General features: G+C 64.4%; 48 protein-coding genes. 19 read left to right on the forward strand and 29 right to left on the reverse strand.

The window, feature by feature from the left end:
- Positions 1-158 precede the first annotated feature (158 nt).
- The 3 genes from ACOOHB_RS01225 to ACOOHB_RS01235 all read right to left on the reverse strand — a co-directional run bounded on the left by ACOOHB_RS01225 (position 159) and on the right by ACOOHB_RS01235 (position 2,810).
- Positions 159-464 (reverse strand): putative quinol monooxygenase, encoded by a 306-nt coding sequence (locus ACOOHB_RS01225; protein WP_420443010.1) that lies wholly within the window; start codon positions 462-464, stop codon positions 159-161.
- Between the two features lie 127 nt (positions 465-591).
- Complete coding sequence (locus ACOOHB_RS01230; RefSeq protein WP_420443011.1) at positions 592-2,007, reverse strand: amidase; 1,416 nt, start codon at positions 2,005-2,007, stop codon at positions 592-594.
- An 80-nt stretch (positions 2,008-2,087) separates the two neighbouring features.
- Positions 2,088-2,810 carry a flavodoxin family protein gene (locus ACOOHB_RS01235; protein WP_420443012.1) on the reverse strand — a complete coding sequence of 241 codons (723 nt, stop codon included), beginning with the start codon at positions 2,808-2,810 and terminating at the stop codon, positions 2,088-2,090.
- A 251-nt stretch (positions 2,811-3,061) separates the two neighbouring features.
- Between ACOOHB_RS01235 and ACOOHB_RS01240 the strand changes: the two genes are divergently transcribed.
- The 6 genes from ACOOHB_RS01240 to ACOOHB_RS01265 all read left to right on the forward strand — a co-directional run bounded on the left by ACOOHB_RS01240 (position 3,062) and on the right by ACOOHB_RS01265 (position 8,693).
- The gene (locus ACOOHB_RS01240; protein ID WP_420443013.1) at positions 3,062-3,475 is read left to right on the forward strand and encodes a hypothetical protein; all 414 of its coding nucleotides are present in this window, start codon (positions 3,062-3,064) and stop codon (positions 3,473-3,475) included.
- 12 nt (positions 3,476-3,487) lie between these two features.
- Positions 3,488-4,672 carry a CaiB/BaiF CoA transferase family protein gene (locus tag ACOOHB_RS01245; protein WP_420443014.1) on the forward strand — a complete coding sequence of 395 codons (1,185 nt, stop codon included), beginning with the start codon at positions 3,488-3,490 and terminating at the stop codon, positions 4,670-4,672.
- A gap of 50 nt (positions 4,673-4,722) precedes the next feature.
- Positions 4,723-5,934 (forward strand): acyl-CoA dehydrogenase family protein, encoded by a 1,212-nt coding sequence (locus tag ACOOHB_RS01250; RefSeq protein WP_420443015.1) that lies wholly within the window; start codon positions 4,723-4,725, stop codon positions 5,932-5,934.
- A 163-nt stretch (positions 5,935-6,097) separates the two neighbouring features.
- Entirely contained in the window at positions 6,098-7,153 is a 1,056-nt protein-coding gene (locus tag ACOOHB_RS01255; RefSeq protein WP_420443016.1) for a hypothetical protein, read from the forward strand.
- Between the two features lie 205 nt (positions 7,154-7,358).
- Positions 7,359-8,144 (forward strand): enoyl-CoA hydratase/isomerase family protein, encoded by a 786-nt coding sequence (locus ACOOHB_RS01260; protein WP_420443017.1) that lies wholly within the window; start codon positions 7,359-7,361, stop codon positions 8,142-8,144.
- 39 nt (positions 8,145-8,183) lie between these two features.
- Positions 8,184-8,693: a cupredoxin domain-containing protein gene (locus ACOOHB_RS01265; RefSeq protein ID WP_420443018.1), complete on the forward strand. Its 510-nt coding sequence runs from the start codon at positions 8,184-8,186 to the stop codon at positions 8,691-8,693.
- Positions 8,694-8,853: 160 nt separating this feature from the next.
- Here the strand turns inward: ACOOHB_RS01265 and ACOOHB_RS01270 are convergent, their stop codons facing one another.
- The gene (locus tag ACOOHB_RS01270; RefSeq protein ID WP_420443019.1) at positions 8,854-9,732 is read right to left on the reverse strand and encodes an LLM class F420-dependent oxidoreductase; all 879 of its coding nucleotides are present in this window, start codon (positions 9,730-9,732) and stop codon (positions 8,854-8,856) included.
- Between the two features lie 179 nt (positions 9,733-9,911).
- Here ACOOHB_RS01270 and ACOOHB_RS01275 point away from each other — a divergent pair, with 179 nt between their 5' ends.
- Entirely contained in the window at positions 9,912-11,252 is a 1,341-nt protein-coding gene (locus ACOOHB_RS01275; RefSeq protein ID WP_420443020.1) for an MFS transporter, read from the forward strand.
- Between the two features lie 64 nt (positions 11,253-11,316).
- On the opposite strand, the gene ACOOHB_RS01280 is transcribed toward ACOOHB_RS01275, so the two are convergent.
- From ACOOHB_RS01280 to ACOOHB_RS01300, 5 genes are all read right to left on the reverse strand, one after another.
- A complete protein-coding gene (locus tag ACOOHB_RS01280; protein WP_420443021.1) occupies positions 11,317-12,165 on the reverse strand; it encodes a hypothetical protein in 849 nt (282 codons plus the stop codon).
- A gap of 209 nt (positions 12,166-12,374) precedes the next feature.
- A complete protein-coding gene (locus tag ACOOHB_RS01285; protein ID WP_420443022.1) occupies positions 12,375-13,136 on the reverse strand; it encodes an SDR family NAD(P)-dependent oxidoreductase in 762 nt (253 codons plus the stop codon).
- A gap of 115 nt (positions 13,137-13,251) precedes the next feature.
- Positions 13,252-14,625 (reverse strand): TauD/TfdA family dioxygenase, encoded by a 1,374-nt coding sequence (locus ACOOHB_RS01290; protein WP_420443023.1) that lies wholly within the window; start codon positions 14,623-14,625, stop codon positions 13,252-13,254.
- A 3-nt stretch (positions 14,626-14,628) separates the two neighbouring features.
- Positions 14,629-15,849, reverse strand: a complete 1,221-nt coding sequence (locus ACOOHB_RS01295; protein ID WP_419921188.1) for a mandelate racemase/muconate lactonizing enzyme family protein — start codon at positions 15,847-15,849, stop codon at positions 14,629-14,631.
- Between the two features lie 81 nt (positions 15,850-15,930).
- Positions 15,931-16,662 (reverse strand): SDR family NAD(P)-dependent oxidoreductase, encoded by a 732-nt coding sequence (locus ACOOHB_RS01300; protein WP_420443024.1) that lies wholly within the window; start codon positions 16,660-16,662, stop codon positions 15,931-15,933.
- A gap of 94 nt (positions 16,663-16,756) precedes the next feature.
- Here ACOOHB_RS01300 and ACOOHB_RS01305 point away from each other — a divergent pair, with 94 nt between their 5' ends.
- Positions 16,757-17,134 (forward strand): VOC family protein, encoded by a 378-nt coding sequence (locus ACOOHB_RS01305; RefSeq protein WP_420443025.1) that lies wholly within the window; start codon positions 16,757-16,759, stop codon positions 17,132-17,134.
- Between the two features lie 66 nt (positions 17,135-17,200).
- Here ACOOHB_RS01305 and ACOOHB_RS01310 read toward each other — a convergent pair whose 3' ends face one another.
- From ACOOHB_RS01310 to ACOOHB_RS01360, 11 genes are all read right to left on the reverse strand, one after another.
- Positions 17,201-17,569, reverse strand: coding sequence for a type II toxin-antitoxin system Phd/YefM family antitoxin (locus ACOOHB_RS01310; protein WP_420443026.1), 369 nt, complete (start codon positions 17,567-17,569; stop codon positions 17,201-17,203).
- 112 nt (positions 17,570-17,681) lie between these two features.
- Positions 17,682-18,830: an NAD(P)/FAD-dependent oxidoreductase gene (locus ACOOHB_RS01315; protein WP_420443027.1), complete on the reverse strand. Its 1,149-nt coding sequence runs from the start codon at positions 18,828-18,830 to the stop codon at positions 17,682-17,684.
- 85 nt (positions 18,831-18,915) lie between these two features.
- Entirely contained in the window at positions 18,916-19,956 is a 1,041-nt protein-coding gene (locus tag ACOOHB_RS01320; RefSeq protein ID WP_420443028.1) for a hypothetical protein, read from the reverse strand.
- A 234-nt stretch (positions 19,957-20,190) separates the two neighbouring features.
- Positions 20,191-20,601 (reverse strand): RDD family protein, encoded by a 411-nt coding sequence (locus ACOOHB_RS01325; protein ID WP_420443029.1) that lies wholly within the window; start codon positions 20,599-20,601, stop codon positions 20,191-20,193.
- A complete protein-coding gene (locus ACOOHB_RS01330; protein ID WP_420443030.1) occupies positions 20,598-20,804 on the reverse strand; it encodes a hypothetical protein in 207 nt (68 codons plus the stop codon). The genes ACOOHB_RS01325 and ACOOHB_RS01330 overlap by 4 nt, the downstream gene beginning before the upstream one ends.
- 225 nt (positions 20,805-21,029) lie before the next feature.
- Complete coding sequence (locus tag ACOOHB_RS01335) at positions 21,030-21,419, reverse strand: type II toxin-antitoxin system VapC family toxin (protein ID WP_420443031.1); 390 nt, start codon at positions 21,417-21,419, stop codon at positions 21,030-21,032.
- Positions 21,416-21,646: a FitA-like ribbon-helix-helix domain-containing protein gene (locus tag ACOOHB_RS01340; protein ID WP_420443032.1), complete on the reverse strand. Its 231-nt coding sequence runs from the start codon at positions 21,644-21,646 to the stop codon at positions 21,416-21,418. The genes ACOOHB_RS01335 and ACOOHB_RS01340 overlap by 4 nt, the downstream gene beginning before the upstream one ends.
- A gap of 67 nt (positions 21,647-21,713) precedes the next feature.
- Positions 21,714-22,061, reverse strand: a complete 348-nt coding sequence (locus ACOOHB_RS01345) for a hypothetical protein (protein WP_420443033.1) — start codon at positions 22,059-22,061, stop codon at positions 21,714-21,716.
- A gap of 511 nt (positions 22,062-22,572) precedes the next feature.
- Positions 22,573-22,998 carry a DUF6941 family protein gene (locus tag ACOOHB_RS01350; protein WP_420443034.1) on the reverse strand — a complete coding sequence of 142 codons (426 nt, stop codon included), beginning with the start codon at positions 22,996-22,998 and terminating at the stop codon, positions 22,573-22,575.
- 3 nt (positions 22,999-23,001) lie between these two features.
- Positions 23,002-23,322 carry a hypothetical protein gene (locus ACOOHB_RS01355; protein ID WP_420443035.1) on the reverse strand — a complete coding sequence of 107 codons (321 nt, stop codon included), beginning with the start codon at positions 23,320-23,322 and terminating at the stop codon, positions 23,002-23,004.
- Positions 23,313-23,558: a type II toxin-antitoxin system HicA family toxin gene (locus ACOOHB_RS01360; RefSeq protein WP_420443036.1), complete on the reverse strand. Its 246-nt coding sequence runs from the start codon at positions 23,556-23,558 to the stop codon at positions 23,313-23,315. Before ACOOHB_RS01360 ends, ACOOHB_RS01355 begins: the two co-directional genes overlap by 10 nt.
- 238 nt (positions 23,559-23,796) lie before the next feature.
- On the opposite strand from ACOOHB_RS01360, the gene ACOOHB_RS01365 reads away from it, so the two are divergent.
- Both ACOOHB_RS01365 and ACOOHB_RS01370 read left to right on the forward strand, forming a co-directional pair.
- Positions 23,797-24,975 carry a helix-turn-helix domain-containing protein gene (locus ACOOHB_RS01365; RefSeq protein ID WP_420443056.1) on the forward strand — a complete coding sequence of 393 codons (1,179 nt, stop codon included), beginning with the start codon at positions 23,797-23,799 and terminating at the stop codon, positions 24,973-24,975.
- 189 nt (positions 24,976-25,164) lie between these two features.
- On the forward strand, positions 25,165-25,506 hold the full coding sequence (locus ACOOHB_RS01370) for a hypothetical protein (RefSeq protein WP_420443037.1): 342 nt from the start codon (positions 25,165-25,167) through the stop codon (positions 25,504-25,506).
- Here ACOOHB_RS01370 and ACOOHB_RS01375 read toward each other — a convergent pair.
- From ACOOHB_RS01375 to ACOOHB_RS01400, 6 genes are all read right to left on the reverse strand, one after another.
- Complete coding sequence (locus ACOOHB_RS01375) at positions 25,494-25,721, reverse strand: hypothetical protein (RefSeq protein ID WP_420443038.1); 228 nt, start codon at positions 25,719-25,721, stop codon at positions 25,494-25,496. The genes ACOOHB_RS01370 and ACOOHB_RS01375 overlap by 13 nt on opposite strands.
- A 156-nt stretch (positions 25,722-25,877) precedes the next feature.
- Positions 25,878-26,105 carry a hypothetical protein gene (locus tag ACOOHB_RS01380; protein ID WP_420443039.1) on the reverse strand — a complete coding sequence of 76 codons (228 nt, stop codon included), beginning with the start codon at positions 26,103-26,105 and terminating at the stop codon, positions 25,878-25,880.
- 88 nt (positions 26,106-26,193) lie between these two features.
- Complete coding sequence (locus ACOOHB_RS01385) at positions 26,194-27,588, reverse strand: hypothetical protein (RefSeq protein ID WP_420443040.1); 1,395 nt, start codon at positions 27,586-27,588, stop codon at positions 26,194-26,196.
- Positions 27,585-28,088 (reverse strand): hypothetical protein, encoded by a 504-nt coding sequence (locus tag ACOOHB_RS01390; RefSeq protein WP_420443041.1) that lies wholly within the window; start codon positions 28,086-28,088, stop codon positions 27,585-27,587. Before ACOOHB_RS01390 ends, ACOOHB_RS01385 begins: the two co-directional genes overlap by 4 nt.
- Positions 28,069-28,548 carry a DUF7665 family protein gene (locus ACOOHB_RS01395; protein ID WP_420443042.1) on the reverse strand — a complete coding sequence of 160 codons (480 nt, stop codon included), beginning with the start codon at positions 28,546-28,548 and terminating at the stop codon, positions 28,069-28,071. The genes ACOOHB_RS01390 and ACOOHB_RS01395 overlap by 20 nt, the downstream gene beginning before the upstream one ends.
- Positions 28,545-29,060 carry a hypothetical protein gene (locus ACOOHB_RS01400; RefSeq protein WP_420443043.1) on the reverse strand — a complete coding sequence of 172 codons (516 nt, stop codon included), beginning with the start codon at positions 29,058-29,060 and terminating at the stop codon, positions 28,545-28,547. The genes ACOOHB_RS01395 and ACOOHB_RS01400 overlap by 4 nt, the downstream gene beginning before the upstream one ends.
- A 132-nt stretch (positions 29,061-29,192) precedes the next feature.
- Between ACOOHB_RS01400 and ACOOHB_RS01405 the strand changes: the two genes are divergently transcribed.
- The 6 genes from ACOOHB_RS01405 to ACOOHB_RS01430 all read left to right on the forward strand — a co-directional run bounded on the left by ACOOHB_RS01405 (position 29,193) and on the right by ACOOHB_RS01430 (position 38,978).
- Positions 29,193-30,398, forward strand: coding sequence for a helix-turn-helix domain-containing protein (locus ACOOHB_RS01405; RefSeq protein ID WP_420443044.1), 1,206 nt, complete (start codon positions 29,193-29,195; stop codon positions 30,396-30,398).
- Positions 30,391-31,035, forward strand: a complete 645-nt coding sequence (locus ACOOHB_RS01410) for a hypothetical protein (RefSeq protein ID WP_420443045.1) — start codon at positions 30,391-30,393, stop codon at positions 31,033-31,035. The genes ACOOHB_RS01405 and ACOOHB_RS01410 overlap by 8 nt, the downstream gene beginning before the upstream one ends.
- An 81-nt stretch (positions 31,036-31,116) precedes the next feature.
- Complete coding sequence (locus ACOOHB_RS01415) at positions 31,117-32,652, forward strand: type I restriction-modification system subunit M (RefSeq protein ID WP_420443046.1); 1,536 nt, start codon at positions 31,117-31,119, stop codon at positions 32,650-32,652.
- Positions 32,652-33,905, forward strand: a complete 1,254-nt coding sequence (locus ACOOHB_RS01420; RefSeq protein WP_420443047.1) for a restriction endonuclease subunit S — start codon at positions 32,652-32,654, stop codon at positions 33,903-33,905. Before ACOOHB_RS01415 ends, ACOOHB_RS01420 begins: the two co-directional genes overlap by 1 nt.
- Complete coding sequence (locus tag ACOOHB_RS01425) at positions 33,902-37,723, forward strand: HsdR family type I site-specific deoxyribonuclease (protein WP_420443048.1); 3,822 nt, start codon at positions 33,902-33,904, stop codon at positions 37,721-37,723. The genes ACOOHB_RS01420 and ACOOHB_RS01425 overlap by 4 nt, the downstream gene beginning before the upstream one ends.
- A gap of 67 nt (positions 37,724-37,790) precedes the next feature.
- Complete coding sequence (locus tag ACOOHB_RS01430) at positions 37,791-38,978, forward strand: restriction endonuclease (protein ID WP_420443049.1); 1,188 nt, start codon at positions 37,791-37,793, stop codon at positions 38,976-38,978.
- A 124-nt stretch (positions 38,979-39,102) separates the two neighbouring features.
- Here ACOOHB_RS01430 and ACOOHB_RS01435 read toward each other — a convergent pair whose 3' ends face one another.
- From ACOOHB_RS01435 to ACOOHB_RS01445, 3 genes are all read right to left on the reverse strand, one after another.
- A complete protein-coding gene (locus tag ACOOHB_RS01435) occupies positions 39,103-39,837 on the reverse strand; it encodes a hypothetical protein (RefSeq protein ID WP_420443050.1) in 735 nt (244 codons plus the stop codon).
- Positions 39,838-40,008: 171 nt separating this feature from the next.
- Positions 40,009-40,404 (reverse strand): type II toxin-antitoxin system death-on-curing family toxin, encoded by a 396-nt coding sequence (locus ACOOHB_RS01440; RefSeq protein ID WP_420443051.1) that lies wholly within the window; start codon positions 40,402-40,404, stop codon positions 40,009-40,011.
- Position 40,405: 1 nt separating this feature from the next.
- Positions 40,406-40,633 carry a hypothetical protein gene (locus ACOOHB_RS01445; protein ID WP_420443052.1) on the reverse strand — a complete coding sequence of 76 codons (228 nt, stop codon included), beginning with the start codon at positions 40,631-40,633 and terminating at the stop codon, positions 40,406-40,408.
- Between the two features lie 135 nt (positions 40,634-40,768).
- On the opposite strand from ACOOHB_RS01445, the gene ACOOHB_RS01450 reads away from it, so the two are divergent.
- The 3 genes from ACOOHB_RS01450 to ACOOHB_RS01460 all read left to right on the forward strand — a co-directional run.
- The gene (locus ACOOHB_RS01450) at positions 40,769-41,542 is read left to right on the forward strand and encodes an SRPBCC family protein (RefSeq protein WP_420443053.1); all 774 of its coding nucleotides are present in this window, start codon (positions 40,769-40,771) and stop codon (positions 41,540-41,542) included.
- A gap of 142 nt (positions 41,543-41,684) precedes the next feature.
- Entirely contained in the window at positions 41,685-41,954 is a 270-nt protein-coding gene (locus tag ACOOHB_RS01455; protein WP_420443054.1) for a type II toxin-antitoxin system Phd/YefM family antitoxin, read from the forward strand.
- Positions 41,951-42,142 (forward strand): type II toxin-antitoxin system RelE family toxin (locus tag ACOOHB_RS01460; protein WP_420443055.1); only part of this gene is annotated, 192 nt, incomplete at its 3' end. The genes ACOOHB_RS01455 and ACOOHB_RS01460, both read left to right, overlap by 4 nt.

Raw genomic sequence — 42,142 nt, forward strand, 5'->3', positions numbered from 1 at the left:
GGGAAGCACGAACCGAGAGCTCATGGTGCCGAGCCAACTCCGGGGCCGCGCCGAGTCGTTGTCTCAGCTCGATCCTGAGTGCATCGAGGTGGTGCTGACCGGCCGGCTGTTGGCTGAGCACGTGCCACCTGCTCACACGTGGCGCAGACGCGTCGCGCTCAGAGGTCGAGGCCGATGGCGGCGATCGGTGTGGTCATCTGCATTTGGGGAGGTGACGCCATGAGCGTCATGAATGCAGCCATCGCCTGTTGCATGGCTTCGGATTGGCCGTGGTGCTGCATCGACTCGGCGTTAGTCATCAGAGCGAAGAACCAGAACGTGTTCCCCTCGCCGCGGTGGTACGAGTAGATCTCCACGCCGGGCTCTTCGGTGGCGGCTTCGACCATCGAGGCCAGCACGGCCGCCATCTCGTCGCCCTTGCCGTCCTGGCATTCGAAGCTGCCGATCACCGTTGCCTTGCCCATGGGTGCGCCTCCTTGGCTCGCCGAGCGTGCAGCGGGAGCACGATCACGCGGGCATCTCTACCACGAACGGCGCGGATGGACTCTGCGCAGCGCGTGACGTGACACGTTCGGCTCTGTCTCGCTGGGATCAGCGATCGGTTGCAGCCTCAGTCGCCGGCCCTGCCCACAGTGGCGGGGCTGGCATCGGCCCCCGCGCCGCTTCGTACGCCGCCGCCAACGCGAGCGACAGCGTCTCGTCGCCGCCCCGGCAGACGAACTGCATCGACGTCGGCAATCCGCCGGGCGACACACCGGTCGGCACAGTCGTGCCGCAGAGCGCGAGAAAGTTCGCTGCCCGGGTGAACAGTGCCGGGGTGGTCGTCTCGTCGGCTTCGTCAACTGGCAATGGCAGCATCGGCGTGGTCGGCGTCACCATCGCATCGAAGCCCTCGAACGCTGCCGCAAACTCGGCAAGGTCGATGCGTCGTTGGAGCGTGGCCGCGATGTAGTCAGAGGCTGAGATGTTGGCGCCCGCCAGGACTCTCGCTCGCACCCGCTCATCCACCTTCGAGTTCGGGTCCTCCATGAGCGCGCCGTAGTAGTGGTACGACTCCGCCGTCACGATCAAGAACCTGGTGTTCTTCAACTCCTCGAACGATGTCGGCAGGTCGAAGGGCACCACGTCGCCGCCGAGCCCGGACAGCACCTCGAGCGCAGCGTCGTAGGCGGCGAGCTGGGCGGCATCCACGCCCATGCGTTCGGCGTCGGTCAGGCAGCCGATGCGGCGGCCCCCCATTCCGGCTTGCAGTGCCCCGTAGCGACCGGTGCCCGCCAGCCAGTCCCGCTCGAGGGCGGCGGGCGGCGTGCCCAACATGGCGTCGAACATGAGCGCCGCATCGAGCACCGACCGGGTCAGCGGGCCCGGCGTGTCCAGCGTGTGCGACAGGGGAACGATCCCGTCGATCGGCAACATGCCCTCAGTGGTCTTGAGCCCGACGATCCCGCACATCGCAGCCGGCAGTCGTACCGACCCGCCCGTGTCGGTGCCCACCGCGCACGGCACCATGCCCGACGACACCGCCGTGCCCGAACCCGACGACGAGCCGCCCGGCGTGCGGGCCACGGCCGGATCCCAGGGATTCCACGGCGTTCCCATGTGCTGATTGGTGCCCCAACCGCCCATCGCAAACTCGACGGTCTTGGTCTTGCCCAGCAGGATCCCGCCGGCCTCCAGCAAGCGCTGCGCGATCGTGGCGGTGGCCGGCGAGATCCGGTCGACCCACTCCGCGCAGCCAGCGGTCGTGACCCGGCCCTCGACATCCACGATGTCCTTCAGCGCGAACGGCACACCCCACAACGGCCCCAACGGCTCACCCGCCGCCAGATCCAGCGCAATCTCGGCAGCCTCCGCCGCCGCCCGGGCCTCGTCGGCGTGCACTGCCTGCCAAGCACCGACCCGCCCGTCCAGCGCCTCAATGGCAGCCAGGCATTCCTCGGTGGCCTCGACCGGACTGCGGGACCCGTCCCGGTAACCCGCCGCCAGCTCAGCAATCGTCGCCGTCACAAGTCCCCCTGGCTTCCCGCTTCATCGCAGCGAGCAGTCTCGCGCCTCGCGCCGTCGCTGTCCGCGGAACAGAGCCGCGTTCAGTCGGCTTCGGGGTCTTGCTCCTTGGCGTTGGGGAGCTGCTGCCAGGTTTCGGGCAGGTTGCCGATGGCAGGGAGACCGTCGTTGTCGCGCAGCATCTTCGCTGTGTGCATCAGGTTCCACGACATGAAGGTGGTGTTGCGGTTGGTGAAGTCGTTGTCGTAGCCCTCGTGGCCGCCGTCGGGGCGGGGGTCGCCGTAGCTGGGGCCGGGGCCGGCTTCGCCGAGCCAGGCGCAGTCGGCCTGCGGAGGGACGGTGTAGCCGATGTGCGACATGGCGTACAGCAGGTCCATGGCGCAGGCCTTCGCACCGTCCTCATTGCCGGTGATGATGCAGCCCGCCGTCTTGCCGTAGTAGAGGTACTGACCTTTGGCGTTGCGGTCGCCGCTGTAGGCGTACATGCGCTCGACTACCAGCGTCGCCACGCTCGACTTCACGCCCAGCCAGATCGGTGTGCCGATGACGAAGATGTCGGCCTCCATGATCTTGGCGTGGATCTGCGGCCAGTCGTCGGCGATGCTGTTGAGCGTCTGGTCCTTCTCCATGCCGAAAGCGATGGTGTGGGAGAGGGCATGGATGATCTCGACGTCGACGCCCTGTGTGCGCATCACCCCGGCAGCACGGTTGATCAGTCGCCGGGTATGGGACTGTGCCGGGTCGTACTTGATCGAGCAGTTGATGAACAGCGCCCGCAGGCCGCTGAAGTCGGGAAGTTCGTCCATAGTGCTCGTCCTCGCTCGATGCCACTCGGCGACGGTCATCGCACGCCGCCCTGCGAGCGCCAATGTAGATCTGGCGCATTCTCTGGTGGACGCGACCCGCGGATCGCCAAGATCGTGCGCCTTCCGGCGATTGTCCAAAGCGCGCTGCGAGCGCTGGTGGGGACAATTGCCGACAAGTTGGGGCCGGTCTCGACGATCGAGCCGACTGCTAGCTTCGCAGCGGGTGGTGCATCCACCTGGGGGGGCCGGCGATGGCCAGCACTGAGGCCGATGAGGCCCGAATTTCTGCGAACGGCGCCGCGTGGCTGTGGGCACTCACGCTCGCCGTGGGCATGGCGATCCTGTTCGCCTTCACCCAGTGGGGTGTCCTCGACGATGTGCCGAATTCCGACGTCACCGCCTTCGCCGTCGGCACACACAACGCCATCGGAATCGTCGCGATCGGTGGCTGGAACGCAATCGGCGTAGTGGCAATCGGTGGCGCCAACTCAATCGGCGTGGTCACCATCGGCGGTCTGAACAGCATCGGCCTCATCTCGGTGGGCGGAATCAACTCCTCGGGCCTGATTACTCTCGGCGGAATCAACTCCATGGCCGCAATCCGGGGAGTCCGGGTGCTGCGGTGGTCCCCGACGATGATCCGCCGTGGCAACTTGACCTGTTAGCTGCGGGCGGAGATGTCGAACGGACCAGGACCGCTGGCGGGCATCCGCGTCGTCGAGATCGCCACGTTCATCGCCGCGCCAGGCGGCACGCACCTGTTGGCTTCCCAGGGCGCGCAGGTCATCAAGGTTGAGGACACCGTCGTCGGCGATCCGCTGCGGATGTTCGGGTCGAGCCGCAACGGCATGTCGGGCTGGTTCGCCAACCTCAACGCCGGCAAGCGTTCGCTGTGCATGGACATCGCCTCGCCGGCGGGGAGAGAAGTCATGGCTGACTTGCTTGCCACCGCCGACGTCTTCGTGCAGGCGTACCGACCGGGGGTGGCCGAGCGGCTCGGCATCGGCGAGCCCGACGTGCGCAAGCGAAACCCGGACGTGATCTACGTGTCGATCAGCGGTTTCGGCCGCGACGGGCCCTATTCGAAACGTCCTGCCTACGATGCGGTCATCCAAGCCTGGTCCGGCATCGCCAGCGTGCAAGGCGGCGACGACGAGCCGCAGTTCGTGCGCAGCTTCATCCCCGACAAGGTCACGTCGCTGACGTGGACCCAGGCAGTGTGCGCCGCGCTCTATGCACGGGAACGAACCGGCCGCGGCGAGCACGTCGAGCTGTCGCTGCTGGACTCCGCAGTCAGCTTCATGTGGCCCGACGCGATGATGGAGCACGTCGTGCTGGCCGACGACGCCGACCATCGTCCCAACCTGCTGGCCGACTACCGGCTGTTGGGCTGCCGGGACGGCTATGTGGCTGTCATGCCGCTCACCGACGGCCACTGGAAGGGCGTGGCCGATGCGTTCGACCGGCCCGACCTGCTGAGCGACCCCCGCTTCGCCGAGGCCGGGCCGAGGGCGGCGCACTTCGGCGAGATGATCGACACGCTCGGCGAAGTGGTGGCCGATGTGGCCCGTGACGACGTTGTCGAGCGGCTCATCGCTGCAGACGTGCCGGTAGCGCCGGCGCTGCGTCCCGACGAGGTCGCCAACGACGCCGGGGTGCAGCACTCGGGAGTGATCCGGGAGGTCGACCACCCGATCGTCGGCCGGATCCGTCAGAACCGCCCCGCCGCGCTCATCGCAGGCGGCGTGCCCGAGCTGCGCCCCGCCGTCGAGCGGGGCACGGACACGGACGCGATCCTGACCGAGCTGGGCAGGTCGACCGACGCCATCGCCGAGCTGCGCGCCGCAGGAATCGTGAAGTAAGAGCAGCGAACCCGCAGACGTGAAGACCGAAGTGCAGTAGGAATAGTGAGATGAGCGCGACCGATGTGTCCGGTTCGGCTGGCTCGAACGGCTCGAACGGCTCGAACGGTTCAGGCCGGGATCTTCGCATCGACGAGCTCACCGGTGCGGTGCTGGCCGACCATGCCGCGTGGAATGAGGCGAACCGCCGGCTGGCCGAGGGTGCCATGACGGCATTGCGTGACGCCGGCGCGTTGCGCCTGCTGGTGCCCGAGCGCGCCGGAGGCGACGAGCGGGAATTCGCCGACATGGTCGCCAACGTGCGCGAGGCCGCCCTGTACGACGGTGCTGCGGCGTGGGTGCTGATGGTGTTGGTCGGGCACAGCTGGATGCTCGGCTCGATGAGCGAGGAACTCCAGGACGAGGTGTACGGGGTCGATCCCGATGCGATCGTGCCGGGTTCGCTGGCACCGGTCGGCTCGGCCACCGAATGCGACGGCGGGTGGCTTGTTGATGGCCGCTGGCCGTTCACCAGCGGTGCGGTGTGGGGCAAGTGGTTCCTGCTGGGCTCCCAGGTACTAGCCGAAGGCAAGCGGCCCCGCCTGCTCCATGTGGTGATCCCGCGTGAGGACATCGAGATCGACGACAACTGGTACGCGATCGGTCTGCGTGGCACGGGCTCATGCGACGTCGTCGCAGCCGGGGCGTTCGTGCCGACACACCGCACGGTCGACTCCGGCGATCTGCTCGGCGGCCGCTCGGTGTGGTCGAGCCGCCACCGCACCAGCGTGTACCGCACGCCGGTCCTGCCGGGGCTGGCGGTGCACGTGGCCGCGGCGGCGCTCGGGCTTGCCCGCGCCGGGCTCGACGATGCCGCCGACCGTCTCGGCACTCAGGACGACCGTTACATGGGGTCGCCGAAATCCAGACGCCCAGGGCTGCACATGCGTTTGGCTGAGTCAAACACCGAGGTGCGCTCGGCCGAGTTGCTGATCGACGACACGCTGGGGCTGTTGCGCCAAGCTGCCGACGGGGCCGATTCCAAGCAGCTGCGGGCGCAGGCGAAGTACCAGGGCAGCTACGCCATCGAGCTATGCCGCCGGGCACTCGACCGTGTCACCACAGCAGCCGGCGGACGAGCCGTGTTCGACGGCAGCCGCCTGCAGCAGACATTCCGAGACGTGACAATGGCCAGCCAGCACCAAGTCGCCGATCTCGACACGGTGGGCGAGGCGTACGGCCGCACCCGTCTCGGCATGGACCCTGGCGCCCATCCGTTGTAGCCCGGCGGTTGTCACAGCGGCTGCGTTGGCGCCGATTCATCGCCAACAACGCGAAATATCTGACCCTGTGCGGACATGAACGTATGAGACACTGGCCGCCGGCCGGTTCGTGTCTGAGGTTCGTCGTGGACGCTGCCTGCGATCCGGCAAGGAGTTGATTTACGTGAAGGCTCGCTGGGCCACGACCGCCGCGGTCGTCGCGGCGGCATCGCTGACTGTTGCTGCGTGCGGGAGCAGCATCGAAGTCGAGGCTGTCGACGAAGTCGTGACCGAGACGTCGGCCGACGCCACCGCCGCCGCGCCGACAACTGCGGCGGCCCCCGCCACGACCGCCGTCGTGGCTGCCGAATTGCCCACGGATCCGCTGGAGCTGCTCACGTATGCGTTCGAGTCGAGCGCGGGGCGCTCGGTGCGCGGCGAGATGCTGTCTGACTTCGGAGGATTCGCAGCGATAACGCTGTCGTTTGAGGTCGACCCCGACGCCAATATGGCGATGACGATGAGCGTCGACGACCCGGCAGCGGGCGGTCTCGCGTTCGAGATCCTGATGGTCGAGGGCGCCACCTACGTCCGGTTTGCCGTTCCCGAAGAGTTGCAGGGTCTGGCCTTTGGGGCACCGCCCGACGGCTGGTTCACGCTCGATGCCGAAGCAGCAGCGAGCATGGGCATCTTGTGCCCATCGCCGCTGCCCGGTGACGCCCCCCGCGCCGGCGGCTGCCCTGCGCCGAACGACAACGCCCACCTGATCGAATTCGTGACCGATGCCGAGACCTTCGGTTCGGAGCAAATCGACGGCGAGCCGATGACACACATCCGCTACACCCTCGACGCTGCGGCCTTGGCTGCATCTCAGGGTGCCGAATCACAGGGGACTGGGCCCGACGGCGGTGACGGGTCGGCCCTGTTCCCTGCGGAAATGTTCGGCGACGGCCTGGCCACCGACGTCTGGATCGACGGCGAGGGCCTCACGCGGCGAGTCAGCCTGGATCTGGGGTCGATGTTCGGCGACCTCGCGGAAGATTTCGGCGCCGATGCCGAGGACGTCCCGGGATTCGCCATCATGATCGACTTCTTCGACTACGACGCCGACATCACGATCACCGCACCCCCCTCCGATGAGATCGTGGGTGATTTCAGCGACGTGATGGGCTCCGGCCCTGGCGAGGGTCCCGGCTTTGACCAGGGTTCCGGCACCGCGCCCGACTACGACGATTCATAGATCTGCGGCCGCAGTAGCCCCGATCCCGAACCCCAGGTTGCCCGGACGTTGCAGGCGCCATCTGGGGATGTCTCTGCGACAGCCGCCCCGAACAGCCGCCCCGAACAGCCGCCCCGATCCCGAGACCCGGGTCGCCCGGGCCGAGCACCGGTGCGGCATGTCAAACTGCGCGCCCCAACGGCGGCCTTGACCCGGGAGTGCAGCGATGACAGTGGAACTCGAGACAGTGCGGATCGACGGCGACGGGCCGGTGCGGCATCTGGTGCTGAACCGGCCAGAGGTTCACAACGCCGTCAACGGCCAGCTGGTGGCCGATGTGCATGCAGCGTGTCTGGCGCTTGACGCCGACACCTCGGTGCGGGTCGTGATCGTGCGGGGCGAAGGCAAGAGCCTCTCCTCGGGCGCCGATCTGAAGCAGCGGGCCGGCACCAGCCTCGACGCGATGCTGGGCTCGAAGCACGGCGCCCGCATGTACGACACGCTGATGCACCTCAATCCGATCACCATCGCCCTGTGCCACGGCTACATGATCGGCGGGGGAGGGGTGCTGCCCGCAGCCTGCGACTTCCGCATCGGCAGCCCGTCGATCAGCCTGACGCTCAACGAGGTCAGCATCGGGTTCAACCTCACCTGGCACTCAGTGCCGGCGCTGGTGAACCTGGTCGGTCCGCACCGCGCCAAGGAAATGCTGATCTTGGGACGCACGTACGGCATGGAAGAGCTGGACAAGTTCGGCTTCTTCACCGAAGTGGTCGACAGCGACGACGAGCTGGTGCCTGCCGCCGAGCGGCTGGCGGCCGCCGTCGTGAACCAGCCGCCGGTGCCGGTCACAGCGTCCAAGGCGTCGATCAATGCCCAGGCCATGCCGCTGGGCCGCGCTATCAACCATCTCGATCACATCGCCGTGGGCTACATGGGCAAGAGCGACAGCTCGCGCACCGCCCGGCACACCTATTTCGACCAGTCCGACCGCGATTGGTCCGACGACTGACAGGTCCCCTCGCTGGGACATAGCTGCGAGGATGGGTCCATGCGTGAGGCGCGTGGGGGTCGATCAGAGCAGGAGGCGGCAGACTCACGCGACGTGGCTGCTGACGGCTCAACCTCGCAAGCCAGCGCAGTCACCGGAGCAGGCGCAGAGGCGTTGACCGCACGCCGCCGTCGAGAAACCGGCTGGCCCAACCAGCGCACGTTGCTGCTGTACCTGCTGGGCGGGCTGCTGGTCGCCGCGGTCCCTGTCGTGGTGTCGCGCCTGGTCGATCAGCCCGATCCCGTCACCTACACGATCGACATTCCACCCGGCACCGCCGACCGGCTGGCCGCTGGCGAGGATGTCGAGATCTTTCCCGCCGACTTGAACTTCAAGCTCCGAGACGTGCTCATCATCGTCAACCGCGACTCAGCCGCCCACGACATCGGCCCCTACGAGGTTGTCCCCGGCGAGCGCTTCGAGCGCACCTTCGGCGACGTGGCCGTCATCTCCGGCTATTGCTCTCTGCACCCCAGCGGCAGCATCCGCATCTCCATCAACGACGGCTGAACACCGCCGCGGCTGAGAGGCCGAGCGGAACCGCAGAGAACTGTGGCGTCTGAGTGAACGCTAGGAGCGAGGCCGTGGCCCGAGCGGCCCGTGAGCGCAGAGAACAAGAGCGGGAGACAAGTGGCTTCACCACACAAGTCTTCACCTATCAGCGCGGCCGCTAGGACTCGTTGCAGGCCGGCAGGGCTTCGGTTGCGAACTGTGCGATGGTGTCTTCGGGGCGTCCCATTCGCAGCGCGGCGGTGTTGACCAGCAGGCGCTGCACGCCGTGGTCGCGGTACACCTCGAGGCTGTCGAGGCCCTCGCGGTGGTAGTTCCAGTACGCCGTCAATGCCAGCTCGGCAGGGTCGCGCCCTTGACGGTCGCACTCGGCGCGCATTGCGTCCATGAGTCGCTTGAAGTCGTCGAGGTCTTTGTGGATGACGTACCAGCCGTCCCCGCGGGCCACCAGGCGGCGGATCGCCGGGGGAGTCGTACCGCCGATGAGCAGCGGCATGCGCGGCCGCTGCGCCGGTGTGGGCAGCATCGAGAAGCCGGACCAGTCCACGAACTCGCCATGGAAGTCGACGTCATCGCCGCTCCAGGCGGCGGTCATCGCGTCGATGTACTCGTCGGCTCGGGCGCCTCGACGCCCGAACGACACGCCGATGGCGTCGAATTCCTCTTCCAGCCAGCCCACGCCGATGCCCAGCTCCAGCCGTCCGCCCGAGAGATGGTCAAGCGATGACGCCTGCTTGGCGAAGTAGAGAGCGTTGGCCTGCGTGACGATGTTCACCCCGGTGCCGAGGCGCAGGCGCTGCGTGGCCCCGGCGACGTAGGTGAGCGCAATGAACGGGTCGGTGAATCCGGAACCTGTCGGGAGGCCCAGCTTGCCGCTGGGGTGGTACGGGTATCGGCTCTCGTAGTCGTGGGGCACGATGACGTGCTCGAACGTCCACACCGACTCGTAGCCGAGCTCTTCGAGCTGCTGTGCGAACGATCGCAGGAATCCCGGGTCGAGGTAGGCGGCGGAGTTGATGGGAGTGATGCCGACGTGCATCTCGCGGACCTTACGCGCGTTCCTCGGATTGCTGCGGTGTCGTCGCCGGTGCGTGAGCGGGCCATCGCGCCGACTGCGGGGGCCAAGCGCTGCGGGCTTGTGGGGCCGCCGCTTGTGCCGGCAGCACCTGCAGGCGGGCTCACCGTGTGACGCGCCAGCGCGTACGCCATGCTGTTGTGATGTCGGGGGGCACAGTGTTTGCGGTCGAGCGCGGCTCCGCGTACTCGCATTCGGACCGCGAGCGCATCCAAAAGCGCACCGTTGTCGTGCTGATTGCCAGCCAGGCCGCCGGCGGCTTCGGCCTCGTGGCCACCTACATCGTCAGCGCTCTGCTCGCAAAGGACATCACCGGCAGCTCGACGCTTGCCACGATTGCCGCCAGCTGCCTGTCGATCGGTGCGGCGGCAGTCGCCGTGCCGATGTCGCGACTGATGAACCGCCAGGGGCGGCGCGTCGGGCTGCGTTTCGGGTACCTCGTGGGGGCCGCTGGTTCGACGCTTGCGGTGTTCGGCGCAATCCTGCTGAGTTATCCACTGCTGTGCCTGGGCGTCTTCGGCGCGGGAGCCGGCAGCGCTGCCAACTTGGCGACTCGTTACGCAGCGTCCGACCTCGCACCCGAGCACCGGCGCGCCAGCACGATCAGCATGATCGTGTGGGCCACGACGTTCGGCTCGACCGCTGGCTCGGTGGTGTCGGGCGCCGCCAGCGACATCGGACGCACGTTGGGACTGCCCGACAAGACCGGCTCGTACGTGTTCGCCGCTGTGATGTTCCTGGTTGCCGCCGCGATCGTGGAGCTGTTCCTGCGGCCCGACCCGCTGGAGGTCGCGAACGATCTCAGCGAATCACGCAATGGCTCCCGCAGCCGATCGAACGCGGACGTGTCGACGCCAACGGCGCGCGACGCGCTGGCATTGATCTGGCAGAAGCCACAGGCTCGCTTGGCCGTGCTGGCGATGATCGTCAGCCAGGTGACGATGGTGGGCGTCATGGCGCTGACGCCGTTGCACATGGATGCGGGCGGCCAGTCTCAGAACGCCATCGGGTTCATGATGGGCTTCCACATTCTGGGCATGTACCTGTTCTCGCCGATCATTGGGCAACTCACCGACCGCATCGGCAACTACCCGATGCTGTACATCGCGGGTGGGTTGTGCACGTGGGGAGCGTGGTGGGCGGCAGTCACGCCGCCCACGGGCGCGGTGGGTGTGTTCATGGGGAACTTCCTCATCGGCTTGGGCTGGTGCTTCGGTGTGATCGCAGCGTCGAGCCTGCTGGTGACGCTGTATCCCATCCACCAACGAGTCGCAGTGCAAGGCGTCGGCGACTTCGCCATGATCGGCTCGGGCGCATTGGCCGGGCTGACCTCGGGTGCGCTGTACGCGACATTCGAATACCGGGGCGTGAACTATGCCAATGCGCTGTTCGGCGTAGCGCTGGTTGTGGCCACCTTCTTGACGTTCACCGGGGTGCGCCGGGCGACGCGGCGCCCGGAACACGCCGCAGCGATGGGCGGCTGACCGACGGTGCTCGTCGGTGAATCATCCATTCCGACGCACCGGAACCGCTACCGCTTCCCCCGCATCAGGAATCCGCTTCGGGATCCGCCGACGATTGCAGCGAGGCCAGCAGCGAACCGTGCCGGCCCAGTGGTGCCACGCCCAACGTGCGCAAGATCCGCCAGTACAGGCTGATGTCTGAGGAAATGACCGGGATGCCGATCCGTTCTTCGACGTCGGCCGCAAGGCTGACGAAGCGCCGCGGCAGACCGTCCGCGCCGCGGTAGTTGGACATTCCGTTCACCAGCACAGCGTCCACGTCCGGGGCGTGCTCGAGCGTGTACCGCGTCGATTTCATCGCGAGGTCGCCGGGGAAGATCCAGACGTGGTCGTTCACCTCTTCCTGGGTGGCGTACCAGCCCTGGTCCACGAAGTTCCCCGCCCACACCACGTCGATGCCCGCACTGCGCAGGAACCGCACGACGCCGTCGCGCCAGTCGGGCCAGAAGTACACGGCATTGAGCGCGATCCGCTCGTATCCGTGCGCCTCGCAGGCTTCCACCAGCGTCAGGCCGGCCATGTGGAACGGTGTCTCGTACTTGTCGGACATCTCGGCGACGAAACGCCGAATGTCGGAAGCGTCGGTGCCGCTGGCGTGCACCCAATTCGTGCCGACCTGGCCGACGACGTCGGCGCCGCTGTTGGACAGGCAGTGCACGGTCTCTTCGAGCAGGTGGAAGAGTCCGGCCCGGTCGCTGAGCCGGTGCGCGTAGTCGGGGGCGTGCAGCAGGCGCCCGTGCACGCCGACGGTCTCCGGGCACATGCGCAGGAAGTCGCTGGGCGCGGCGTCGAAGTCCATGGGCGGCGCGGTGAAGCCCACCTGGTGGGGGAACAGCTTCTTGTCCGGATCGGACCATTTCCTGGGTTTCGTCATTGGGCTGCGTTTCCGTTGTTGGTTGCCGGCGATTGGTGCCGGTTCGTGTTGCCGATGCTCGATGTTGTCGGCCGGTGTGGTTGCCATCGGTCGTGCAGCCGTCCAGCTAGCAGGGTGCTGAAAAAGTCGGTTTCGGCCAATCGACCAATCCTCTGACCAGCGGCTTTGCCTCCGCCAGTCCGCGATTTCGGCACTTTTTCAGCACCCTGCTAGGCGCTCCAGCCGCCGTCGACGTGGATGGTTTGGCCCGTGATGTAGCTGGCGCCGGCGCACAGAAACAGGCACGCGTCGGCGTACTCCGCGGCGGTGCCGGGGCGGCCCAGCGGCAGCGATTTGGAGTCTTCGAAAACGGTCTCCCAGCGGATCGGAAAGTTGGTGGAGTCGGGATGCACGTAGCTGGGCGAGATGGCGTTCACCCGCACTTCGGGGGCAAGGCCTCGGGCGAGCTCCTTGGTGAGCGTGATGAGCCCGCCTTTGGCGACGCTGTAGGGCGAGCTGGAACCACCACCGCGCCACCCTGACATCGACGCCGTGTTCACGATGGCACCGCCGGATGCCTTCAGGTACGGCGCGGCCGCTTTGGCAGTGCGGAACGCCGACAGCAGGTTGATCGACAGCGCCTCGGCCCACAGCTTCTCTGTTTGAGATTCGAGGTCGCTGGCGGGAATGGGTTGGAGCGTGACCGGGTGCCCGGCGATGTTGAGCAGGTAGTCGATGCCGCCCATCCGCTCGGCTGCGGCTTCCACCATGGCAACCACCGAGTCGTTGTCGCGCAGGTCGCAGGGGGCTGCGAACACGCTGAGACCGTCGTCTTGCAGCGTTCGCACCGTGTCGGCGAGGCGTTCACCGGGCAGGTCGGCGATGGCGACGGTGCTGCCGTTGGCAACGAACGTGCGGGTCACGCCGAGGCCGATGCCGCTGGCACCGCCCGAGACGATGGTCCGCTTGCCGGTGAGATCGGCACTGATCATGGTGCGGCCTCTGTGTTGTTCTTGGAGTACGGGGTCTGTGGATGCGGGGGTCGCAGGCGAGAGATGTGCCGATGAGCGCTGTGTTGATGGTCGGTGCGTGCTGGCCGGGACACGCTCACGAGCCCTGCGGCAGGTACTGGTCGTGGGACCACGGGTCGTGTCGCAGGCTGAGTTCACGCAGGCGGCCGTGGAATTCGTCGCGGGGTACGTGGCACAGGCGGATGTGGCGACCGCTGGCCGGATCGAACGCAGTGCGCCCGTGCATGACCCGGTGGTTGTCGATGAGCACACCCTGGCCGGCTTCGACCCGGATCGTGGCCGTGAACTCGGAGCTGTGCATCCGGTCGCTGAAGGCGCGGATGGCGTCGTAGAGCCGGTCGATGTCGTCTGGCGAAACGTCGGGCGGGCCGAGCGCCCGGTCGAAGTAGCGAACACCGCTCGGGCGGCCGAATTCGTCGAGTCGGATGAGCGGACTGCGGCTGCGCATGTTGATTTCGCCCGGATGGCGCCGTACGTGTGTCACCGACAGGGTGGTGAGTGCCTCGAACGCGGCGGGTTCCTCGAGCTGCAGCGATTCGGCGATGGCGAAGCCGTCCACGTAGGTGCTCATGCCGCCCACGTCGGTATTGGCTAGGCAGTGGAAGATGTCGATGCCGGGTGGGGAGTAGTAGAAGGCGTCGTCGATGTGGGGTGCCTGGGCCATGCCGGTCTTGGCGCCCAGCTTCGCCACCGGCTCGGCTCGCACGTCGTAGATGCGGCCATAGACCGTCGTCTCGTGGATGGGGCCGACGAGGTTGGCGAGCTGCTCGGTTTGCTCAGGCTCGGTGCCGAGGTTGTCAATGCGCACGATGCCGTAGTCGCGCAGCAGCCGGTAGGCGTCGAGCTGGCCGGCGGCGCCGTCGCTGGCGTCGGCCCAGTCGACGGTGGGGAAGCAGTCCGTCAGCTCGGCACGCCACGTGATGGGCTGCCACGAGGCTCGCCGTTGCCGGGCCACGTCGTCGTAGGCGTTGGCGGCAAGCCAGTCGCTGCCATAGGTCGAGCGATGGCCTTCGGGCCACGTGAGCACTAGGTCGCCGTCGACGGCTTCGGCCAAGGTCGGCGCGATGTCCGCGGGGAAGCTGGCCACGGTCGTGAAGCGGATGCCGTCTGCTGGGTTCCCGCATTCGACGCACCAGCAGCAATGCCGCAGCCATTGACTGGCGAATGTTCGGCACTGGCCGTCGGTGAACGTGACATGCACTTGGCGCCCGTCGATAGTTGCGTCCGCCACCGCGGCTGCGTCGGCGATGCCAAGCCGGTTGCCCAGGTGCGGGTTGTAGGTGGTGATGTCGCCGACGGCCCCATGGGGGGTTGATGCCTCGGATTCAGCTGGCAATGACGGCACACCTGCGGTCGCCGTTGCGGCTTCCGGCTGGGCGGAGGCGTCAGATGTTGTTGTCAGTCGCGTCACTGCGCCTGCCGTCGACGCTGCTGTCGACGGTTCGTTCACTGCTCAGTCGCTCCGGCCACCGGCAGCGTCCAGCGTGTGCGCTGCAACCAACTCGTCATTCAATTCGACACCGAGACCGGCGCCGGTGGGAAGGGCTGCGTACCCGTCGACGATCTCGGGCTCAGGCGGGTGCACCAACTCGGTGCGAAGCCGGGACGGTCCGAGCCGCGAGGACCGGAACTCGACCATCGGGATCGTCAAAGCGGCGGCTTGGAGGTGGAAGTTGGCGACATCGGTGATGCCGGTGGCGAAGCTGTGCGGGATCAGCTGCGCGCCGTGCAGCTCGCACAGCTCGGCGATGCGCATCAGCTCGGTGAACCCGCCGGCGCGGCTGACGCCGGGCTGCACCAGCGACACGCCGCCGGTGGTCAGCCACTCGCGCACCTCCCATCGGCCCGCCGCGAACTCGGCGCCGCCGACCCGCACGGGCGACACCGCTGCGAGGCGGGCGTGACCGGCCAGGTCGTCGTGGCGCAATGGTGCCTCGGCGAAGGCGACATCGAAGTCCTCGATGCGCCGCAGCGTCCAGGCGGCGTCGTGCCAATCCCACCAGCGGTACCCGAAGTCGAGGGCGATCGTGAGGTCATCCCCGAGCGAGGTGCGGCAGGTGCGGACGAACTCGACGATGCCCCGGTCAGGCACCTCAGCGCCGAACAGCACGGGCACCTTCACCGCGGTGAGGCCCTGGTCGGCGGCAATGGCGGCCTGACGGGTGATCTCGTCGAGCACTGCGTTCATCGGCCCGGTGTAGATGTCGCCCGGGTAGCAGGTGGCATACGGCCGGATGCGCTCGGTCCGGGCTCCGCCGAGCAGCTTGTACACCGGCAGTCCGAGCTGGCGTCCGGCGAGGTCGTAGAGCGCGATGTCCACCGCGGAATAGGCCTGGATGTAGGTGCCGCGACGCCCGTGGTAGAAGCTGCCGTGGTACGCCCGGTCATAGATCGCGGCCGCTTCGATCGGGTCGGCGCCCACCACCACGTCTTTGATGCCCTGGCTCCAGAAGTGCATGGTGCGCTGGTCGATCATCGCTTTGACGACCGCCGGCGTGCAGACCGATTCGCCAATGCCGACCCGTCCGTCTTCGTCGATGACCTTGACCAGCAGGGTCTCCTCAGAGCCTTCGGCGAAGGCGTTGCCGACCGCGGGCACAGACACGATCAGTGCCTCGACCGCGGCAACGGGGCACGGCTGGCGGGCGGGTATCACCGACGTGCTACCCGACATGTCAGCTCTTGGTCCCGTCCGAGCCCCCGGCCCTGTATGGCGCTTGGCGCCATGTGATCACACGTCTCGGCCGCTCGAACGTCATCCGATGGGGCTCTGTGCAGTGAGGCCACCGTCCACAGTAAACACGCTGCCTGAGATGAAGCTGGCCGCTGGCCCCGCCAGCCAGGCGACGACCTCGGCGACGTCGTCGGGAGTGCCGAGCCGGCCAACAGGATGGCGGCCGATGGCGGCTTGACGGGCCGCGTCAGGGTCCGCTTCGAGGTCGAACACGGCGTCGGCGAGGGCCGTGGCGATCCAGCCAGGGCTGACCGCGACGCAGCGGATGCCCTGATGCCCGTGGTCGACGGCAATGGCACGGGTGAGGGCCTCGACGGCACCTTTCGAAGCGTTGTAGACAGCCATCCCAGCGTCGGCGTGGGTTGCCGCGATCGAGGCAATGTTGATGATCACGCCGCCTTCAGGCTGTCCGGCCATCTCGCGCACGGCGGCCCGGCACATGTTGAACACGCCCCGCACGTTGACGTCGATGACGTGATCGAACTCCTCGTCGGTGGTGTCAGCGATGGTCTTCTCCACCTGCACACCGGCATTGTTGACCACCACGTCAAGCGACCCGAACTGCTCGACGGCCGCAGCAACGAGCGCATCGGCATGGGCGGGGTCGACAACGTCGGTGCGCAGCCACTCAGCGCCATCGAGGTCGGGTTCGCTCCGGCTCCCGGTCAAGACGTCCCAGCCGTCAGCCACGAACCGCCGGGCGATGGCTTCGCCGATCCCCGAGCTCGCCCCCGTCACTACCACACTGCTCACGGCGCCTCCCCAGCGTTCCCATAGGGCAGGCTTGCAGCATGTCGCATGGGTTGTGCGCAAATCGCCAATCCGCCGTCGGGTAGGGATCAGCCGAGTGAAGATCGTCGCCATCGACCACGTACAGCTCGCAATGCCCGCCGGTGAGGAAGCCGCTGCACAGGCCTTCTACGAAGGCCTGCTCGGCCTGCCGCGGGTTCCCAAGCCGCCCCACCTCGAAGCGCGTGGCGGCTGCTGGTTCGAGAGTGACACCGTCAAGATCCACCTTGGCGTCGAGCAGCCAACCGATGGCCCGTTCCACCCCGCCCGCAAAGCCCACCCTGCCCTGCTGGTCAACGACCTGCCTGCACTCGTCGAGCGCCTTCGAGCCGCCGGCGTGCCCGTCCGCGACGACGACCCCCTCGAGGGCTACGACCGCGTCTACGTCGACGACCCCTTCGGCAACCGCATCGAGTTGATGGAGCCTCACAGCTGAGCCCCGCACTCATTCGGGACCAGTGAATCGATGGTCCGCGTGTCGTCGTGACCCGGTGGCTCAGACCTAGATGACGTTTAGGTCGTCGGTCGTCTCGGCGGAGAGATCCGCCAGGTCATCGGAGAGGCCGGGATCGGCTTGGTGGGCCAGCACGTCCCGTATGAAGCGTTCCCGGCTCATCCATGGTGGCCGTATCTCGACAGGCCGCAACTCGGCCACGGGACGACCATGCACGGTGATGCAGATCGACTCGCCGGCGACCACTCGATCGAGCAACGCTTGTGTCTGGTTGCGGAGCTCACGCGACGCCACTTCCTGCATGGACGAAGTTTCGTACATGTGCGACGTTTGAAGCAACACATCAAGCCTGGCCATTGGGGAGCCCTCGATCGGAATACGAGTTGGATCGGTCGAGTCCGCCCGCGTCTCACTCACGCCGACGACCGTAGAGACAGCGTCCGGTCAACGCGGCATCGTTTTCCGATGGTGCGACTCGGGCTGATCGAGCCTCACACCTAAGTTGAGCGTTCGTGCCTAGGCGCCCGCGTCAACCAGTGTGCGACGGTGTGAATGACGCGAGCTTGAGTACCGGGTCGGTCCAACCTTCATCGGCGAACAGCGTCCCCGCGAGTCGCCCGATCTCATCGGCTGACTTCGCCGCTGAACCACAACCGCCGATCGCGACCGCGACGCGATCATCGATCCAGTCGATCCACGGGAGACCGTGCGGGGTGTCGGTGACCACGCAGGGCTTCATGTCTCGGGAACGGATCGTCCGGTCGGGCAGGAGCGCTCTCAACCGGTCCTCGAGTCCATCAGCCTCGGTGGGGCTCCCGCCGCTGCGGAACCAGTCCACGACATCGGCGGGGTCGGTGGCGCGCCCGACGGAGCGGTCGTAGCCGCCGATCTTCAACATGATCGGTCCATCCGGAAATCGAACCGGGGGCACCCAGTAGACGTCACGGTCGGAATCGGTCTCGGCCCGAGAGATGAGGCTCGGAAGCGGTGGGCCGTCGTCGAGCTCGGCGAGCAGGATCGTTCGGAGTGTGCGCTCAAGCGGAAGGTCGACCGCGACGAGCTCAGCTGCCCAGGCCCCAGTGCAAAAGAGCACACGGTCCGCGAGCATCGTGTCGTTCCCGACGGTCAGCTGCACGCCGTTGCGTGTCGGTGCTGCCGCCGAGACTGGCGCGTCCACGATCACGCCGCCCGCTGCACTCGCCAGCCGGTTCTGAGCGACGATCATGCGCCGCGGGTTGATGTGGCCGGCCGGTGCGGACTCGAGAATGATCGGCTCCGCACTCGACATGGCGATCCCGAAGCGCTCAGCGACCTCCGTCGCCGTGACCTCACGCGCGTCGATGTCGAGTTCCAGCGCAAGAGCGAGATCCGCGCGCGGCTCAGCCGAGGCGTAGACGAGTCCGGCACCGGTGTGAAACGGCACACCCGAGCGTTCCTCGATGTCTGCGTACCTGGCGATCGACCGGATCGCAAGCTGGGACCAGGTGGGATCAGGATCAATCATCCGCGTAATGCGCCCCTCGTCGTAGTGGCTCGCGAACGGACCCGACGACGTTGCGTAGTCCACCGGCTCACCAGGTCCGATCAGCGCTACGGAGCGCCCGTCCTCTGCGAGATGTCTCGCAGCAGCGCTGCCGATCAGACCTCTTCCGACTACCGCGACCTCGAAGCTCGTCATGCTCGCAAGGTAGATGGTTTCGCTACGGGTGATTTCGACTCGGGTGTTCTCTACATGGGTGCGCTAGATGCAAGCGCCCGGCCCCCTACCAAGAGGCTGCCAATTCGCGCAGTCCGTCCAAGTCGAGCTTGCGGTCATGGCACCACCGCCAGACAAAGCTGCGGCATGCAGCGTTGGTCATGTCGTACACATCGGTGGCTTGACGGAGATGATGTACCGACAGCAACGCCTCGGCGTAGGCGTAAGTGAAGGAATCGGGGTTCCATCGTTCCGGATCGGCATTGACCCACTCCAACGCATGGGCGTAGATGGCCATGGCCAGGCGAATTCCGGCCGGAAAGACCTCTTCGCCCCACTCACTTAACGAGGCCGAGACCTGATCTCCCAAGGCAATGCTGGGGTCCGGCGATTCGGGATTGTCCCGGGCGGCCAAATAGGCGTGCAGCATGGTGATGTGCTCATCCTGACCCGCTGTCGTCCCAGCCACAGCGTCACTCAGCGTTTGGCGGGCGACCGTCACTGACTGGGGAGCTGAGGGAGGCGGCCACACGATCGGACCTGGCGCGACGTGTGCCAAGCCCAACCCGTGCGAGCTGTAGGAACCCACGAGATGCGCGGTGTCCTCCACAGCGGCGGTGGCTTCGTGGATGCCCTGAGGCCATGGTGGGCCGGCATCGCAAGCAGTGTCCAGGGACACGCTGTGGTCGAACAGCGCAGGATCGGGCTTCCCTGGCGCGTAGGGGTCGGAGGCGTAGTCGTGCAACGCCTCGTCCCAGCATCCGGGATACGCCGCCCGGCAGAACTCGCTGAGCGCGCCGCACGAGGAACATCTGTCGACCAAGTTGCCCAGCAATTCGGCTGCCATATTGATGCCTTGGTTTCCGGCTGATGAATTCGGCGTGCGCTTCACTGGGCGCGATTGCCGGCCGCGCAGCTGAGCTGGGTCGCGAGACCGAGTGCCGCGGGCGAGCATCTCGTCACAAGCTCGAATGACCAGTGCAGGCCATTCAATGGCCTCGCCTTGGTCAAAGGACGCGTGCATGGCCCTCTCGGCAGTTTGGACCAATTGGGCTGGACGCTCGGCCGAGCCGTACTCAGGCAGAAGTTTGGGTGCTGTTGTTGTCATGCGACGCAAGGTAGGAAGGGGGTGTGACGGTCATGCTGTTTGGGCCAGTGGTTCGGGCCTGGGTGTGACGGGCTTGGTGCCTTGTTGCTGATCTGTCGGCTTGGTGCCCGTGCCAAAACTACGAGCCACCACAGCAGACTCGGAATGATGAGCCACCACACGGCAAGCGCTAGAAGGCCGAGGAAACCATCGATCAGGTAGGCCGTCCGGCGCGGGCGGGCAGATCCGGGCCGACTACCCGTCCAGCGTCGAGACGTGGACGATGGTGCTGCCGGTGACTTGATCGGTCACGGTTCGGGACTCGTCGCTGAACTCCAGGAGCATGATGTCGATGAAGAAGCCGAACCCAAGGGTGACGACCCAGTAGATCTGCTTGAAGACCTCGCGGATGAACATTCGACCCCAGCCGAACCGTGTCCCATCCGATTTCACAGCGACCAGTCCGAAGATCTGCTTGCCCGGTGTCTGCCCTCGTGCCAGCGCGATGAGCCACCAGACGAAGTAGACGATCACGATGTACCAAGACACGTAAGCCAGAGTCACAATCGCAACTTCCACGAGATGGGCGCCAATGCGCCGCATCGGCCTGGTGGCTTCTTCGTCGAGGCGCGCACCTCCGTGCGACCACCGAGGCCCATCTGTCACGACCGGGATTCTTGCAGCCAGGCCGTCATCGGAAGCGCTGGCTTTGGCCAGCTGCGCCAACAACGTCCCGACACACGACAGCTCGTCGGGCCGAGCAGCACCACGGCGATCATCACCAGCGGCAGGCTCGCGGCCAGGAGGCGTTCCTCACCAGCGACCGAGGACCAGATCGTGGCCGCGATGCCAGCGGCCAGACCGGCCATGCAGTGCATCAGGGTGGACTTGCCGGACCCCGACGGCCGGCCGAATCGGGCTGGTCAACGCTTGCAGTTTCAGGTTCTGGCGCCGCGTGACGCTAGTGGTGTCAGGCTCGAAGCATTTCCATGCGACAAGCGACCGCAGCGCACGGCCGCCCCGGCCTCGGCTCGCCGGCTGGCGGTCTCGACCACGGCGTGCTCGACCACGGTGGTCTCGTGTGTCCGATGGCGCTAGATCAACTCGATGCTGCAGCCGATGCCGGGGGCGCCGGCGAGTTTGGCGTCGGCAGTGACGAGCGGCGCATCAAGCGCTTCGGCCAGTGCGACATAGACGGCGTCATAGGCGGTCACGTTCGCCCGTAATTCCCAGCAGCGCTCCATGAGACTGCGATGCGAGATGCGCTCAATGGGGAGATCGCGCAGGTCTCTACGGGCCAACTCCGCGCGTCTTGCGTCCATTCGACCTGTGGTCTCGTGCCTGCGCCACGCCGACACGACTTCCACGTCGAGCAGTTCGGGCGCGACGATGCGTTCGCCGCTGAGCCGTCGCCGGGCGGCGTCGCCGCCAGTCCCGTCATCGCCGAGTGCAAGCACCACTGTGCTGGCATCGGCCACGATCATCGCGAGTCGCGATCGGCCCGCACCGCCGAGACCGCCTCAACCCGCCCGATGTTGCCGCCGGCCCGTCCGCCGGCGCGTTCGAGCACCTCGGCAAGCGTCGGTGTGCGCGCCTGCTCGCAAAGCATCTGCAGCAGGTACTCCTGGAGCGACTGACCCGCTCCCACGGCACGCTGCCGAAGCGTCTGGTGGACGTCGCTCGGCACGCTCTTCACCTGGATACTCGCCATGGCCGCACCATAGCGCCACTGTGGCGGCCCACCATGCGAATTAGCGCCACGATGGTCGGCGAGCCGATCATTGTCGAACCGCGCTGCTCGCCATCCCGCCGAGGGCTGGCGCCGGTTCTCCTTCGCGCTGGATCGGATCTTTGAGGTCTTCGGCCGTTCTGAATTGGCAGCTGACCGGCATTAATTCGCCGAGTGAGTATTCGACGGCTGTGTACAGCGGCTCGAGGATGTCCTGGGACCACACAAGAGCGGGGCGATATGGGGGCATTTCGATGACGATGTCGAGCAGACGCTCATCGGTGGCCGGGTGAGCGGGAAGCAGTCTCAGGTAGCGGATGACCGCATCGTCTCCGCGCTCGGCGAACAGCTTGTTCAGCTCGCATGCTCGCTCCAGCAGCGGCCCGAGTTCGCTCATGTCACGACCGTAGCCACATGACTTGTTGTGTCAAGCGAATTCTCAGCGTGGTGCGCTCGGTGTGGTGGGCTCGGCGTTTGGAGGGCCCGATACCGGCGGTCAAACCGAGATCCGCCCGCATGGGTTCAGGAATGCCTGGCAGCGTCGCGACCCGTCGGTGCGTCGCCACGTCGCATGGCGAACGCTGCTTCGACGCAGGGCCGGTCATGCCCGCGTGCTGCCCTGCGGACCGTCATCGTCGAGCTCAAGGTCGCCTCGATTGCCCTGCCACCGCTCGGCTGCGGAAACGGTGGGCTGAACTGGGCCGACGTGCGACCGCTGATTGAGGACAAGCTCCAAGGCCTAGAGACAGAGGTGCACATCTACGCCCCCGCCGGCGCTCCGGCTGCGAGGCGCTGCAGCGCCTCGTGGACCGTTGCTGCCTTGCCGCCGAACTTGGGTGCGAGCCGTGCGAGCAGGTGTTGGGTGCGCACCCAGTTGCAGCTGCACTCCCGAAGTCGAGAGTTCTGTGCTACTGACGAGCCGCCTCGCTCGGAAAGCCGGCGCGAAATGCGAGCGCTGATTCTTCGATGTCTTCAGTCATGAGATCGACAATGACCTGATACCGGCCCGCCGCTGGCAGCTCTACGCCCCGAAAATCGATGGCGAACGGGAGCATCAGCACCTCCCCAGGGTCATTCCCTTCTGGCGGAACATCGACTTGGAAGCCTCCCGACGATTCTGCAAGACGTTTGCCGTCGCTGTCTTCGACCCGAATTCGAATTTCGCGAGGCAAAGCGGCTTCCGCCGGTGCAACCTCGATGACGAGGGCCAGCATGAGCCCCATAGGGGCCGGGTACTGAGGTCTCCACACCCGCGTGATGCCCGCCGAAGCGACGGTCAGCAGACTCTCCCGAACCTGCGCGAAATCACACAGTGCAGCGACGCAAATCTTCATTCGCTACGCGAGGGCCGCCGCAGGTTGAAAGCCGACTCGAATTGCGTCCACGCCGGATGTGTTTGGACGCGACGTTTCGGAGAGGTGGACCGGGTCAGGGACAGCTATCGCTGGCGCAGACTCTGCGAGCCGCACCGAGAGCTGCTCGATGACGCCCTCGGCCTCGGCCCATTCGCGAATGGAGTCGACCAAGTCAGAGAGCCGGTCCGCGCCGCCGGTGAAGCCGAGATCATCCTCGGCCCACCAGCGGGTTCCGCCATCGACGCTCTGGTACACCCGCACCACGTGCATCGGCCGCTCCTTGGGCTCTGCGACTACTTCCATGGTAGGTCTGCGATCTCTTGATCCGTCAAGCGGGCACGCTCGCTCAGCATGTGCCGCAAGGCACGTGGAGGTACGTCGGCTCGGCCAAGGAATGCGAGGCCTATGGGTAGGCGATCGGGTGCGACAAGCTTGCGATGGGACCCTTTCTGCCGCTCTATCTGGTAGCCGACTCGCTGCAGCAGGCGCAGTACCTCGCGGGCCTTGAGTGCCGGGAATTGCGCCGCCGGAATGTTCATGGCGGGGAAACTAGTGACGGCACTACCCCGCGATGATTGATGTTTCGCCGAGAGCGGTTCCCAGTCACAGAGCCAGCGGACGCACTGGGATCGGCAACGTCACCTCTCTGCCGCCGAACTTGGGCGCCAGCCGCTCGAGGAGCTACCGATCCTCCTTGTCGAGCCGCACGGTCGCCTTCGCCACGCCATCGACTGTATTGGACGCCCGTCCGTCCAAGGAAGCGAATTCTCCGAAGAGCTGGGCCGCACGAAGTACTCCCAAGACGATGTGGGAGCCGCTTTGGATGTCAGCCGTGCGATGGTGTCGTATTGGGAAACCGGCACGCGCGTCCCCAACGACCGACAGCTGAGCGCACTGGCGCGGCTCTACGGCATCGAACCCGTCGATCTCCTGGAGGGTCGCGACGTCGAACCGGCGACTGACGGCTTGGTCGGCATGCTGCTGAGCGCCGACGATGCGGTCGATCCTGTCGCTGCCCTGGGTGTCGGCGAGTTCATCCAATTTCTGGACCGATTCGCTGAGTTGGCTGAAATCCTGAACGAACCCATCCGGAGCCTCGCCCAGAGCCCGTTCGTGCATCGGCAGAAGTACAGCCAGAAGGACGACGTGCGCCGCAAGGCGCAGGAGGTTCGCGCCCACCTCGGCCTAGGCTCTGCCCCGATCTTGGATCTTGATCCGATATGCGGGTCGCTGGGCATCGCTACCTACCGTGCGCCACTCGGTGCCGATCTGCGTCGAGCACCCACAGGCGCGTTCCTCAAGCACCCCGAGATGGGCTTCGCGATCTTGGTGAATCTCGACATGACGCCAGGTCGGCAGCGATTCACGGTCGCCCACGAGCTAGCGCATGCGCTGTTCCACAGCGACGAGACCAACCGGGTCCTTTGCCGTGGTGCCGGTTCACGAGAGAGCTTCGCTGATGGGTTCGCCGGCGAGTTCCTGATGCCCAGCGCGGGTGTTCGACGGTTCGCGGAGGAGCTCGGCTTGCCGCCTCGCATCGTCGACCCCGTCGACATCATCCACATCCAGCGGTACTTCAAGGTGTCATGGCCCACAGCGCTGGTGCGGCTTCGCCAGATGAATGCGATTACGCACGACACCTACGCCGAGCTCAGGGACTCTGTGCGCCCGAGGTCGTTGGCGCAATCGCTCGGCTACGAAATCGATGGCGACGACGTCCAAGGCGTCGAGCCGTCGGGGATTGGGCGATTCCCAAGGTCGTTCCTGCGGATGCTGCGACGGGCGGTAGTCACCGAAGTGATGTCGCCCCCGTCCGCAGCTGCGTTCGCCGGGCTAGCGCTTCCCGAATTCGTGCAGATTCTCGGCCAGCCGCTCGGTGATGTCGAGCAAGAGTCGCCTCGCCTTGCGATGGAGTTCGACGAATTCGAAGTCACCGGCGTTGTTTCCGGACACTGAGGGCGCCGAACGCCAAAGCACCGCCTCCCCCTCCAGCGCCTTCATAGGAGGCTCCCGAGCCACCAAGCGAATACGTCGTGCATGTAGCAGCGCCGGCGGTGCTGGTGACCGCATTGTTCCTGACACGGTCGACCCCGGCTAGCAGAGGGCTCAGGGCCAGCGGTGCACCCTGGGAGCCTCGCGTCCAAGATGCGTGCAGACCGCAGTGACGTCGTCGGGATCGCCGGTCAGCACATCATGCTTGAGACGCACCGCGACAGCGACGAGATGGGCGTCGACGACGTCAGATGTCGCCGAGCGCGCCAACAGGCGTCCAACGGCTGGACCGTCATCGAATGGATGCACTGTCAAGGTCTTGACTATCGCCGCGAGGCGTGCCTGCCGGGAGCCGTCACGCCAGACCTGCGCGAGGACGGGATGCGTAGTGTGAAACGAGGAATCGGGCCCTCGCGTAGCGAGGAGAACCTGCGCCGCATCCTCGCCCCTGTCCACGGAGATCAAGACGCCGGCGTCGAGGATCACAGGCCGTAGCGCTCGGCCATCGCCGCGACAGCAGCCTCGTCGGGCGGCCCGCTTTCTCGGGCCCACTCCGCGAGAAAGTCGTCGAGCGCCTCCTGGCGATCTTGATCGGCCGCGAGGCGACGCAGCGCTTCGCGAACCGTGGCGGTCGTGCCGCCGAATGTCGGAGCGAGCCGTTCGAGGAGTTGGCGGTGTTCATCGTCGAGCCGGACGGCCGTCTTCGCCATGGCGCCGACTGTATTGGACCCATGCTGGCCCGTCGCCTGAATCAGCTTGGCTAGCCGTCGAGCGAGCATGAGCGACGATCGTCCCAGGCGACGACAGGCACGCTGCAGGCCCCGCGATCCGCCGTTGTGCTGAGATCAGAACGCCAGCGTCGAGGATTACAGGCCGCAGCGCTTGGCCATGGCGGAGATCTCCTGGTCGCTGAGTGGGCCTTCCTCTTCCTCCCATGCCTTCATGAAGGCATCGAAGGCCACCTTGCGGTCGTGGTCTGAGGCGAGTCGTTGCAGCGCTTCGTGGACGGTGGCGGTCTTGCCGCCGAACTTGGGCGCGAGGCGTTCGAGAATCTGACGTTCCTCGTCGTCCAACCGCACCGTTCTCCTGGCCATGCCATCGACTGTATTGGACCTGTGTCGTCCCGTTGCTTGGATTTCTTGAGACCAGTGTTGGCCGGGCGCAGGCAGCGAAGTGGCCTGCTCACTCGGTTGGAGGTGTCCGTTGGCTGATGGCGGTGTAGCCGGGGTTGATTGGCTGGTCCACTCCTTCGGCGCGTGCAGTGAGAATGCTGCCCGGACTGCGAAGGTCCAGGTTGATCGACGCGTAGTGCTGACCGTCATGAAGGATTCGCAGCAGCTCTGCGACGTTCAGCGCACCTGCGATGGCACCGACGAATGAGGCCGCGGCCGTAGCACCGGCGAGTTCGACGACCCCGCAGTGCGCATCACCGGGTTGTTCGCCCTTGTCGATGCAGTGACCGATTTCGGCCTCATACGCCGGGACGAGCTGGCGTTCCACGGGCTCCGTGTCTGGAAATGCCGACTCTGGCGTGAGCTGCGACGGAAACGAGTGGATGAGCATGTCGAGGTAGTCGGTTGAGCCAGCACCAAGGCCAGCGTCGACCACCCGACAGAACTTTTTGCCCAGTGCTCGTCGCGGTTCAGGCTTGTCGAATCCCGCAAGTGCAAGCTTCGGCTCCTGCAGGTGGGGAACCGTCCTGTCGTCGAAGCGCCGCTCGACCAAGCGGGTCCGATGGCCGAGGACTTCAAGGCATTGCTGAACCATCCTGGTCTTGAGCCGGCCGATGTCGGCCCGCTTGGTCAGCAGACCGGTTGACCAGTTGGCCTTGACGACCACATCGAAGTCAACGAGGAACACCTCTAGTTCTTCGGGATGCTCGTAGGGCAAGCATCCGATGCTCCAGGCATTCGCTTGACCGAGGTGGCCCAAACCGAGCAGCCAGACGCCGCTTGGCAAGTACTGCAATGTTGGGCCGAGTGCCCCAGGCGGCCGCCAATCCAAGTCTGGCCTCCAGAGCGAAAGGCCGACGGTTCGACGACCGGCCACGGGGGAGCCGACCATGTGCTGGAACACCTCCGAGACGCCCAAGGCGCCCGCCACGACGCCTGCGAGGGGGATCGCCGGTTCGCATCGCCCGGCGTCGGCAGTTTCAGTCACGCCGCCGCACCAACCGTTCCATGTGAGGTCCAATTGCAGTTCACGCCGGCCTTGGTGGGACCGGGGTGGCATGGCAATTCGCAACGTCGGTCGGTCTAGATCCAGCCCGTCCACCACGGTGCCACCGAATTCCTCAATGGCATCGACCAGTGTCCGGCCGCGTGCCCAGGGCAACGTGAGTTGTGGATTGTCTGCGATAGTCACCTCGACTCCACCGAGCATCGCTCGGCGGCCCGCGTTGAGGGCTGTCAACAGCGCTGCTTGAGCTGCGAGATCGGCTGCGATGCCTGGGCCCAGCTCAATTTGGAGCACAAGGTCTTCCAGACGGCGGTAGGCCTCGGCAATATCGCTTGCCTGATTCCCGTCGAGCAGGATCTTGGCTGTTCGATTGAGTTCGTCGCGGCCGACGGAATTCATGTCCATCTCCGGACTGACAGGCGTCGAGCAGCATCCCGCCGGAACCATGAAGCCCAGCCACCGTCACCGCAGTACTGATGCACGCCAACGTGGCGGGGCCTGACTCGCCGGGTCGCAAAGTGAGGCACGATCAAGGCGACGTGCCCGTCACGGGCGATCATCGGATTCTGCTTGTCGATGGAACTCTGCTGGACCACGGCGTAGGGATGGGTGTGGACATCCGCGATGACGGTGAGCTTCTTCGCCTCACAGATGTCCCAGAGCTTGCTGAAGGCGTGCCCCTCGATTTCGATGTTCCCGCGCAAGCACATCGGGTCCAAATCGTCGAAGTACTCGACATGAGCGACGCGGCGTGAGTTAGGGAGGGACGCCAGGAGAAACGCCCCCGCCTCGCGCGTGCCTTGTCCTCGCCGGCCAAGCTCGTCCATCAACGAGCGCCACTGCCGCGGCGCCAGCGAGACCAGCGGCTGGCGAGCCGAACTAGATGCCCGAGTAGTCATCGGCGTTCACCAACTCGTGGACACGCCCAAGGAAGAACGCAATGTCACGCTCGGCGTGCCATGCGTCGGCAGGGTGGTCCTGAGCCCATTCGGAATGGGCGTTCAAACCCCTGCCGTCCCATGGGGCGTACAGCGCTTGGCCGTGCTCCCAGTTGGTTCGAAACACATGGCCCGCGCGAGGGCCCTTCGGTCGCCTGTCTGCGGCGAGTGAGGCGTTCAGTCCAAGGTCCCAGGGTGTGGCCGTTGGTGGCCGTTGCGGATAGCCCGACAGATCGATACGCAGCCCGTATTCGCTTGGCGAGTTAGGACGCGCAGCAGCGGAAACAGCGAAGATGCCGATTGGCCAATCGAGATCGACCAACCGCCAACGTCCGCCGTCGACGCCGCTCTGGAACCGAACGGTTTCCAAAGCAGCGCGCAACCCCCGCTCATCGGGCGCCACAGCCAGCAACTCCGTCAACCCTCGAACCGCTTCTTCGGAACGAGATCGAAGTCGACGTCGCAGCGCGGACTCGTTGCGAGCGAGCCGACGTGCACCTCGGAATCGATGAACTCGCTGGTGCCGCGGACGATTAGGGCATGGCGGGGGATTTCCTCGCTCGGAAGCTTGAATCCGCCATCCCCGGCGGCCCAGCGATACACCTGAGCGATAGGTGTCGCTGGGGAAAAGGACCGGTCGTACGCCAGGCCGTTGTAGTGAACTCGCGTCTTGACGCTGGTACAGCAGCCTCGATGTACGTGACATCGCTCGGTTATTCCGGCATCCGCGAGTGAGACCTCGACATCGAGCGGCTCGTCCTGCTCGGCCAACCAGATCGACTCGCCGGATATCGCTGAATCGTCGGTCGTCAGCAGGTCTCCCACACGGCCGTCGCGGCTCACCGGAACCAGCTGCAGGTCCGGTGTGCCCTCGGTGTGGACGTAGACCTCGATGATGTTCTCATCGGTATCGGGGTTCATGGAAGTAGACATGGCCAATCTCCTGTTATGTTTTTAGGCTCCCTACAGGATTCAGTGTAACAGAAGAACGGAATGGTTGCGCCATGATCCGCGATGTAGCAGAATGCGTAACAGAACGATCGCAATGCGGACGAGGGGGATGCGATGAGCCAACTGGGTGAGGCGCTCGCGCGCGCCCGCACGAGCGCCCGCTACTCGCAGGACGATGTGGGTGCCGCCTTAGGCATCAACCGAGCGATGGTGTCGTACTGGGAGTCCGGAACGCGAACCCCGAACGATCGACAGCTCAGCGCGCTGGCTCGCCTCTACGGCACCGAGCCGTTGGTCCTGTTAGAAGGCCGAGACACCCAGTCCGCCGCTGACGACCTAGCAGGGATGCTGCTCCGTGCTGAAGACGAAATTGACCCTGGCGTCGTTCCGGGCGTGCGTGACTTCGTCCAGTTCCTGGACCGCTTCGCCGAACTGGCGACAACTCTGGGCGAACCGATCCGAGGCCTCACGCAGAGTCCATTCGTATTCCGGCCCAGGTTCAGCCAGAAGGATGACATTCGGCGCAAGGCTGAGGAAGTCCGCGCGCACCTCGGACTCGGAATTGGTCCGATCCCTGACCTCGATCCGATTTGCGAGACGTTTGGCATCACCGTCTACCGCGCACCCCTCGGGTCGGACCTCAGTCGCGCCCCCTCGGGAGCCTTCTTGAAGCACCCCGACGTGGGCTTCTCGATCTTGGTCAATCTGGATATGACACCGGGTCGGCGCCGTTTCACCGTCGCGCATGAGCTGGCGCACGCTCTGTTCCACAGTGACGAGACCAATCAGGTGCTGTCGCACGGCAGGGGTCCGCGGGAGAACTTCGCCGATGCCTTCGCCGGCGAGTTCCTGATGCCGAGCGAAGGCATTCGACGCTTCGCGGAAGAGGTCGGACTGCCGCCGCGCATCGCCGATCCGGTCGACATTGTTCACATGCAGCGATATTTCAAGGTCTCGTGGCCGATGGCGCTGGTGCGGTTGCGCCAGTTGAACGCGATTGCAGCCGACCGATACGCAGAACTCCGCAAGTCGGTGCGTCCGGTATCGCTCGCCCGAGCTCTCGGCTACAGCATCCATCCTGAAGAGATCGCACAAGATGCCGAGCGGTGGCGGGTTCAGCGCTTTCCTATGTCGTTCCGCCGGATGCTGCGCCAAGCAGTGGTGACGGAGGTCATGTCGCCGCCGACAGCCGCCTCGTTCGCTGGGTTGGCTCTTCCCGACATCGTGCAAATCCTTGGACGGCCTCTCGGCGGTGAGGAGCAGGAGTCACCGCATCTCGAGGCAGAGTTCAACGAGTTCGAGGTCACCGGCGTTGTCTGAGGGTCCGTACATCGTCGACACCGTGGTGCTGGTGTATTTCCTGCTGGTTGCGCAAGAAGGGCTGCTGTGCGACCTGCTGGGCAGGCCGCTCCAAGTTCCGTTGGCTGTATACGACCCAGAGGACCGCGAGCTTCTGACAGCGACGTCGGCGAGATCGGAGCTGTTGTCAGAAATGCGGCAGTCGGTGAGGTACTACGAGACCTCGGCGACCTTGGCAGCGGAATCGGAGTTGCCGGATCATGCGATCGAATCGCACGCAAGGATCAAACGTGTCGATGACCTCTACGACGACGGCCGCCTCGTGACGGTCGCGATGACTCCGCAAGAGCAGGTGCTTGCCGCGCAACTCCAAGGCAGCGAAGCGGCCGGGCACGGGCTCAAGTTCAGGCTGGCCGCAGGCGAGGCAGCATGCGTAGCGATTTCGTATGAACGCGGGTGGACAATCGCGACGGACGACGCCGATGCCTTGAAGGTGCTCAGCCGACTGCACAACGGCCAGGAATATCCCTACGAACGGATTCGCAAGTTGCTGATTCGTGCCGCCGACGAGGGATGTATCTCGCGCGAGGACGCAAACCGCCTGCACGACGAGATGCGTTCCTTGGGATTCTGGGACTCCAGTCAGCCCTTCGACTGAGCGTCTTGCGGCTCCCGAGCCTCGTCGCGACGCGGACACGTGTCTGCGGCAAGAATGTGGCGGTTCGTCGGAAGGATGGGTGTGGCGACAGATCTTGGTGAACTGCAGAGCAAGCTCTGGGAGACGGCCGACCAGCTGCGGGCCAACTCGGAGCTGAAGTCGTCCGAGTACGCATCGCCGGTGCTGGGGCTCATCTTCTTGCGATACGCCGACCAGCGATTTGAGCAAGCGACGGCCGAGGTCGGCGAGGGCAGCAAGCGTCGGAAGATCGGGTCCGACGACTACAAGGCCATCGGAGCGTTGTACCTGCCGGAGGAGTCCCGATTCGAGCGGCTGCTGGAGTTGCCCGAGGGCACTGATCGCGGTAGGGCGATCAACAAGGCCATGGAGGCGGTCGAAGAACACAACCAGGACCTCCGTGGCGTGCTACCGAAGGACTACTCCCGCATCCCCGATGACATCCTCGGCGAGCTGCTGCGACTCCTGCAGTCCCTGCCCGAAGCCATCGAGGGCGACGGATTCGGACTGATCTACGAGTACTTCTTGGGCAAGTTCGCCCTGGCCGAAGGGCGGGGCGGCGGTGAGTTCTTCACGCCGACCTCGATCGTGCGCCTCATCGTAGAGATCCTCGAACCGTTCCACGGGAAGATCTACGACCCCGCCTGCGGCTCGGGCGGCATGTTCGTGCAGTCGGCGCACTTCGTCGAGCGCCACCGCGGCAAGCCCAGCGATGAACTCTCGATCTACGGTCAGGAGCGGGTGGCCGACACGGTCCGGCTTGCAAAGATGAACCTCGCCGTCCATGGTCTCGGTGGTGACATCCGGCAGGGCAACACCTACTACGAGGACCTGCACGACTCGTTCGGCCAGTTCGACTTCGTCATGGCCAACCCGCCGTTCAACGTCAACGGGGTCGACAAGGCCAAGCTCGAAGACGACGATCGATTTCCCTTCGGCCTGCCCACTGCCGACAACGCCAACTACCTGTGGATCCAGACGTTTTACTCAGCCCTCAACGGCACGGGACGGGCCGGCTTCGTCATGGCCAACTCGGCATCGGATGCCCGAGGCAGCGAGCTTCAAATCCGCCGCAAGCTGATCGAAGACCGCTGCGTTGACGTAATCGTCGTCGTCGGAACCAACATGTTCTACACCGTGACGTTGCCGGTGACGCTGTGGTTCCTCGATCGTGGGAAGAGGGGCACCGAACGCGAGGAAAAGGTGCTATTCGTAGACGCCCGCGGAATCTACAACCAGATCGACCGATCCCACCGCGACTGGACGCCAGAGCAGATCGAGTTCCTTGCTAACATCGTCCGACTTTGGCGCGGCAAAGAAGCTGAATTCGAAACGGAAAGCGAAGAGTTGCTCACGGATGTGATGCCACAAGGCGTCTACGCAGATGTAGCTGGGTTATGTGGTCGTGCAACGCTCGAAGGCATCGAAGATGAGAACTGGAGCCTAAACCCGGGGCGCTACATCAGCGTACCCGCGATGGACGATGGTGTCGATATAGAACAAGCCTTGCCACCACTACGAAAACGGTTGTCGGAGCTCACAGCGGAGGCCGATCAGCTATCAACGCTCGTCAACAGGAGTCTCGAGACATTCGCATGATGCCTCTATCGCAACTGTGCACAGCAATTGTCGATTGTGAACACAAAACAGCGCCCAAGTCCGCTGATGGTGCCGGTTACCCCCTTATTCGGACGAGCGACATTGGACGCGGCCGACTGGACGTCACTCACGCTCATCGAGTTGATGCGGCCGCATACGAAGCATGGACTCGTCGCGCTGTCCCGCAACCGGGAGACTTAATCTTGGCGCGCGAAGCTCCAGTTGGAAATGTCGCAATCGTGATGTCCGACTCGGAGCCTGTATTAGGACAACGAACAGTCCTCATCAGACCGAACGAAGAATTGGTAGACGCGCGTTACTTGACGTACCGCCTGCTGTGCTCCGACATCCAATACTGGATGAACGCAGTGGCAAACGGAGCGACTGTTCCTCACCTGAACGTCGAGGACATCCGATCCCTGCCTGTTCCATCGCTGCCACCACTTGTCGAACAACAGGAGATTGGGACGACTCTGTCAGCGTTTGATGACCTGATCGAGAACAATCGGCGCCGAATCGAGATTCTTGAGGAGATGGCGCGGTTGTTGTATAGAGAGTGGTTCATACACTTCAGGTATCCCGGCCATGAGAATGTCGAGCTCGTTGACTCCGACCTCGGCCCAATCCCTGCGAGCTGGGAAGTGGCACAAATCGCTGAAGCATTTGACACTGTCGGCGGCGGCACACCGTCTAAGGAAGTAGAGGACTACTGGCTTGACGGCGAGGTTCACTGGTTCACACCGACGGATTTGACTCGCGCTGGATCTGCCTTTGCATTCGAGTCAGGCTTGAAGATCACTGAACTGGGACTCAGGAAGAGCTCCGCAAGACTGTTTCCTGCTGGCTCAGTGATGATGACGAGCAGAGCAACTGTAGGTGTCGTCAGCATTGTAACTTGCGAGGCTTGCACCAATCAGGGTTTCATCACCTGCGTGCCATGTGAACGTATGCCGTCGAGCTACATCTACTTCTGGCTTCGTGAGAACGTGGATCTCTTCTTGAGCCTTGCGGGAGGGGCGACGTTCAAGGAGCTGCGGAAATCGACGCTTCGTGATCTGCCGATTCCCGTACCGGCTGCTGAGCAGATGAAGGCATTCGAGGCGCATGTCGGACCGATGATGACGCTAATCAAGAATCTGCTTCGACAGAACGATGTCCTGCGCGCAGCCCGGGATCTGCTGTTGCCGCGTCTGGTGTCGGGAGAGCTCGACGTCTCGGCACTGGACTTGGAATTGGAGGTTGTGCAGGTGTGAGCCCTTCCGGCCTGACTGAGGACGAACTGGTTGAGCAGCCGGCATTGCAACTGCTGTCGCAGCTCGGCTGGGCGGTGGTCTCCGGCTTCGACGAGTCCCTCGGCCCCGCAGGCTCTCTCGGGCGTGACTCACAGTCGGAGCCGGTGCTCGGCCATCGGCTTCGCGATGCGCTACGTGCCCTGAATCCCGGAATGCCGGACGCCGCCCTCGACGAGGCGGCCGAGCAGCTTGCCCGAGACCGTTCGGCGATGGACGGAGTGCGGGCGAACCGCGAGACCTACGAGTTGCTGCAGCACGGTGCCAAGGTCGAGGTCACCGGCAGCGACGGATCTACCCGTGCCACCACCGTTCGTTTCATCGATTGGAACCGGGTTGACGCCAACGACTGGCTGGCTGTCTCGCAATTCTGGATCGCCGGCGACATGTATAAGCGCCGAGCCGACGTCGTGCTGTTCGTCAACGGCATCCCGCTCGTGCTCATCGAGCTCAAGGTGTCGCACAAGAATGTCCGTGACGCCTACGACGACAATTTGCGCGACTACCGCGACACGGTGCCGCACCTGTTTTGGTTCAACGCCTTCGTCGTGCTCTCGAATGGGGACAAGACGCGCATCGGCTCCACCTTCGCCCCGTGGGGACATTTCGCCGAATGGAAGCGGATCAACTCCGAAGGCGAGCAGGGCGTGGTTTCGCTGGAGACAGCGCTGCGGGGCACGTGCGATCCCTACCGGATGCTTGATCTCGTCGACAACTTCGTCGCCTATACCGAGCGTCCCGGCGGCCTGGTCAAGGCGCTCGCCAAGAACCACCAGTACCTCGGAGTGAACAACTCCCTCGAAGCTCTGCGGGAGCTGCAGCAGCGTGAGGGCCGGCTCGGAGTGTTCTGGCACACGCAGGGATCGGGCAAGTCCCTGTCGATGCTGTGGTTCACACAGAAAGTGCTCCGCAGGGAACCCGGCAACTGGACGTTCGTACTGGTCACCGACCGCAGGGAACTCGACGAGCAGCTCTACGAGACATTCGCCGACTCGGGTGTGATCACCGCGGGCCAGCGAGTGCATGCCGAATACTCGGCCCATCTGCGGGAATTGCTGGGCCAGGACCACCGCTATGTGTTCACGCTGATCCACAAGTTCATCCCGCCCGAAGCCGGCCAGCGCATGCCGGTGCTGTCCGAGCGCGACGACATCATCGTCATCACCGACGAGGCTCACCGCACCCAGTACGACACGCTTGCCGCGAACATGCGCCTGGCGCTGCCCAACGCCTCCTACCTCGGGTTCACCGGAACGCCGCTGATTGTCGGCGAGGAAGAGACGCGGCGCGTCTTCGGTGACTACGTCTCGGTCTACAACTTCCGGGACTCGATCGCCGACGGCGCGACGGTCCCGCTCTACTACGAGAACCGCACGCCCGAGCTGCAGCTCACCAACGACGACTTCGACGAGGAACTCGAAGATCTGTTGGAAGAAGCAGAGCTTGACGACGCACAGGAGCGAGCGGTCGCCCGTCGGTTCGGGCAGCAGTACGAACTCATCACGCGACCGCAGCGCCTCGAAGAGGTCGCCGCCGACCTGGTGCGCCACTTCATCAACCGGGGATTCCGGGGCAAGGCCATGTATGTGGCCATCGACAAGGCCACCGCGGTGCGCATGTTCGACCTGGTTGAAGCCGAGTGGACTCGCTACTTGGCCGAGCTTGGGGCTGAGCTGGAGAGCACGCCCGAGCTGGAGAGTCCGCATCTGGAGGCTCGCATCGAGTTCATGCGCAGCACCGACATGGCGGTGGTGGTTTCGCAGGCGCAGAACGAAGTTGCCGACATGGCCGACGCCGGGCTCGACATCGCCAAGCACCGCAAGCGAATGGTCACCGAGGACCTGGACTCCAAGTTCAAGGATCCCGAGGATCCGTTCCGGCTGGTGTTCGTGTGCGCCATGTGGCTCACCGGCTTCGACTCGCCCTCGACGTCGACGGTGTATCTCGACAAGCCGATGCGCAACCACGTGCTGATGCAGACGATCGCTCGAGCCAACCGGGTGTTCCCGGACAAGGACAACGGACTCATCGTCGACTACGTGGGCGTGTTCAGGAACCTGGAGCGGGCGCTGGCGATCTATGCGGCGGGGCGCCCCGGGGACGATCGCGACGGGTCAGGAGTCGCCATCGATTCGCCAATCCGGCCCAAGGACGATCTGATCGCGGAGCTTGACGCTGCGCTCAGTGAGACGGTCGACTTCTGTGACACCAACGACATCGACCTCCACGACCTGGAGTCGTCGCAGGGGTTCGAGTTCATTGCGTTGCAGAAGGCCGCGGTCGAGGCGCTGCTGGTCGATGAGCAGACACGGCGTCAGTACGTCGCCCTGGCGCGGCTGGTGCGCTCGAAGTTCAAGGCGCTACTGCCCGATCCGGAGGCGATGGCGGTCACGCATCGGGTGGCGGTGATCCGCTCGATCGCATCGAAGATCGAGTCGATGTCGGAGGCTCCCGACATCAGCGGAGTGATGAACTCGGTCTCGGACCTGCTCGACCGATCCGTCGGTGCCAAGGAGTACATCATCCGCTCGGCCGGTGACGCCGATCCGCTGCTTGACTTGAGCCAACTCAACTTCGAACAGCTCGCGTTCCACTTCGCCGCGAACAAGCGCACGGTTGCCAAAGCGATCGAGAAGGACCTCGAACAGCGTCTCGACGACGCCGTGCGGAAGAATCCGACACGCCTGGACCTGGCGGAGCGGTTCCGCCGCCTGATCGATGAGTACAACGCCGGGACGCACAACCTCGAGGAGTTCCTGCGCCGGCTTAAAGCCATCAACGACGAGCTCACCGAGGAGGAGCAGCGAGCCGTCCGGGAGGATCTGAGTGAGGCCGAGCTGGCGATCTACGACCTGCTTACCAAGCCGGAACCGGAGCTGACTGAGGCCGAGGCGCGCAGGGTCAAGGGCGCTGCCCGCAGGCTGCTGGAGCATGTCGAGGACAAGCTCGTTCTCGACTGGAAGAAGCAGCAGCAAACCCGGTCAGCGGTCAAGGTTGCGATCAGCGATGTCTTGGACGACGAACTGCCTGAGGTTTACGATCCTGAGCTTTTCAAGACGAAGGTTGGAAGCGTCTTCGACCACATCTACACCAGCTACTTCGACGAAGGCGGCAGCGTCTACGAGGCGCCCGAGGCCAAGATTCGTTCCACCGCTGCGGTCGCCACACTCCCGGCAACCGCCGAGGACATCGGCGACGAGTTGCTTGAGCTGGCAGCCGTGGACCCCGAGATCCGGGCACGGCTCATGGAGAAGTTGCTCGGCGCCGACGCCACCTGGGCATGTCTAACCGAGGAGCTGCTTGGCGGTGAGACCCGGGAGGTGGAATACAAGCAGACCGCTCGTTGGAACGTGCGGGAGCAGCGCAAGGACCGCGCGATGGAAGAGGTGGTAGTCAAGACCGTCGCCGGGATGCTTAACGACCACGGTGGGACGCTGATGATCGGTGTGACCGACGGCGGCGAGCCAGTCGGCCTCGGTGACGACTACGCGCTCGTCAGGCCGCCGAACGCCGACGGCTTCGTCAACTGGCTCGACACGCTGTTCGAGAACAATCTCGGCCACGTCGGCGCCAACCGCCTCACCATCCGTATGGACCAGGTCGACGGCCACGACATCTGCCGCATCGATATCCCCGCCAGCTCCCGCCCCATCTGGGTCAAGAACCCCAAGGGCACCGACACCCTCTACCAACGCCGCAACAACTCCACCCGCGCCATACCCGCTGACGAGATCGAGTCATTCCTCACCGACCGCGTCAGCAGGGATCGCTACGAGCCTTAGCCGTAGACGACTAAGTGTTGAATTCAAGTATGCCTCTCGTCTTCACCAAGTAGAAAGTCAACAAGTCATGGAAGAAGTCGATCTCTCCGAGGCGCTTGAGCAATTCGATCGCGTGTTGGCAAATATCGAATTGCTCGAGAAGATCTGGAAACGCTTTGAGCCACATATCCCCGAGTCCATTTCATTTGGGCTTGACACCGACGAAATCGAACAGATGCGTCGTGAATTCGCAGATACCGTTGAATCAATGCCCGCTATAGATGGACACCGAATCGAAACAGAATTGCCGATTCTCGATGACATTTCGCATATGAGATTCGAATACGCCGAGGCAAGTCTTGAAATCGAAGGATACCGACATTTACAGGATTACATCCAGGAGCCCAAAAAGGCGATCGATGACTACAGATATCGTGTTATCAAGCTGCGCAGAAAACTCGCTCGCAAACGCATTGAACACGTTGTCGGAATAGTCGACGAGTGCCTGAGGAATACAACTGAGACCGAATATGGTCGTGAATTCAACGAGGGTATCAACGGCTGGCCTCTCCTCGGTAACGCCCTAGATGAAATCGAGCGTCTGCGTGGTCAAGACACATTGCAGCATACTCGAGTCGGCGATTTCCGTAGGCACATATATTACTCCGACGCCCATGATTTACGGGATATCGTGGAGCGGGACTGGCCCGATGTTCGTACTGCACTAGTCGATATGGTATTCGAAGGTGAGCCTCTTTCCGTCGCAGTAGGGGACTTAGGCGAACTAGTCAGAGCGGAGCCCATGGGCCCCGTTACCAATCGCTTACCGTGGGAGCGCTTGAATTCAGAATCATTCGAACGTCTCATCTTTGACTTGCTGCGTCTGACACGCTCATACGATAATGTCGAGTGGCTAACGCACCCCAATGCGCCTGACCGCGGCCGCGACATATCGACTGAGCGCATCACTGTTGATGACTTGACTGGTACGCGACGTGTGCATGTAGTGGTCCAGTGTAAGCACTGGCAGAGTCGATCCGTCAACATTGAGGACCTTGTTTCACTGTTGGAGAAAGTTCAGCTTTGGTCGAGGCGGTTTGCCGTGGTGATTGTGGCGACATCAGGTCGATTTACCCAAGATGCCGTCGATTGGCGCGAAAAGCGCGACCAGGTGGGCACATTTCCGCCAGTCGAATTTTGGCCAGATTCACACCTGGAACATCTTCTAGCATCAAGGCCTGCTATTCGGGCACAGTACTTTCGAGACGCGGAATAAGGGCCTGTACTGTAGCCCACAGGTCCTTCGCGCTTGTCAGTCCCATAATACGCCACGAGCCGGCTGCGAGGTATTCAACCTTCAGTAGCTTGCCGAAGGACTGGCCAAAGCGAAAAGCTCGCAATCAAAAGAAGCGAATCAATGCATAAATTAGGGCCCCGACGAGGCCTAGAGATGCGGTAACGATTTCGGCTATTCGCTTCCGTCCGATGCCCGTACGTGGAGTGTTTGTGCCGGTCTGTTGGACATCGCGAAGCTCGATACGATTATGGTCGCCATGAACCACAACTTCCACCGCTTGGGAAGCCACATCCGATGATGGAATGCGCTGGTCTTCATACATACCGGCGCGCATTTCACTCGCCAATTCAACAGCAATTGTGCACACACGTTCGACGACTTCCTTGATGGAGACCGCTGCAACGCTCCAATAGAGTGCATGGATGTTGTTGCTGGATTGATTGGTGGCATTCATATAGTTGACTATTGTGGCTGCCTGCGGCGGCATCAGCTTCAATGAATCCTCATTGTTTGCTGCGGATGTAATCATCTCAACGAGTGCAGGTAGCGAATGTCTCAGTTCAATCGTCTCGCTAATGTCCTCACGGCAGAATTCAGGCAGCTGAAACGGCGATATCTGCTGGCCGGTTATCTGCCAGCGAAAGTTTGTCCCGTCTATGCACAAGGGTGCCGAGATGAATCGATAGTCGGGCAACTCTACATCAATCTCATAGCCGTGAAGTTCTTGCGAAGCCCAGCTTCGAAGTTCTGAGCTTCTGGAGCGGCCACCGAGCGTTACACACAGTCTGAGTGCCTTGACAGCATCTCCTTCTAACGCGTTCGATTCGATCTGATCCAACAGCGACGTACTCTTCACAGCATCACGCCCAACGACGTGGCCGCAATGGCATCAGCTATCGAACGCCTCGCGCTGGACGGTGGAGTGAACGGGCCTGAGTGGCGAAGAGACGTCAGAATCGAAGTTGAATTGCTTGGGTTCAATAGCGCGTCGAATTGGGAGCGTTGCTGTTCAGCCATCCAGTCCCTCCAGCCGGGCCCGGATCCATGCCGTGAGATCGTTACGACTGATGTGGCCGGCTGCTACGCCTGTGACAGTCTTGAAAGCCGCTTCAGGCGGCGAGAGATTGAGATCGTGCTCGTTCAGGTTCAGGAACTGGAGTGTTGCGAGCACCGCGATTCGCTTGTTTCCGTCGATGAAGGCGTGATTTCGCGCCATGCCGAACATGAGCGCCGCGGCCTTGGCTTCGATGAATGGGTGGAACTCAACCTCGGCAAAGCCAGCTTGAGGCTGGGCGAGAGCGGAGTCCGCCAGCCCCAAGTCGGTCACATGTACGAGCGCGTCGACCTCGAGCCCAAGGACCTCGCACGCGATGGCGAGCACGTCGTCGAGCTCAAGGTAGATCACGTCAGCTGTCTGCCAGCATGTTCAACAGTTCCTGGTGGCGCTCGAGATTCCTTCGCAGAAGCGCTTGGAACTCCGGGTCCTTGCGACGACGCTCGACGTGCTCGGCAAGCGCATCGCGGATCACATCGCTCACGGTGGAGCCATCGACGTCGGCGACGGTTCGGGCCTGATCCGCCAGTGCCCGATCAATGCGCAGCGTCAAGTTTTTCGTGTCGGTCTGTGTGGGCATCCAATCCTCCCCGTAGCAGGATTGCGGTTGAGCGTAACTGCTCGATGGCGAGATGGCAAGGTATCTAGATAGCTGCACTTGCGGACGAGCGACGCGGTGGTCGCAGGCGTGGTTGATACGAGGCAGGCTGTGGGCATGGCAGACACGGGACGGGTGATCGACCTTTCGGTCGAGGTGGTTGGCGACATCGAGACGGTATGGCGGGCGGTGGCGACGGGGCCGGGGATCTCGTCGTGGTACGTGCCGCACACGATCGAGGAGCGCACCGGGGGAGCGGCGACCGCATCGTTCGGGCCCGAGCCCGAGATGCAGATTGCCGGCCGGGTCGCTGCCTGGGAGCCGCCGCACCGGGTGCTGTTCGATGGGGGCGAGGGCGTTGGGGGGCTGTCGTTCGAGTGGATCATTGAACCGCACGACGACAACACCTGCACCGTGCGGCTGCACAACCCCGGCTTCGGCGACGACGATCCTCAGTACGAGGCCATGGTGGACGGCTGGAAGCTGTTCATGGCCAACCTCGGGCTGCACCTGGAGCACTTCGCCGGCCAGACCGCAACCTCGGCGCTCCCGATGGTCATGTGGCCCGTCACACCCGACGAGGGCTGGCAGATCCTTGTCGGCGGCCTCGGCATTGACGAGCAGCCCAAGGTGGGTGACCGCCTCGACGTGGCGGCCGACGACGTGGCGAAGCTGGGCGGCAAGGTCGTCGATGTCGGCCCTCGCCGCATCGCTCTGCTGGTCGACGATCCCGCACCGGGCACCGCGTTCCTGACGTCCGAGGACGGCGGCGGGTTCACGATGGTCTCGGTCTGGCTGTACGTCTATGGCCCCGAAGGCGCCGCAGCCGCGGAACGGGACGATCCACGCTGGCGCGCCTGGCTCGACGACCGCGCCCCTGCCGGCGATTGAGGTTTGAGGCGAGCGCCAACGGTCGGCTGTCGCGCGCCGCATGCGCGTACATGCGGTTCGTCAGGCTCGTTGAGCTGGCTCAGCTGCTGCAACGTCGGAATCCGGTTGAAGTCCGGTACCGCATCGTGGCACAATTGTGGCCATGACGACTGAATCGCTGCGGACGGTACGAGACGGATTCTCCGACTTCGTCGATCGGGTGTGCAGGCACCACGAACGCATCGTCGTCACTCGCAATGGCACCCCTGCAGCCGTCCTCATCAGTCCCGAGGATCTTGAGTCGATGGAGGAGACGCTGGCGATCCTGTCCGACCCGGATGCAATGGAGGAGATTGCGCTGGCCGAGCGTGAGATTGCCGAAGGCAACGTCGTGCGCGGCGTGGAGGCTGTCAGGGCGCTTCGGCCACGGTGAACGCGGCACCGTACCGCATCGTGGTCGCACGCTCCGCGGCCGCGGCGATCGCCGAACAGCTTCCAGAAGCCGTCGCCTCGGCCGTCATCGAGCTGATTGCAGGGGCCTTGGCCGAGGCGCCGCGCAGGGTCGGGAGGCCGTTGCGCGATGAACTTGAAGGTAGGTGGGCTGCGCGTCGCGGCACATTT

The organism is Candidatus Poriferisodalis sp. (assembly GCF_965215815.1).
Lineage (GTDB): Bacteria > Actinomycetota > Acidimicrobiia > Acidimicrobiales > Poriferisodalaceae > Poriferisodalis.

What these genes read in the sequence shown, in the direction of transcription:
- ACOOHB_RS01225 (WP_420443010.1), bottom strand. Translation starts at nt 464, where the DNA reads ATGGGCAAGGCAACGGTGATCGGCAGCTTCGAATGCCAGGACGGCAAG.
- ACOOHB_RS01235 (WP_420443012.1), bottom strand. Translation starts at nt 2,810, where the DNA reads ATGGACGAACTTCCCGACTTCAGCGGCCTGCGGGCGCTGTTCATCAAC.
- ACOOHB_RS01240 (WP_420443013.1), top strand. Translation starts at nt 3,062, where the DNA reads ATGGCCAGCACTGAGGCCGATGAGGCCCGAATTTCTGCGAACGGCGCC.
- ACOOHB_RS01245 (WP_420443014.1), top strand. Translation starts at nt 3,488, where the DNA reads ATGTCGAACGGACCAGGACCGCTGGCGGGCATCCGCGTCGTCGAGATC.
- ACOOHB_RS01250 (WP_420443015.1), top strand. Translation starts at nt 4,723, where the DNA reads ATGAGCGCGACCGATGTGTCCGGTTCGGCTGGCTCGAACGGCTCGAAC.
- ACOOHB_RS01260 (WP_420443017.1), top strand. Translation starts at nt 7,359, where the DNA reads ATGACAGTGGAACTCGAGACAGTGCGGATCGACGGCGACGGGCCGGTG.
- ACOOHB_RS01265 (WP_420443018.1), top strand. Translation starts at nt 8,184, where the DNA reads ATGCGTGAGGCGCGTGGGGGTCGATCAGAGCAGGAGGCGGCAGACTCA.
- ACOOHB_RS01270 (WP_420443019.1), bottom strand. Translation starts at nt 9,732, where the DNA reads ATGCACGTCGGCATCACTCCCATCAACTCCGCCGCCTACCTCGACCCG.
- ACOOHB_RS01275 (WP_420443020.1), top strand. Translation starts at nt 9,912, where the DNA reads ATGTCGGGGGGCACAGTGTTTGCGGTCGAGCGCGGCTCCGCGTACTCG.
- ACOOHB_RS01280 (WP_420443021.1), bottom strand. Translation starts at nt 12,165, where the DNA reads ATGACGAAACCCAGGAAATGGTCCGATCCGGACAAGAAGCTGTTCCCC.
- ACOOHB_RS01285 (WP_420443022.1), bottom strand. Translation starts at nt 13,136, where the DNA reads ATGATCAGTGCCGATCTCACCGGCAAGCGGACCATCGTCTCGGGCGGT.
- ACOOHB_RS01295 (WP_419921188.1), bottom strand. Translation starts at nt 15,849, where the DNA reads ATGTCGGGTAGCACGTCGGTGATACCCGCCCGCCAGCCGTGCCCCGTT.
- ACOOHB_RS01315 (WP_420443027.1), bottom strand. Translation starts at nt 18,830, where the DNA reads ATGACGAGCTTCGAGGTCGCGGTAGTCGGAAGAGGTCTGATCGGCAGC.
- ACOOHB_RS01320 (WP_420443028.1), bottom strand. Translation starts at nt 19,956, where the DNA reads ATGACAACAACAGCACCCAAACTTCTGCCTGAGTACGGCTCGGCCGAG.
- ACOOHB_RS01330 (WP_420443030.1), bottom strand. Translation starts at nt 20,804, where the DNA reads ATGGCCGGTCTGGCCGCTGGCATCGCGGCCACGATCTGGTCCTCGGTC.
- ACOOHB_RS01335 (WP_420443031.1), bottom strand. Translation starts at nt 21,419, where the DNA reads ATGATCGTGGCCGATGCCAGCACAGTGGTGCTTGCACTCGGCGATGAC.
- ACOOHB_RS01340 (WP_420443032.1), bottom strand. Translation starts at nt 21,646, where the DNA reads ATGGCGAGTATCCAGGTGAAGAGCGTGCCGAGCGACGTCCACCAGACG.
- ACOOHB_RS01345 (WP_420443033.1), bottom strand. Translation starts at nt 22,061, where the DNA reads ATGAGCGAACTCGGGCCGCTGCTGGAGCGAGCATGCGAGCTGAACAAG.
- ACOOHB_RS01350 (WP_420443034.1), bottom strand. Translation starts at nt 22,998, where the DNA reads ATGAAGATTTGCGTCGCTGCACTGTGTGATTTCGCGCAGGTTCGGGAG.
- ACOOHB_RS01355 (WP_420443035.1), bottom strand. Translation starts at nt 23,322, where the DNA reads ATGGAAGTAGTCGCAGAGCCCAAGGAGCGGCCGATGCACGTGGTGCGG.
- ACOOHB_RS01360 (WP_420443036.1), bottom strand. Translation starts at nt 23,558, where the DNA reads ATGAACATTCCGGCGGCGCAATTCCCGGCACTCAAGGCCCGCGAGGTA.
- ACOOHB_RS01370 (WP_420443037.1), top strand. Translation starts at nt 25,165, where the DNA reads ATGCGTGCAGACCGCAGTGACGTCGTCGGGATCGCCGGTCAGCACATC.
- ACOOHB_RS01375 (WP_420443038.1), bottom strand. Translation starts at nt 25,721, where the DNA reads ATGGCGAAGACGGCCGTCCGGCTCGACGATGAACACCGCCAACTCCTC.
- ACOOHB_RS01380 (WP_420443039.1), bottom strand. Translation starts at nt 26,105, where the DNA reads ATGGCCAGGAGAACGGTGCGGTTGGACGACGAGGAACGTCAGATTCTC.
- ACOOHB_RS01385 (WP_420443040.1), bottom strand. Translation starts at nt 27,588, where the DNA reads ATGAATTCCGTCGGCCGCGACGAACTCAATCGAACAGCCAAGATCCTG.
- ACOOHB_RS01390 (WP_420443041.1), bottom strand. Translation starts at nt 28,088, where the DNA reads ATGACTACTCGGGCATCTAGTTCGGCTCGCCAGCCGCTGGTCTCGCTG.
- ACOOHB_RS01400 (WP_420443043.1), bottom strand. Translation starts at nt 29,060, where the DNA reads ATGTCTACTTCCATGAACCCCGATACCGATGAGAACATCATCGAGGTC.
- ACOOHB_RS01405 (WP_420443044.1), top strand. Translation starts at nt 29,193, where the DNA reads ATGAGCCAACTGGGTGAGGCGCTCGCGCGCGCCCGCACGAGCGCCCGC.
- ACOOHB_RS01420 (WP_420443047.1), top strand. Translation starts at nt 32,652, where the DNA reads ATGCCTCTATCGCAACTGTGCACAGCAATTGTCGATTGTGAACACAAA.
- ACOOHB_RS01430 (WP_420443049.1), top strand. Translation starts at nt 37,791, where the DNA reads ATGGAAGAAGTCGATCTCTCCGAGGCGCTTGAGCAATTCGATCGCGTG.
- ACOOHB_RS01445 (WP_420443052.1), bottom strand. Translation starts at nt 40,633, where the DNA reads ATGCCCACACAGACCGACACGAAAAACTTGACGCTGCGCATTGATCGG.
- ACOOHB_RS01450 (WP_420443053.1), top strand. Translation starts at nt 40,769, where the DNA reads ATGGCAGACACGGGACGGGTGATCGACCTTTCGGTCGAGGTGGTTGGC.
- ACOOHB_RS01455 (WP_420443054.1), top strand. Translation starts at nt 41,685, where the DNA reads ATGACGACTGAATCGCTGCGGACGGTACGAGACGGATTCTCCGACTTC.